General features: G+C 55.7%; 50 protein-coding genes (2 of these 50 only partly in view). 26 read left to right on the top strand and 24 right to left on the bottom strand.

Features of this window, described 5'->3' with window-relative positions:
- Nucleotides 1-284: the 3' portion of a ribonuclease H-like domain-containing protein gene (locus B5D61_RS12690; RefSeq protein ID WP_078813770.1), read on the top strand. It extends 265 nt beyond the left edge of the window; the window shows 284 of its 549 coding nt (coding positions 266-549); the start codon falls outside the window, past its left edge; it ends in the stop codon at nt 282-284.
- Nucleotides 285-290: 6 nt separating this feature from the next.
- Here B5D61_RS12690 and B5D61_RS12685 read toward each other — a convergent pair whose 3' ends face one another.
- From B5D61_RS12685 to B5D61_RS12660, 7 genes are all read right to left on the bottom strand, one after another.
- Nucleotides 291-1,226 carry an endonuclease/exonuclease/phosphatase family protein gene (locus B5D61_RS12685; RefSeq protein WP_078813769.1) on the bottom strand — a complete coding sequence of 312 codons (936 nt, stop codon included), beginning with the start codon at nt 1,224-1,226 and terminating at the stop codon, nt 291-293.
- A gap of 182 nt (nt 1,227-1,408) precedes the next feature.
- Nucleotides 1,409-2,767, bottom strand: a complete 1,359-nt coding sequence (gene sufD, locus B5D61_RS12680; RefSeq protein WP_176159397.1) for a Fe-S cluster assembly protein SufD — start codon at nt 2,765-2,767, stop codon at nt 1,409-1,411.
- Nucleotides 2,768-2,826: 59 nt separating this feature from the next.
- The gene (locus B5D61_RS26300) at nt 2,827-3,186 is read right to left on the bottom strand and encodes a hypothetical protein (RefSeq protein WP_176159396.1); all 360 of its coding nucleotides are present in this window, start codon (nt 3,184-3,186) and stop codon (nt 2,827-2,829) included.
- A gap of 22 nt (nt 3,187-3,208) precedes the next feature.
- The gene (gene sufB / locus B5D61_RS12675; protein WP_078813767.1) at nt 3,209-4,645 is read right to left on the bottom strand and encodes a Fe-S cluster assembly protein SufB; all 1,437 of its coding nucleotides are present in this window, start codon (nt 4,643-4,645) and stop codon (nt 3,209-3,211) included.
- Nucleotides 4,646-4,689: 44 nt separating this feature from the next.
- A complete protein-coding gene (locus tag B5D61_RS12670; protein ID WP_078813766.1) occupies nt 4,690-5,208 on the bottom strand; it encodes a YcxB family protein in 519 nt (172 codons plus the stop codon).
- A gap of 18 nt (nt 5,209-5,226) precedes the next feature.
- A complete protein-coding gene (gene sufC, locus B5D61_RS12665) occupies nt 5,227-5,982 on the bottom strand; it encodes a Fe-S cluster assembly ATPase SufC (protein WP_078813765.1) in 756 nt (251 codons plus the stop codon).
- A gap of 28 nt (nt 5,983-6,010) precedes the next feature.
- Complete coding sequence (locus B5D61_RS12660) at nt 6,011-6,466, bottom strand: Fur family transcriptional regulator (RefSeq protein ID WP_078813764.1); 456 nt, start codon at nt 6,464-6,466, stop codon at nt 6,011-6,013.
- 122 nt (nt 6,467-6,588) lie between these two features.
- On the opposite strand from B5D61_RS12660, the gene B5D61_RS12655 reads away from it, so the two are divergent.
- Nucleotides 6,589-7,068 carry a cupin domain-containing protein gene (locus B5D61_RS12655; protein ID WP_078813763.1) on the top strand — a complete coding sequence of 160 codons (480 nt, stop codon included), beginning with the start codon at nt 6,589-6,591 and terminating at the stop codon, nt 7,066-7,068.
- Nucleotides 7,069-7,148: 80 nt separating this feature from the next.
- On the opposite strand, the gene B5D61_RS12650 is transcribed toward B5D61_RS12655, so the two are convergent.
- The 3 genes from B5D61_RS12650 to B5D61_RS12640 are packed head-to-tail and all read right to left on the bottom strand — an operon-like array spanning nt 7,149 to nt 9,890.
- Nucleotides 7,149-8,054 carry a L,D-transpeptidase gene (locus B5D61_RS12650; protein ID WP_078813762.1) on the bottom strand — a complete coding sequence of 302 codons (906 nt, stop codon included), beginning with the start codon at nt 8,052-8,054 and terminating at the stop codon, nt 7,149-7,151.
- A 58-nt stretch (nt 8,055-8,112) separates the two neighbouring features.
- A complete protein-coding gene (locus tag B5D61_RS12645; RefSeq protein ID WP_078813761.1) occupies nt 8,113-8,763 on the bottom strand; it encodes an HAD family hydrolase in 651 nt (216 codons plus the stop codon).
- 50 nt (nt 8,764-8,813) lie between these two features.
- On the bottom strand, nt 8,814-9,890 hold the full coding sequence (locus B5D61_RS12640) for an alpha/beta hydrolase family protein (protein ID WP_078813760.1): 1,077 nt from the start codon (nt 9,888-9,890) through the stop codon (nt 8,814-8,816).
- A 163-nt stretch (nt 9,891-10,053) separates the two neighbouring features.
- Between B5D61_RS12640 and B5D61_RS12635 the strand changes: the two genes are divergently transcribed.
- From B5D61_RS12635 to B5D61_RS12585, 11 genes are all read left to right on the top strand, one after another.
- Nucleotides 10,054-10,545 carry a hypothetical protein gene (locus B5D61_RS12635; protein WP_139373237.1) on the top strand — a complete coding sequence of 164 codons (492 nt, stop codon included), beginning with the start codon at nt 10,054-10,056 and terminating at the stop codon, nt 10,543-10,545.
- A gap of 192 nt (nt 10,546-10,737) precedes the next feature.
- Complete coding sequence (locus B5D61_RS12630) at nt 10,738-12,009, top strand: TolC family protein (protein ID WP_078813758.1); 1,272 nt, start codon at nt 10,738-10,740, stop codon at nt 12,007-12,009.
- A gap of 34 nt (nt 12,010-12,043) precedes the next feature.
- Complete coding sequence (locus B5D61_RS12625) at nt 12,044-15,235, top strand: efflux RND transporter permease subunit (protein WP_078813757.1); 3,192 nt, start codon at nt 12,044-12,046, stop codon at nt 15,233-15,235.
- 23 nt (nt 15,236-15,258) lie between these two features.
- Entirely contained in the window at nt 15,259-16,479 is a 1,221-nt protein-coding gene (locus B5D61_RS12620; protein WP_078813756.1) for a DUF3570 domain-containing protein, read from the top strand.
- Nucleotides 16,480-16,486: 7 nt separating this feature from the next.
- Complete coding sequence (locus tag B5D61_RS12615) at nt 16,487-17,458, top strand: FAD:protein FMN transferase (protein WP_078813755.1); 972 nt, start codon at nt 16,487-16,489, stop codon at nt 17,456-17,458.
- Between the two features lie 21 nt (nt 17,459-17,479).
- Nucleotides 17,480-17,980: a TlpA disulfide reductase family protein gene (locus tag B5D61_RS12610; protein WP_078813754.1), complete on the top strand. Its 501-nt coding sequence runs from the start codon at nt 17,480-17,482 to the stop codon at nt 17,978-17,980.
- A gap of 25 nt (nt 17,981-18,005) precedes the next feature.
- Nucleotides 18,006-18,230, top strand: coding sequence for a DUF4266 domain-containing protein (locus tag B5D61_RS12605; protein ID WP_078813753.1), 225 nt, complete (start codon nt 18,006-18,008; stop codon nt 18,228-18,230).
- A 31-nt stretch (nt 18,231-18,261) separates the two neighbouring features.
- A complete protein-coding gene (locus tag B5D61_RS12600; protein ID WP_078813752.1) occupies nt 18,262-21,210 on the top strand; it encodes a putative Ig domain-containing protein in 2,949 nt (982 codons plus the stop codon).
- 191 nt (nt 21,211-21,401) lie between these two features.
- Nucleotides 21,402-21,971 carry a YceI family protein gene (locus tag B5D61_RS12595; protein ID WP_078813751.1) on the top strand — a complete coding sequence of 190 codons (570 nt, stop codon included), beginning with the start codon at nt 21,402-21,404 and terminating at the stop codon, nt 21,969-21,971.
- Between the two features lie 10 nt (nt 21,972-21,981).
- Nucleotides 21,982-23,130 (top strand): type III polyketide synthase, encoded by a 1,149-nt coding sequence (locus B5D61_RS12590; RefSeq protein WP_078813750.1) that lies wholly within the window; start codon nt 21,982-21,984, stop codon nt 23,128-23,130.
- A gap of 4 nt (nt 23,131-23,134) precedes the next feature.
- Nucleotides 23,135-25,174 carry an FAD-dependent monooxygenase gene (locus B5D61_RS12585; protein WP_078813749.1) on the top strand — a complete coding sequence of 680 codons (2,040 nt, stop codon included), beginning with the start codon at nt 23,135-23,137 and terminating at the stop codon, nt 25,172-25,174.
- Between the two features lie 11 nt (nt 25,175-25,185).
- Here B5D61_RS12585 and B5D61_RS12580 read toward each other — a convergent pair whose 3' ends face one another.
- The 7 genes from B5D61_RS12580 to B5D61_RS12550 all read right to left on the bottom strand — a co-directional run bounded on the left by B5D61_RS12580 (nt 25,186) and on the right by B5D61_RS12550 (nt 32,378).
- Entirely contained in the window at nt 25,186-26,163 is a 978-nt protein-coding gene (locus B5D61_RS12580) for a CNNM domain-containing protein (RefSeq protein WP_078813748.1), read from the bottom strand.
- Nucleotides 26,164-26,179: 16 nt separating this feature from the next.
- Entirely contained in the window at nt 26,180-28,723 is a 2,544-nt protein-coding gene (locus B5D61_RS12575; protein WP_078813747.1) for a beta strand repeat-containing protein, read from the bottom strand.
- Nucleotides 28,724-28,852: 129 nt separating this feature from the next.
- Nucleotides 28,853-29,596, bottom strand: a complete 744-nt coding sequence (locus B5D61_RS12570; RefSeq protein ID WP_078813746.1) for a M14 family metallopeptidase — start codon at nt 29,594-29,596, stop codon at nt 28,853-28,855.
- 18 nt (nt 29,597-29,614) lie between these two features.
- Entirely contained in the window at nt 29,615-29,794 is a 180-nt protein-coding gene (locus B5D61_RS12565) for a YezD family protein (RefSeq protein WP_078813745.1), read from the bottom strand.
- 13 nt (nt 29,795-29,807) lie between these two features.
- Nucleotides 29,808-30,350 carry an RrF2 family transcriptional regulator gene (locus B5D61_RS12560; RefSeq protein WP_078813744.1) on the bottom strand — a complete coding sequence of 181 codons (543 nt, stop codon included), beginning with the start codon at nt 30,348-30,350 and terminating at the stop codon, nt 29,808-29,810.
- Nucleotides 30,351-30,472: 122 nt separating this feature from the next.
- Nucleotides 30,473-31,519, bottom strand: coding sequence for an agmatine deiminase family protein (locus B5D61_RS12555; protein WP_078813743.1), 1,047 nt, complete (start codon nt 31,517-31,519; stop codon nt 30,473-30,475).
- On the bottom strand, nt 31,512-32,378 hold the full coding sequence (locus B5D61_RS12550; protein WP_078813742.1) for a carbon-nitrogen hydrolase: 867 nt from the start codon (nt 32,376-32,378) through the stop codon (nt 31,512-31,514). The genes B5D61_RS12555 and B5D61_RS12550 overlap by 8 nt, the downstream gene beginning before the upstream one ends.
- 247 nt (nt 32,379-32,625) lie before the next feature.
- Here B5D61_RS12550 and B5D61_RS12545 point away from each other — a divergent pair, with 247 nt between their 5' ends.
- Nucleotides 32,626-33,063 (top strand): ComEA family DNA-binding protein, encoded by a 438-nt coding sequence (locus B5D61_RS12545; RefSeq protein WP_078813741.1) that lies wholly within the window; start codon nt 32,626-32,628, stop codon nt 33,061-33,063.
- Between the two features lie 107 nt (nt 33,064-33,170).
- Nucleotides 33,171-34,196, top strand: coding sequence for a TIGR00266 family protein (locus B5D61_RS12540; RefSeq protein ID WP_078813806.1), 1,026 nt, complete (start codon nt 33,171-33,173; stop codon nt 34,194-34,196).
- A gap of 61 nt (nt 34,197-34,257) precedes the next feature.
- On the opposite strand, the gene B5D61_RS12535 is transcribed toward B5D61_RS12540, so the two are convergent.
- Entirely contained in the window at nt 34,258-37,164 is a 2,907-nt protein-coding gene (locus B5D61_RS12535) for an autotransporter-associated beta strand repeat-containing protein (RefSeq protein ID WP_139373236.1), read from the bottom strand.
- 222 nt (nt 37,165-37,386) lie between these two features.
- Here B5D61_RS12535 and B5D61_RS12530 point away from each other — a divergent pair, with 222 nt between their 5' ends.
- On the top strand, nt 37,387-38,694 hold the full coding sequence (locus tag B5D61_RS12530) for a sulfatase-like hydrolase/transferase (protein WP_217698972.1): 1,308 nt from the start codon (nt 37,387-37,389) through the stop codon (nt 38,692-38,694).
- A 27-nt stretch (nt 38,695-38,721) separates the two neighbouring features.
- On the opposite strand, the gene B5D61_RS12525 is transcribed toward B5D61_RS12530, so the two are convergent.
- Entirely contained in the window at nt 38,722-39,837 is a 1,116-nt protein-coding gene (locus B5D61_RS12525) for a D-TA family PLP-dependent enzyme (protein ID WP_078813738.1), read from the bottom strand.
- 131 nt (nt 39,838-39,968) lie between these two features.
- On the opposite strand from B5D61_RS12525, the gene B5D61_RS12520 reads away from it, so the two are divergent.
- Complete coding sequence (locus B5D61_RS12520; RefSeq protein ID WP_078813737.1) at nt 39,969-40,946, top strand: magnesium transporter CorA family protein; 978 nt, start codon at nt 39,969-39,971, stop codon at nt 40,944-40,946.
- A 6-nt stretch (nt 40,947-40,952) separates the two neighbouring features.
- Here the strand turns inward: B5D61_RS12520 and B5D61_RS12515 are convergent, their stop codons facing one another.
- The 3 genes from B5D61_RS12515 to B5D61_RS12505 all read right to left on the bottom strand — a co-directional run bounded on the left by B5D61_RS12515 (nt 40,953) and on the right by B5D61_RS12505 (nt 44,477).
- Nucleotides 40,953-42,023, bottom strand: coding sequence for a BPSS1187 family protein (locus B5D61_RS12515; protein ID WP_078813736.1), 1,071 nt, complete (start codon nt 42,021-42,023; stop codon nt 40,953-40,955).
- A gap of 47 nt (nt 42,024-42,070) precedes the next feature.
- Nucleotides 42,071-43,570 carry a xylulokinase gene (xylB, locus tag B5D61_RS12510; RefSeq protein ID WP_078813735.1) on the bottom strand — a complete coding sequence of 500 codons (1,500 nt, stop codon included), beginning with the start codon at nt 43,568-43,570 and terminating at the stop codon, nt 42,071-42,073.
- A gap of 67 nt (nt 43,571-43,637) precedes the next feature.
- Nucleotides 43,638-44,477 (bottom strand): cysteine peptidase family C39 domain-containing protein, encoded by an 840-nt coding sequence (locus tag B5D61_RS12505; protein ID WP_078813734.1) that lies wholly within the window; start codon nt 44,475-44,477, stop codon nt 43,638-43,640.
- Between the two features lie 219 nt (nt 44,478-44,696).
- Between B5D61_RS12505 and B5D61_RS12500 the strand changes: the two genes are divergently transcribed.
- The 6 genes from B5D61_RS12500 to B5D61_RS12480 all read left to right on the top strand — a co-directional run bounded on the left by B5D61_RS12500 (nt 44,697) and on the right by B5D61_RS12480 (nt 47,284).
- Nucleotides 44,697-45,164 (top strand): hypothetical protein, encoded by a 468-nt coding sequence (locus B5D61_RS12500; protein WP_139373234.1) that lies wholly within the window; start codon nt 44,697-44,699, stop codon nt 45,162-45,164.
- 45 nt (nt 45,165-45,209) lie between these two features.
- Nucleotides 45,210-45,695 carry a hypothetical protein gene (locus B5D61_RS25730; protein ID WP_139373233.1) on the top strand — a complete coding sequence of 162 codons (486 nt, stop codon included), beginning with the start codon at nt 45,210-45,212 and terminating at the stop codon, nt 45,693-45,695.
- 111 nt (nt 45,696-45,806) lie between these two features.
- Nucleotides 45,807-46,184, top strand: coding sequence for a VOC family protein (locus B5D61_RS12495; RefSeq protein ID WP_078813732.1), 378 nt, complete (start codon nt 45,807-45,809; stop codon nt 46,182-46,184).
- 50 nt (nt 46,185-46,234) lie between these two features.
- Complete coding sequence (locus tag B5D61_RS12490) at nt 46,235-46,513, top strand: BrnT family toxin (RefSeq protein ID WP_078813731.1); 279 nt, start codon at nt 46,235-46,237, stop codon at nt 46,511-46,513.
- 2 nt (nt 46,514-46,515) lie between these two features.
- Nucleotides 46,516-46,839 (top strand): CopG family antitoxin, encoded by a 324-nt coding sequence (locus B5D61_RS12485; RefSeq protein WP_078813730.1) that lies wholly within the window; start codon nt 46,516-46,518, stop codon nt 46,837-46,839.
- A gap of 4 nt (nt 46,840-46,843) precedes the next feature.
- Nucleotides 46,844-47,284, top strand: a complete 441-nt coding sequence (locus B5D61_RS12480) for a VanZ family protein (RefSeq protein WP_078813729.1) — start codon at nt 46,844-46,846, stop codon at nt 47,282-47,284.
- Here the strand turns inward: B5D61_RS12480 and B5D61_RS12475 are convergent.
- On the bottom strand, nt 47,247-48,629 hold the full coding sequence (locus B5D61_RS12475) for a hypothetical protein (protein WP_139373232.1): 1,383 nt from the start codon (nt 48,627-48,629) through the stop codon (nt 47,247-47,249). The two genes, B5D61_RS12480 and B5D61_RS12475, sit on opposite strands and share 38 nt — an antisense overlap.
- A gap of 182 nt (nt 48,630-48,811) precedes the next feature.
- Here B5D61_RS12475 and recA point away from each other — a divergent pair, with 182 nt between their 5' ends.
- On the top strand, nt 48,812-49,909 hold the full coding sequence (gene recA, locus B5D61_RS12470) for a recombinase RecA (protein WP_078813727.1): 1,098 nt from the start codon (nt 48,812-48,814) through the stop codon (nt 49,907-49,909).
- Between the two features lie 196 nt (nt 49,910-50,105).
- Nucleotides 50,106-54,026 (top strand): LamG-like jellyroll fold domain-containing protein, encoded by a 3,921-nt coding sequence (locus B5D61_RS12465; protein ID WP_078813726.1) that lies wholly within the window; start codon nt 50,106-50,108, stop codon nt 54,024-54,026.
- A gap of 66 nt (nt 54,027-54,092) precedes the next feature.
- Here the strand turns inward: B5D61_RS12465 and B5D61_RS12460 are convergent, their stop codons facing one another.
- The gene (locus B5D61_RS12460) at nt 54,093-55,850 is read right to left on the bottom strand and encodes an ATP-binding cassette domain-containing protein (protein WP_078813725.1); all 1,758 of its coding nucleotides are present in this window, start codon (nt 55,848-55,850) and stop codon (nt 54,093-54,095) included.
- A gap of 101 nt (nt 55,851-55,951) precedes the next feature.
- On the opposite strand from B5D61_RS12460, the gene B5D61_RS12455 reads away from it, so the two are divergent.
- Nucleotides 55,952-57,303 carry the 5' portion of a translocation/assembly module TamB domain-containing protein gene (locus tag B5D61_RS12455; protein ID WP_139373231.1) on the top strand. It continues 184 nt past the right edge of the window, so the window shows 1,352 of its 1,536 coding nt (coding positions 1-1,352); its start codon is at nt 55,952-55,954; its stop codon lies beyond the right edge, outside the window.

Raw genomic sequence — 57,303 nt, 5'->3', positions numbered from 1 at the left:
TCCGTGACCTCGATCTCCTGGTGGACCTGGAAAAGAAGCTCGGCCATCGTTTGAAACTGGAAGCTGTAGCGGCGGCCAGTCTCGGCACGGGTAAGACCGCTGACGGACTCGAAGCCATCCGCTGGTGGCAGCAGGGAAAAATGGCTGAAATTGCTGAATACTGTGCCTTCGACGTCAAGGTCACCAAGTGCGTGCATGAGTTCGGTGCCAAGAATGGCTTCGTGAAGTATCACGACCGCAACGGACGTGAGCAGCAGGTCGAAGTGGACTGGACGCTGGATTGAAGCGTGTTAGTTTCGGACTCGCTTCAGAGTCACTAAGAGGGCGGCGTGATCGCTCGCGGGCAGACGCCAGACCTTGCGCGCCTCGACGACTTCCCAATCATGGCCTAACCAAAGATGATCTAAACTGAGCAAGGGCAGACCAAGGGGCCATGTTTCTTTGAATCCTTCGCCAGCGGCCTCCAGGGCATGCGTGTAGTTTTCGCGAAAAGGCTTCAGCCAAACAGATTCTAGGGGGGTATTGAAGTCACCCATCAGGATGGCATCGGAGCGGCTTTGCGCATGGTTGAGCACTTCAGCCAATTGACCCTCGCGCGAACGAAACGGAAGCGGATAAACATCCGCCACGACGACCGGGAAGTCAGGTCCTAGACCTTGAACCTCGAAACGAGCAAAAGCGCCGATGCTCTCCAGCTTCCCCTGGGCTCGGTAGCGATAAGGAACGCGTGAAAACCAGAGAATGCCACGAGGCATCCAGGTCATCTGATATCCCGGTAGTAGCCCTTCATAAGTATGGCGAAACTCTTCCAGATTCATCCTACCCGGTTCGACAAAAGCCGCGAAGTGGGGTTGAAACTCCTTCATCAGATCCACCATCTCTTGATCGAGGCCCGAAGGGCGACATAGATTCCAGAACAGGATGTGTACTTCTTCCGCTTCCACACGTGGGAGGCTGGGTGTCGGATACTCTGCACGCCATGATCCATGAACCCAGAGGGCACCGAGGCCTACCGCGCACACACCAGCCCATCCACGGGCCTTCAGGCCAGATCTAGGCCAAACTAAGAGTGCGACGGCGAGGGCCAACAGACACGGTTTGGGCATGGCATAAAACAATAGATCGATGACTGGATATCGATCTTTGATACCGAATTGCAGCACCAATCCCACGACCAAAGCTGTCCAGCCCAGGAAATGAAATGAAGGCAGCACTCGGGAGATCATGTCCTCGCAAAGTGGTGCGGGCACTCCTGCCTGCAACTAAAGATCCCGCATGACCGTGCGATGCTGAAGGACCGCGGGCCTTCTTGGTGGCGTTTCTACCAGCGCCGTTTTGTCGCCATTAAAGGAGGCGGAGATACGTCTCCGCTTCCTCTTAGTGCACTGTTTTACTCAGTAGCAAAAGTTCAGACCGTGCGCTCAAGCTTATCGTCGATGCGGGCGACCAGACTGTCCAGCACCTCACTATTGCCAAAGCGCTCGATGACATCGGCCAGGAAGCCTTCCACGATCAGGCGGCGGGATTCACGATCCGAGATGCCACGTGCCTTTAGATAGAAGAGCTCTTCGTCGCTGATAGGCCCGCTGGTGCTGCCGTGGCTGCACTTCACTTGGTCGGCATTGATCTCCAGACCGGGGAGGCTGTTGGCCTCGGCCTCATCGCTGTTCACGAGATTGCGGCAGGTCTGGTAAGCGTCCGTGTAGTGGGCACCTTCATCCACGATGATGAGGCCGCTGAAAACGCTGCGGGATTTCCCATACAGGGCGTTCTTGTAGAGCAGGTCACTGGTGGCGTGCGGGGCCTTGTGACGCTGCAGGGTGCGCTGATCCACGATCTGGTCACCGATCGGCAGAGACACGCTCAGCATGTCGCTACGGGCTCCCTGACCGACAAGGTCGCTCACGCTCTCGCTTCGGCTGAAGGACGCACCCAGTTGCACCTGGAAGCTCTTCACATTGGCATCGCGTCCAGCGGTGATGCTGGAGAGGTGCAGCGCTTGAGCATCATCGGCCAGCTCCTGGCAGGCTGCATACGTGATCTTGCTGCCTGGGCCTCCCACGAGATCGGCAATGGCAATGCTCAGACCGCCTTCACCTTCCAGACTGCGGTAGTGATCCACCACGCTCACCTTCGCATGATCTTCGGCCACCACGAGGGTGTGAGGGAAAATGGCGGCGTGATCTCCGACCACCCAGTGGAAGACTTCGATGGGCTTCTCGATCTCCACATTCTTGGGAACTAAAATCACAGTCCCTGCCTTGACATGCGCCAGGTGCAGCGCCGCAAACTTACCCGAACCCAGGGGCAGATCACCCTTCATGAAGTGCTCTTTCAAAAGATCCGGCTGGGCCTTCAAGGCATCGGCCAAGCTCAAGCAGGTGACGCCAGCGGGTAGGCCTGTGGTTTCAGACTCCACCAAGGTGTCATTGACGAAGACAAAGCGGGCTGCGCGTTCTTTCAAACCCTCGGTCACAGCCAAGGCGGCGTGCGATTGAGCCGAAGTCGGCACCGTGGCAGGCGAATGATCTGCCAGCTCGATCTTTTTGGCGTTGGAATAACGCCAGTTCTCATCCTTGAGGCTAGGCAGCGGCAGCTTTTGAAACTCAGCCCACGCAGCTTCTGAGCGTGCCAGGAACCAACCTGGAGCCGAAGCTTCTTCGCGGACAGGAGCGATGATTTCTAAGCCAGAGGCGGCGGGGATGGCGGGAGCTTCAGACACAGGAGCGGTTGGGGTTTTAAAAGTGGGAGAAAGGGTGGCAGACATTGGGGGAATAAGTGAACAGCACACAGTGCTGCGATCAGGGCCGGAAAAGGGAAACCCGGTCAGAGTTTTTGAGGCAGGGATGGGGTCAAATTCATCTGCGATTGAGCATCCACAAAGGACAGAAGCATCATTTGCGCCCGAAGAGCATGCCATTGGCCAATCTGAAAAAAGGCGCTTATTAAAAGGAATACTGTCATCAGCGGGGCCACTCTGTAGAATGTCGGAGACTCAGCAATAGCACCGGGTGTTGCAGATAGGTGGTGGAGGCTGTGTATAACACCCACAAAAAACAGGCATAGGGCACTCGTTAAATGGAGACGCTTCATCTTTTTGAGCTTGTGAAGCAGAAGTTGATAAGCAGCCGGGTTCTGCGCCGCCTGCCGATAGTCTAGCTCTGTGGGTGTGGGGTCTTTAAACATCGTCACCAGATGGTGAGGTTGACTAACCGACGCTGCCTTCCATTTCGAGGTCGATCAGGCGCTTCAGTTCCACGCTGTATTCCATTGGGAATTCCTTCGCGAGATCGTTGATGAAGCCGTTCACGGAGAGGCTCATCGCTTCAGCTTCGCTCAAGCCGCGCTGCATGAGGTAAAAGATCTGGTCGGCACTCACCTGGCTGACGCTGGCTTCATGCTGGGTGGAGTGCTGATTGCCTCGCACGCTGATGGCCGGGTAGGTGTCGGTGCGGCTGTTGCTGTTGATGAGCAGCGCATCGCACTCCGTGTTGTTCTTGCAGCCCTTCAGGTGTTTGGGGATGTGCACCAGACCACGATAGGTGGAGCGACCTTCACCGATGGAGATGGACTTGGAGATGACGTTGCTGGTCGTCTCATCCGCCGCATGCACCATCTTGGCACCGGTGTCCTGGTGCTGACCGCTGTTGGCCAGGGCGATGCTGATGACCTCACCACGGGCGCGCTTGCCCTTCATGATGACGCCGGGATACTTCATGGTGAGACGACTGCCGATGTTGCAGTCGATCCAGCGCACTTCCGCATCTTCATGGGCGATGCCGCGCTTTGTCACGAGGTTGAAGACGTTGCTGCTCCAGTTCTGGACGGTCACATACTGAATCTTCGCGCCCTTCATGGCGACGAGCTCCACGACAGCGCTGTGCAGGGTCGCGGTTTCAAACTTCGGCGCCGTGCAGCCTTCCATGTACATCACTTCGGAACCTTCGTCGGCAATGATGAGCGTGCGCTCAAACTGACCGAACTGCTCAGAGTTGATGCGGAAGTAAGCCTGCAAGGGATGCTTCACCTTCACGCCAGGAGGCACGTAGATGAAGGAACCACCGGAGAACACGGCGCTGTTCAAGGCGCTGAATTTGTTATCCCCGGTCGGGATGACTTTGCCGAACCACTTCTTAAAGATTTCAGGATACTTGTGGAGGCCTTCCGTGCTGTTCACGAAGATGACCCCCTGCTCTTCCACCGCTGCCTTGATGTTGGAGTAGGCGGCTTCGGAGTCGTATTGAGCCTCCACGCCGGCGAGGAACTTGCGCTCCTGCTCAGGGATGCCGAGACGGTCGAAGGTCTTCTTCACGTCCTCAGGCACTTCATCCCAGGAACGCTTGGGCTTCTGACCATCGGACAGATAGTAGCGGAACTCATCGAACTTGATGTTTTCCAGGTCCTTGGTGGCCCAATGCGTCGGCATGGGCTTGCTCTGGAAAACCTTGAGTGCCTTGTGACGGAACTCACGGATCCAGTCGGGATCGCCTTTCACGTCAGCGATGTAATCGACCGTCTTTTCGGTGATGCCGAAACCGGAGTCGAATTTGTTGCGCTCGGGGAAAGTAAAATCACCCACGCTATCCACGCGGATGTCCGAGATATCCGGGATGTCGGGAATGTCGTGTTCGGGTGCAGTGACCATAAGAAGAAAGTGTTCGGGGTTCAGTATTCAGTCAGCAGTCCAGATCAGCTGATTTTGGAATGCTTGGTTTTGGAGGCAATGAAGCCGAGAAAGCGGGAATAGTCAGATTCAGAGAAGGCTCTCTTTGGAAGCCAATTAAAGGTGCCTTCAGGCAGGAAAATCATGACACCATCTGGCGTCACTTTTGATTCACAGACATCTTTCCAGGCGATGAAAGCGTGGTGGGAAGAAAGACGTTCTTCATACCCCTCCTCATTTATTGTCCAAACTGCCATTTGGCCATAGCCTGGAGTTGCTTTGAGTTGACGAATATATTCGGCTTTAAAACCGAGTATCCTCTTGGATGCGTATCCGCAGGCGCAAATCATTAGAACCCAGGGCATAATGTCCTGGAAAGCGATGTGGTCTTTTTTGGCAATGAACCACAGAAGATAAAACGAAATGCCTACAGCCATGAGAACGAGCACAGGCAAGCGCCAGCGCTCTCCCCAGTTAGCCCATTTGAAAGAAGGGAGGTGTGATACCACGTCCCACTTACAAGAAGCTGTAATCTCTTCGTTCATCAAAATCAGTTAGGCAGATCAGGCATTTGCCAGCAGCTCTTCCTTGACCCAGTCATAGCCTTTCTCTTCCAGCTTGAGGGCCAGTTCTTTACCGCCGGTGTGGACGATTTGGCCGTCGATCATCACATGGACGATGTCGGGCTGAATGTAGTTCAGCAGGCGCTGGTAGTGAGTGATGACGAGGAAGCCGCGGTTCTCACTGCGCATGGCATTGACGCCGCGGGAGACGATCTTGAGGGCGTCAATGTCCAGGCCGGAGTCGGTTTCATCGAGAATGGCATACTTCGGCTCCAGCATCATGAGCTGGAGGATCTCATTGCGCTTTTTCTCACCGCCGGAGAATCCTTCATTGACGCTGCGGCTGGTGAAGCTGCGGTCCATCTCCAGCTGGTCCATGCGAGCGTACAGTTGCTTGTAAAACTTGATCGCATCGATGTCTTCACCCTTGGGCAGACGAGCCTTCAGAGCAGCACGCAGGAAGTTGGCGTTGCTGACGCCGGGAATCTCATGCGGATACTGGAAAGCCAGAAAGAGACCGGCGCGGCTGCGCTCATCCACTTCCATCTCCAGGATGTTTTCACCCTCCAATAGCACTTCACCACCCGTGACTTCGTAGTCTTCGTGGCCACAGAGCACCTTACTGAGTGTGCTTTTGCCTGAGCCGTTCGGCCCCATGATGGCATGCACTTCACCGGGATTGATGGTGAGGTTCAGGCCTTTGAGGATTTCGCGACCGGGGATCTGGGCGTGGAGGTTTTTGATTTCGAGGGACATGTGGGCGTTTTGAAAAAAGGGTTGGGCGTTAGGCTTTGGCGGCGCAGACTTCGCAGGTGCCATGGATGGCGATGTCCATACGAGTGACCTTGGTGCCAGCCGGAAGGTTCCAGAATTTGGCGGGGTCAAAATCCGCTGCCGGGTGGGCATCGATGACTTTGCCGCAGGTCTCGCAGTGAAAGTGGACGTGCTCGTGCAGATTGGCGCAGTAGCGGGATTGGCCGCGCTCCAGTTGCACCTGACGGATCAGGCCGTGGCTAGTGAGGTGATCCAGGCAGTTATAGACCGTGGCCAGAGAGATGCTGGGGGAGCGCTCCTTCACGCGGGTGAAGAGGTCGTAAGCCGTTGGGTGGTCGTTGGACTCCGCCAGTGCCTGAAAAACGTCGCGACGATGCGGGGTGAGCCGGGCGTCTGTGCCCAGCACAGCCAGACGGCAGTCCAAGCCGCTAGGCTTGGAGGTGGATCGTGGGGATGGGGTGGCCATGGTTTAGAATTAGAATTGGAATGATTCTAACTGTATTGAGAACGCCTACTTGGCAAGTGGGAGATGCTTTTTAAGACGTAAAAAATGGTTTTTTGTGCAAGAAAGCTCGCTTGCTTACTGCCATGACCCGTGTCTCCGCCGATGACTTGCCCTGGAATGCCCAAAGTTCACCCCAGGGGAAATACGGGGTCTTGAGGCGTGCCCTCTCCCAGGCCGCAGGCTGCGGTAAAGACACCGGCACTTGGGGAGGTGGGCATCCCTTCGAGGTGGAGATTCACCGAGTTCCACCTGGAAAGATCAATTTTCCCCTGCATGAGCACAGTGCTCAGTGGGAGGCATATTACATCCTTGCCGGTCAGGGGACGCTGCGTCATGGAGAAGGCCATGAGGAGCCCGTGAAAGCGGGAGATTATCTGGTGCTCCCACCGGGAGATGCGCACCAGCTTATCAACTCAGGTTCTGAGGATCTCACCTTCCTGGTCATCGCCGATCAACCGCAGGCGGATATTATTCACTATCCAGACTCGGGTAAATGGCTGCTGAAACCGCAGCGTAAAGTCTTCGAAATGAAGGAGGTGGATTATTTCCAGGGGGAAGAGTGAGAGGCTCTGGAAAAGAAAAACGCTGCCGTTGTTCGCGGCAGCGTGGAATTGGAACAAAGATCCTAGCTGGATGAGCTTGATTACTGGGCTTGATCGTTCGGCACAGCAGGTTTGATCTCCTCCACAGGGGCTGTGGGGGCAGCTGGTGCTACCGGGGCAGGAGCCGCTGGTGCGGCAGGCGCTACTGGGGTGGCTGGCAAGGTTGTGATGGTGGTTGTGGCGGCAGCACCAGGACCATTGGGATCATCCGCGGTCAGCGTGGTGGCTTCGGCAGTTTCTTTAGCAGCCTCGGCGACTTTGCCCTCAGCGGCTTTTTTCTTCGCGTCGGCCAGTTTAGCGGCATTGGCCTTAGCCTTGGCATTGGACTGCTTCAGGTAGGTCGCATAGTCAGGACCGCTGCCCGTAATGGTGACGGGGGTGCCCAGGGTGACGTTGCTGAAAATGGTCCCGGCAATCTTCGAAGGCAGGCGGATGCAACCATGCGAGGCGCGACGTCCAGGGCGTGGGATGGGGCCGATGTGCATGCCGACACCGTCATTGGTGAGTCGCATGAAGTAGGTCATCTTCGCGGCTTCGAAACGGCCTCCTGGTGGCAGGAGATCACGGCCTTGCTTGAAGTCTGAATTGATCAGCTTGCCATTCGCATCGTAGCCCTTGCCATAGAGGTTGGAAACCTTGTTGGCGACTTTTTCGATGATCTTGAACTCGCCTGTGGGGGTGGGGAAGCTGGTGATGCCGGTGGCCACATAGGTCCAGCCGATCTGTTTCTTACCGTGATAGAGAGCGGCCTTCTGCTCATCGACATTGATGGTGATGGAGGTGATGCTTTTCCCTTCCTCATACCATTCAAAAAGCCCCGTGGGCTTCTTCGCGGCTTCAGGGGCAGGTGGGGGAGTTTCGGGCGGGCTCTGGCAAGCGGTCAACCAGAGAACAGCGGCCAAAGCCGAGGTTTGAGTGACAAAGCGCAACGCGCGGGGGAAAAGCATAAATTTTGTGGGGATTGTAAGCTGTTACGCCGTGGGCCTCAAGAAGTAGCACCTCATGCTAGTTTATTTCCAGTAAATCGCTTGGGAGGGAAATGATGCGCGTAGCGCCGTGCTCCCGCAACTCCTCCACGGAGCGAAATCCCCAATCCACACCGATGCCGACCATGCCGGCACTTTTTGCAAAGGCCATGTCGATACCGGAGTCTCCGATGTAAGCACACTCCGTCACTGAGAGCCTGAGTAAACTCGCAGCCTCATACGCGCCTTCAGGGGAAGGCTTGCGTGGCACCTCGGCTCGCTGACCAAGAATGACATCAAAGTAACCCTGGCCGAAGAAGTGTTCGGTCATCGGCACCGTGAAGCGGTGGGCTTTATTCGAAATGACGCCGATTTTGATCCCCTGCTCTTTCAGGCTGGCCAGCATCTCGGTAATGCCTTCGTAAGGGCGAGTTTCATCTTGCCAATGCCCGTCGTAAAACGCGCGATACTCCTCCGTGCAGACGCGGATCATCTCGGGGGTGCGTTCCGCCTCGGGCAAGGCACGCTCCACCAGCTTCTCCATGCCATCGCCGACCATCTGGCGAAACATGCTGATATCTTGACAGGGCGGAAAGCCGCGGGTTTCAAGCATGCGGTTGATGCACCCGGCAATGTCGGCCAGGGAATCAATCAAGGTGCCATCGAGATCGAAGATGAAAGCTTTCAGCATGGTCCCTGCATGGCGCGGAAATCCCGCATCTGCAAGTGTCTGCCCTTCTCTTACAGACCGGATTGAGTATCGGCTTCAGGACCCACGGGGAGCGGATTTGAAATCTGCCAAACAGCGGCCTGCCCCTTGCGCTGGAGCGCCAGCCAATTAAGCGCAGGGGCATAGAGGATCTCATGTCCGCCATCAAACAGGGTGATCCGCGCGTTACCTGAAACCTTACGGAAAAGCACAGGCTTGCTCACGGGCTGGTGGGCGAGTTCAGCCGACATGCCCGGTTTCTTTAGAGGTAGGCCGACGTAGAGTGCATCTGCATCGGGTGCCGTCCAGTTCGAGGGACGTTGCTGGCTTTCATAGTAGGCGCTGATCTCGGTCGGGGCTAGAGGCTCAGTGGCAACTTTGTTGAAAGCAAACAAGCCATGACGGAACGGCACACTGCCGACTCGTCCATCATGAATCCCGTGGTTAATGTCCAAAGGCACGTTGCGGGCCTGAGCGAGGTGAGTTAGGGGGGAACGCTTGCGGGCGTCCTCCAATCGCTCTGCGGTGGGTCGGCCGCCTAGCGCTTGTTCAATATTGCGAGCGTAATTGTCGGGCGTGCCGTCCGTCAGATGTTCGTTGTGCCAAGCGGCGATATCACTGATGCCACACCAAGCGGAGACGCCAGCCCAGATCTCAGGATGTCTGCCTGCCATGAGCATGGCCATGTGACCGCCGCCACTCACTCCGATCAGGTAGATGCGGTTCGTGTCCACACGCTGGGTCTTTTTCATCTGCTCGACAGCATCCACAATGTCTTGCACAGCTAGGTCACTGCCCATGCTTTCAGGGGTGCGGTTAGGACCCCGAAAATGCGGGTAGATGAAGTGCCAGCCACGATCCATGCACCATTGAGCATAGCTGCGACCGTTGGAGGCTTGAGTGTAGTCCCCGCTCCAGGTGTGGAGTCCCACAAGCAAGGGCTGGGTTTCTTTAGATGCAGGGGACCACGTCAATGCAGGCTGAAGCGATTGGTCCACGCTGCTCTGAATTTCAATACGCCTTACCTCAGGTTGCCAACCTTTGAGAACAGGCTCTGTGGCGTTGGCGCTTAAAATGAAACCAAAAGCAAAAAAGAATGAACGAAACATGAGGCAGATTAGACAGACGGAGCCGGGCGGCAAGTGCCCGCTCGCATGGCATCTGCTTAAATGCGAGTGAGTATCAAATGCAGCCTAACATTCTTTTGTTTTTGATTGAATTTTTATTGCATCAGTTGACGTTTCCTCAGTAAGATCACATCGTTATATAGCTATGAGCTTCAAGCGTCGTTTTATCGCATCACTCCTTTTGATGGCCTATGCCGTCACAGGGACTTCGTTGATGCCTGCGACCATGCTCATCTTGGCCAATCTAGATGGCAGTCATAGCATTCAGGTACAGGAGTCTGATCATGGCACGCAATTGCTATTGCACCACAACCGGGGAAATTATACCCCTTTAGTTTGTGATCATACTGGCGCTTTAGCGCGTGTAGTTGTCAGCCTCTGTCGGCCGGATTCCACGGGTGATCATAATCTGGTAGCTGCTCACATGAGCGGCCAAGCCAATACGGAAAGACAAAATTCCAAGTCGTCTGTGAAACAAGCGGCGACGCTAAATCATCTAGCGACATCAGCTTTGATTCTGTGGAGACCACAGCCAATCAAGACTCAGCTCGTGGCCAAACTGCGCTTACGGGATGAGCCTCAGAACTTCAGCACCTCACAACGGAAATCGTTGTCCACGGTGCAGCTCGTGATTTGAAGATGGATAAGCATGGTCTTTGTGACAGGCCCAGCCTGTGATGCGGACACCATGCTATGACGGCCTAACTAAAAGCCGGTCATCGATAGCGCGCAGGTAGCTATCACGTGCCTCCTAACCGAGGTCATTGATGCCTTGCGCTCAGGAGCCATACCGGCGGCTCCCATTGCCTCACTCTTCACTTCAAATTTCATGAAAATGTTCCTGTCATTGATGGGGGCCTGCCTCGTGGTGGCGCCTGCCCATGCCCAAACCCGAGACTGGACACCGCAAAACCTAGTCCAGGAAGCTCTCCATAAGAATCCAGAAATCCGCTTCTATGAGGCAGAGATCGAAGCGGCCCGCGCAGGGCGGCTCTCCGCAGCTCGGCTGAGTGATCCTGTCCTCTCGATGGAAACGGGTGCCATGAGCATCGCAGGCCAGACAGACGGCGCTGTCTGGCGTGCCGAGATCGCGCAGGTCTTTGATTTTCCAGGTCGATTGGCGCTGCGTAAAGCGATCGCGGATCAGGACATCACTCTCGCTGAGCTGGGGCTTGAACAATGCAAATCACAGCTTGGCAATCAGGTGCGCGCTTTGGCAGGAGACGTGGTTCTACTGCGCCGGAAAGAAGCCGCTGCCAGGAGTGTGCAAGAGCGGCTGCGCAGTCTCATCGAAGTGCTGGTACAACGGGACACCGGGGCAGTCAGTGCCCTGCTGGAGAGACGCATTCTGGAAGCTGCTTTACTGACGAGCACTCGAACACTGACAGAAGCTGCGAAAGAAGCGGATGCGGCCTCGGCAGGGTTAGCGGTGCTCTGTGGGCTAGCTCCGGAAGAGCGTCTGAATTTAGCAGATGCAGACACTGCTTTTCCTGAAGCCAGGTCTTTGCAAACGCTCAAACAGCAAGCGGCGAAAACCAACTTCGGACTTCAGCAAAAAAGACTCGAAGTGGCCAAACAGGGCCTGAAAGTGGACCTCACAAAAACAGAGCGGTGGGGCGACATTACCTTTGGCCCCTACATGGCTGGCCAGCACGCAGGGGGCACTCAGATCGAAGGGGGGGTGGTTTTTTCCATTCCTCTCCCTCTCTGGGGTAAAAACAAAGGCCAGGTGGCCGCAGAAAAGGCGAGGGCTCAGCAAGCAGAAGCCCTCCTGGCCGCGGCACTCAGAGACTTAGAACGGGATCTAGCCGTCTCGCGCTCGGCCTATGTGGCTGAGTTGTCGGCTCTTTCTCAATGGCGGCCCGAGAGCGAAAAGGAATTCCGTGATGCAGCAACCGAAGCAGATCGCCACTTCCGTCTTGGTGCAGTCCCTGCGGCCACCTATGTGGAAATGCAGCGGGGCTACCTCGAGGCGATGGATGCGCTGATCGAATCCCGCCGCAGTGCGTGGAAGCACCGCATGGAGTTGGAGCGGCTCATCGGTAGTCCGATGAAAGCCGATGAGGGTCGGTCGGCCAAAGCAGTCGTCCAACAGAACTGAGGTCTAACCATAAGATCAACCAGCTTACTGTTTCATGATCTCCTCCATCCTTGAGTTCTCGTTAAAAAACCGGCTTCTCGTCATCATGGGAGCGCTCCTCCTTATGAGTGCCGGTATCTTCTCGGCCCTGCATCTGCCTGTGGATGCTGTTCCTGACATCACCAATACGCAGGTACAGGTGAACACCGCAGTGCCTGGCCTGGCTCCCGAGGAGACGGAAAAGCTGGTGACCTACCCTCTTGAACTCGCCTTGGCTGGCATTCAAGGTGTGGAAGAATTTCGTTCTTTAACCAAGTCTGGACTTTCCCAACTCACCCTCGTGTTTCGGGATGGCACGGACATTTTTAGGGCGCGTCAGTTAGTCAGTGAGCGGCTGGTGCAGGTTGAGTTGCCCGCAGGGTTGAGCCCAGAGATGTCGCCGATCAGCACCGGCCTCGGGGAGATCCTCTACTACACCTTAGATTATCAAAAGGAGGCATCGCAGCGAAACCAATCTCGCGAGCGTCAACTCATGGATTTGAGGGATGCCCACGAGTACATCGTGAAGCCTTTTCTACGCACCATTCCCGGGGTTGCCGAGGTGAATAGCAGCGGGGGTTATGAGCGGCAGTTGGTCATTTTGCCCAAACCCGCCGCCCTCATGAATGCGGGCCTCACCTTTGGTGAGTTGGCCGATATCATTGCCAAGAATGTCGATAACGCCGGTGGTGGAGTGATCGAACGTGGAATAGATCGAGTCTTGATCCGCAGTGTCACTAAAGTGGCCAGTGTTCAAGACATCGCTCAACTTCCGGTGAAATTTGCCGCAGGTGTGGAGCCTATCCGGGTGAAGGACCTCGCTGAGGTCGGTATCGGCAGTAATGTCCGCACTGGCTGCGCAGTGGAGAATGGTGAGGAAGCCGTGCTTGGAACGGTGATGATGCTGGTAGGTGAAAACAGCCGCATCATCAGCAAGAGGGTCGAGGAAAAGCTGCAGGAACTCCAAAAGAAACTCCCGGAGGGACTGGTGATCCGCATCCAGTATGCACGCAGCGAGGTCGTGGATCGCACCATCGAGACCGTCCAACACAATCTCTTCGAGGGTGCTATTCTGGTCATTGCTGTGTTGCTGATGTTGTTAGGCAATTGGCGTGCAGCTCTTATCGTCGCTTTGGCCATTCCTCTCTCCTTCCTGTTCGCCCTCATCGGCATGACTTTTGGAGGTGTATCGGGGAACTTGATGTCTTTAGGCGCGGTGGACTTCGGCCTCATCATCGATGGGGCCGTGGTAATGGTTGAAAACATCGTTCGCGTCTTGGGCGAAAAACAACACGAGCTAGGCCGGAAGCTCACGCCCAAGGAGCGTCTAGACGCAGTGCGAGACGCTGGTGCACAGGTGGGTAGTCCCATGTTTTTCGGCGTTCTGATCATCACGCTGGTTTACCTGCCGATTCTCGCGCTGACAGGCATTGAAGGGAAAATGTTTCATCCCATGGCCATCACCGTCATGCTGGCTCTGGGGGGGGCCTTAGTTCTGGCTTTGACCCTGATGCCGGCTCTGTGTTCTCTCCTACTGACAGGGTCCATCAGTGAGAAAGATAACTTCCTGATGCGCTGGGCCAAAGCTGCCTACGCTCCCATGCTGCATGCGGCGTGGAGTGGGCGTTGGGGAGTCCTCGGAGGCGTCGCCGCATTGCTGGTGCTGACAGCCTGGACCTTCGTGGGTCTAAAGCAGGAATTTGTGCCCACGTTGAATGAAGGCTCCTGGACGGCCATGGTGTATCAACCAGCAAACACCAGCCTGAAAACTTCATTGGAGCGTTGCATCAAGACGCAACGCTATCTCGTGGATCAAGTCCCCGAAGTGACACGGACCTTCGCCCGAGTCGGCACCAGTGAGGTGGCCACAGATCCGATGTCCCCAGGGGAATACGACCTCTATATTTTTTACAAACCTCAGTCGGCGTGGAGGCAAGAAAACGGCAAACCTGTGTCTCGTGATCGCCTGGCGGAATTGATTCGCGAAGAACTCGCGCGAGAGGTCCCTGAGCAGGACTACGACTTTGCTCAGCCTATCCAAATGCGTTTCAATGAAATGCTGGAAGGCTCACGAGCAGATCTCGCCGTGCGCATCTTTGGAGATGACTACGATGTCATGGAAAAGATCGGTGAAGAGGTGAAATCCATCCTGGAGGGAATGACCGGCACGAACAATGCGGAATTCGAAACCCAGGGGCGCGTGCCAGTGATGGAAGTGCGCGCAGATCGGGCTGCCATGCTGAAATACAATGTCGAGGCCGGTGAGATCAACGCGGCCATTACGGGGGCCATGGCGGGGAATGTCACGGGCACCTTGATGGAGCATGATCGTCGCCGCAGCATTGTGGTGAGGCTTCCTGAAAATTTGCGCAACGATAGCCAAGTGATCAAGACCTTACCTGTGCGGACGCAAGACGGCTCATTGATCACTCTGGATCGCCTCGCCGACTTGGTGGAGGTGCCGCAGGTGGATGCCATCGGCCGTGAAGACGGTCACCGCCGAGTGGGTTTGAATGTGGACTTAGCTGGCGGCGTGGATGCGGAAGCTTACGTGACGGAAGCCCGATCTAAGATCGCTCAACAGGTGAAGCTACCGGAAGGGTATCGTGTCGATTTTGGTGGCCAGTTTGAGCATCTTCAGGAAGCGCGGGCACGCTTAGCCATTGTCGTGCCCTTGGCCCTGGCGCTGATCTTTGTCTTGATCCACGCTTCTTTCAAAAGTGTCGTTCAGACCCTGATCATTTACACGGGCATCCCGCTCGCAATCACGGGTGGGGTATTGGCTCTTTGGATGCGAGGCCTTCCGTTCAGCATCAGTGCCGCCATTGGCTTCATCGCCCTCTGCGGTGTGGCGGTGCTTAATGGGGTGGTGCTGATCAGTTGCTTCAATCAGCTTCGGAATGAAGGCCGAAATGCTGAGGAAGCTGTTCACGAAGGAAGCTTGCAGCGTTTACGCCCCGTCATGATGACGGCGTTGGTGGCCAGCCTCGGCTTTATCCCCATGGCCATCAGTGAAGGGGCAGGCGCCGAAGTTCAGCGGCCCCTCGCGACGGTCGTCATTGGCGGCATCGTCAGCAGTACCTTTCTCACCTTATTTCTGCTTCCCGTTCTTTATCGCTGGGGGGTGAAAGATCGTCCCGCGGAGACGCATCGCAAAGCCGGTCGTCCCGCCCAGAACGTGTCTCTGCTGCATGTGCAGCCTGTCTGAATGCCCCTTTTTCCTATAACACCATGCGTGCCCCATCCTCCCGTCGAGCCTTCCATCGCTCTCGCTGTGCTTTGAAAAAAGCAGGGCTTAATCAATCCTTGGCGCTTGCCCCCATGCTCTTGCCGGCAGTGCCTCTGCTGGCTGCTGAGCATCTGCGGTCAGACATCAGTTATCAGCTCTACAAAGAGGACGATGGCCGAATCAATGTGGAATCGTGGTACTTCCGTGGCGAGATGAATCTCTCGGAAGACACCACCTTCCGCTATCAGTTCCTGCGGGATGCCATCACAGGCTCTTCTCCCACAGGTGCTTTACCGGGCGGCACACAGCCTTTCTTGGCAGAGATCGAAGACGTGCGTAACGGGGTGCTAGGAGCATTGTCCCACAAGTTTGGTGATCACCTCGTCGAGGTGGAATTCTCTCGCAGCAAAGAACACGATTACCTCTCGTATGGACTCTCCTTGAGCGACCGTTGGGAATTCAATCAGAAGAACACGGCGCTGTCTTTTGGCATCAACTATCTCGATGACCAAGTGGCCGTCTATGGCCTCGAAGATCAGAAGAAAAGGAGTTACGACTTCTTTGTCGGCCTCAGTCAGTTGCTGGATAAAAACACCATCCTCTCGGCCAATCTCACCATCGGTTACAGCGAAGGTTATCTCAACGATCCGTACAAAGCCATCCAGCGCACAGACATCGTTTCCGTCCCCGATGGTCTGGGTGGAACCATTGATATACCCACCGTCAATCTATATCGGGAAAATCGCCCTGACAGCCGACTACGCGGAGTCTTGCAGCTCCAGGGCACGCACTTCTTTGAGAAGTATCAGGCGGCCTTGGACTGCACCCTGCGTTTTTCAGCCGACGACTACGGCGTCTTCTCACAGATGGTGCAGGTGGAGTGGCGACAAAGTCTTTGGGATCGATTTGAGATCACGCCTTACATCCGCTACTACCGTCAAAACGAGGCGAATTTCTTCCACAACACCCTGGATGAAGTCTCCATTGCGAATCCGGCCGAATATCCGAACGGACGTGGGCCTAACTATTCATCCGACTATCGTTTGTCCTCCATGCAGACGCTTAGTCTGGGACTGAAGCTGCGGTTTAGGATTAGCGACAACTGTTTCCTGTGGGGCGCCTATGAACGCTACGAAATGAGTGGCTGGGGCTCTCATCAAGCACCCGCTGAGGCATATCCCTCAGCGGACATCTGGACCGTCGGATGCACCATCCAATTCTGAGAACGCCATGTTGAAACACGTTACTCAGATCCCTCTCCAGCCGGATGGCCGCGGCGTGCGCAGTGTGCAGTTCAAAGCCTTGGGCACGGCGTGCGCCATTCAGTTTCGGTGCGCGGTTCAGCGCACAGCTCTGCAATTCGTGGCCGATGCGTTGGGTTGGTTGCAAGCCTTCGAGGCTAAGTTCTCGCGCTTTCGTCCCGACTCTCTGGTTTCTCAGATCAATGTGGCCGCAGGTGAAAGCTGGGTCAAAATCGATTCCGAGATGGAGCAGATGCTCAATATGGGCGACTCCATGTATCGCCTGACGCAAGGCATCATGGATCCTGCCATGCTGCCTCTGATCCGCGTTTGGGATTGGAAGAAAGTGCATGAGAGATTGCCCTCCGATGAGGAGGTCAAACAAGCGCTTTCCCTTTCGAAATGGGAAGACGTGAAGCGTGAATCCGGGCGTATTTTCCTGCCACGAAAAGGCATGGGCTTGGACTTCGGAGGCTTCGGCAAAGAGTATGCCGTGGATCAGATCGTGGCGATAGCCCGCAAGTATGAAATCGAAGATCTGCTGGTGGATCTGGGACGGGATATCTACGCCACGGGTGGGAATGGGATTCACCCCTTTTGGCATGTCGGGATTCAAGATGGTGTCCAAACAGAGCGATGCATCGGAGGTCTGGCCGTTTCCGGTTATGCTGTGTGTGCCTCAGGAGACTATGCCCGCCGCTTTGAGCATAACGGTATTCGTTATGGCCACATCTTGGATCGCCGCACGGGATGGCCTGTCAGTCATGGCCTTCGAGCCATTACCGTCCTGGGGCCTAATTGCCTTGTGGCGGGGATCTACTCCACTTGCGCCTTCATTCTGGGGTGGCGGGAGGGATTGCAGTTCGTGGAAAACGCTCCGGGCGTCGAGGCCTGCTTACAGAACGAGCAGGGAGTCATTGTCAGTCGTCACTTCATGAAACATCAAGTCAAAGCAGCCTAACAAATAAAACCCACCAAAACGATGAAAACCTACTTTAAAACCATGGCCTTCATTCTCATGACAGCCAGTGCTGGAGTATCGTCCAGCTTTGCCGCAGAAGCCTCCGTTGGAGCAGCCATGCCCAGTCTCGGCACACTCCTGCCTGGATCCTCATTGCCTAAAACCAGCGGTAAGGTCGTGCTCGTGGATTTCTGGGCCTCCTGGTGTGCTCCATGCAAACTCTCGTTCGTTACCCTTCAGCGACTGCACCAAAAGTATGCTTCGAAGGGGCTAGTGATCATCGGGGTCGGCGTGGATGAAGATGCAGGCAAATTCCAGACGTTTGCTTCGAAGCATCCTGCGGGATTCACCTTGGTTCACGATACCCAGCAATCTGCGGCAGCTTACTTCAATCCGCCCACCATGCCCAGCAGCTACTTGGTCGATAAAAGCGGAAAGATACGGTTTATCCACCAAGGGTTCCGCGGTGAAAAGACTGAAGCCGAATACGTGCACGAGATCGAGCAGATGCTCTCCGAATGAAACCCTCTTCACTCCTTAAAGAGCCATGAAACTCCGGATTCTATTTTTTGCGATCTCAGCACTATTGCTGAGTAATTGCACTCAAAAACTCGTGCGGGTGAAGCCCTACGAGCGCGGCAATCTCGCCCACTCCGTCATGAGTCCTGAACGGGATGGACTCCTTACTGCCATGACCCAACACGCCTATTTTTCCCGCGAAGCCAGTTTTGGAGGTGGGGGCGTGGGAGGTGGCGGCTGTGGTTGTAACTGAGTCATCCAACCTTTTTCCTTTTTGAATTGTCATGAACATCAAATCCAGCCTCGTCCGGCTTAAAAGACGTTTATCCCGGTGTGGATCCTTCCTGCTACTGTTTCAGCGCACACCAGCAGCTCAAGTCATTTTACCTGAGGTGAATTTCCTCACTTCAGCCGGAGGGATGGAGGCGGCGAAAGCCGTCATTGCTACCGTGGTGGGTCTTGGTGCATTTGATAGCGTTGCAGGTGCCACCTCGGTGACTCAAGTCGCTCCTTCCGCAGGCTCTTCGACGGTTCCAGTGACTGCGGGCACAAACCTTTCTGGTGTTTTTCAACTCGTCGGTGGCGGCGGTCATACGCCAGCCTCATGGTCGGTCGCCAGTGGCACCCTGCCCGCAGGCCTAACATTGAATAGCGTTCGGGGCAAGACAACGACGCTAACTGGCACCACGACGGAAAGCGGTAGCCGAACGGTGACGATTCGAGCGTGGGAGAATTCCAACTTTAGCGGTCGATCTGCTGCGGGCACCTTCACCATTCAGGTCTCCGCACCGCCGCCTGCGGCCATAGCCACGCAACCTTCGTCCACGACCATCAATCGAGACCAAACGGCTACTTTGACGGTTGTCGCGACTGGCAGCAATCCCCTCACCTACCAATGGTATCGAGGTTCCTCGGGAGACACTTCTGAGCCTGTCGGTTCCAATGCAGCTTCCTACACGACGCAGGCGTTGTCGGTGACGACAGACTACTGGGTTAAGGTCACGAACTCACAGAATGCCACAGGTGCCCATTCAAACACCGCGACCGTGACGGTCAGGCAACCTGCTGAAATCGCTCAAGGGCCTGCGCCCGTTACCATTTCGAGTGGCACCACGGCCACGCTATCAGTGGTGGCTACGGGAGATGCACCGTTGACGTATCAGTGGTATCAGGAGGTCCCAGGTTCATCAGCCGTTCCTGTGGGAACGAATTCATCCAGCTTTACGACACCCACTTTGTTGGAAACAACTAGCTATTGGGTGAAGGTCACCAACGTCGCCAATACGGATGGAGCGATCTCGAATACGGCCATCGTGACCGTGACAGCTTCTGCCACGCCGAACATCTATACAGCGTCCACCTTGCCTCCGGCGAAAACGGGCGCTGCCTATCAGGTGCAGATTCATGCCGTGGGAGGCTTAGCACCTTATGCTTGGTCGGTGTCAGAGGGCAGCCTGCCTGTAGGCCTGACGTTGAGTCCAGAAGGACTTCTATCAGGCACCCCAGAAGTCAATGGCACGAGCCAATTCACGATCCAAGTGGAAGACGACGACAATCAGATCGACACGCGTGTTTTCAGTCTCAGTGCCAGCGATCTCACCATTGCGGTAGAAACGCTGCCCGTCCCTGTCAAAGGGGTCCAATATTCTCATGCGTTGACTGGTCTGGGTGGGACAGGGGATTTCACGTGGTCGTACGTATCGGGCAGTTTACCCGTTGGCATCAGTTTGGGCAGTGATGGGATCCTGAGCGGGATTCCCCAAGCAGAGGGTAATGCTTCCTTCCGAGTGCGTCTCACCGATGGGGTGGACTTCTCGGTGGAGCAGGACTTTGCATTGGCTGTCTCTGCCACCTATTTGGTACCTGTGGTGAAACCCATCATCTTCGTGCCAGCGACCATCGGAGCCGATTTCAAGGCGAAGGTCGCAGCCGCCAACTATCCCACAAAGTTCGCCATCAAGAATCTGCCCAAAGGTTTGAAGTACAATGCCGTAACAGGGGTCATCACGGGCCGTGCGTCCATCGCCGGAAGCTTCGACGTGATTGTGACTGCCAGTAACAAAGCAGGCACGAGCGCTCCGGTTCACGGATCTCTGGAAGTCCAAGCTCTTGATACCCATTTGGTCGGCACTTTTGCCGGAGTCATTGAGCGGACCGACAGTGTCAACTCAGGCTTGGGCGGCTGGATCAGTCTAACAACGACCTCGACTGGAGGCTACACCTTGAAAGTGACCTCGGCACTGCCCGGCAGTGGATCAAAAGCAGCAGGAGCAACTTACGCAGCCAAAGGATTCCTGGCAGAAGAGGCGCCTCAGGTTGAGGCGCCTCTGGCTGGCTTACCATTGCAGATCATCATGGATCCAGAGACGGGGGACTTCAGTGGCTCCCTTGGTGCAGCACCCATTCACGGATGGCACTCTACTTGGACGAAAAGCACGCCTGCGACTGCTTATGAAGGCTATTACAGCGTGGCGTTGCAAGAGGGTGTGACCGTTCTCGCGGAAGCGCCTCCACGGCCTCAAGGCACGGGTTTTGCCACCTTCACGGTAAGTCCTCTCGGTGTGTTGAAAATCGCTGGAAAAACCGCAGACGGGGAGACGATCACAGCGGCCACTTTCATTGACGGTGAAGGGGATTTCGGGGCGTATGCTCCTCTCTATAAAAAGCTAGGCACGCTTCAAGGCTCCATGAAGCTGCAAACAGGAGTGAATAGCACCGAAGAGAATCGAGTGACGGGTGATCTCACTTGGCTACGGCCTGCGATAACGGGCCGCTTGTATCCGCTCGGATTTGGGCCCCTAAACGTCGTGGCAGAGGGAGGTTATCTGGCACCTGCGAAACACAAGGTTATCCTGGGTCTCCCTGCCGCAGGCTCGGTAAGTGTGGAGTTTTCCGGAGGTGGGTTGGATCTGTCAGAGACAGATCCGAACTTCAGCTTTGACTACTCGGCAGCCTATCAGATCACGCCGCCTCTTGCCGTGAATAACCCTGGGGTTGCCGCCATCAGCCTCGCTGCGGCTACGGGAAAGGTTGCGGGTAAGTTTACCCTGACTGAAAGCACCCCGCTCTTGAAACGGCCCGTTGCCTTCCAGGGACAGGTGGTGAGATTGGAAGATGGTTCGCTTAAAGCGGTCGGTTACTACCTGCTTCCACAGATCCCTGAAGGAAGTCAAAAAGCGACGGCGACACCGATCTTATCAGGAGCTGTCGAGCTCATTCAGCCTCAACCGTGAGAGGTTGATGATCTCACAAAAGGCACCCATTGGCTGAAGCTTCACCGCCAGCCAATGGGTGCTAGAAATCGAGACTCATTCCTAACAAATAATTATTTATCAAAGTGCGATTCGCTTTGAGCAAAGCTCCATCAAGCCTGTCTCACGTAAACGGTCGTGGACGGAATGAAGCTCCAGACGTTATTCATCATATGAAACATCCACTTTTCATCTGGGCTGGGTTTTGTCTCGCAATGGCTCTTCCTGCATTTGCGGATGAGGTATGGCAGGGATCGAGTGTCATCACCTTTTCAGGCACATCCACTCTGCATGATTGGGAAGGCAAGGTTTCTGCTAAGCCTTTTGAAACTCGCGTGAGTGAAGATGCTTCGGGCAAGCCGACGCGCATTCAAGCCGAGGTCGTTGTGGACGCGACTCAAATGGATACGGCTGAACCCAAGCGAGATGAAAACATCCGAAAGGCGATGAAAGTTACCGATTACCCGCTGATTCGAGGCAGCATCAACGCCCCGGTCAATGCGGTGGCGGCGGACGGTGTTACGCCGACGAAACTCCCTCTGAAGCTGACGCTGCTCGGCAAGACTCAAAATGTCGAGGGGACAGTTACAAACTGGAAAAGAACCAATGACAAAGCCTCCTTCGATCTCGATTTCGAACTCTCCATGAAAGAGAGCGGCATCAGTGTGCCCTCCGTCCTCTTTTTTATCCGTGTCGGTGATGCTGTGAAGGTGCATGCCACGGTGACTTTACTTCAAAAATAATTCCCCTCTCATGTCTGCATTCATTCATCACATTGCCACCATCACCCCCGCTTATACCTACAGCCAGAGCTACACACGCGACCGCCTGAAAGAGTGGACTCAGAATACCAAAACCAAGCGGCTGATTCAAGCCATCTACAATCGCAGCGGCATTGAGACACGGCACAGTGTGACAGGAGACTTTGTTGCCGGAACCGAAGCCAGTCTTTACCGCAGTGATGTGGATGGGAAACTCATTCCGCCAGGGACGGCAGAGCGCAATCGTGTGTATGCTCATGCGGCCAAAGAACTCTCTGTGGAAGTGACGCGACGTGCGCTTTCTCATGCTGTGGGCTTTGAAGCGAAGGACATCACTCACATCATCTACACTTCATGCACAGGCTTTGCGAATCCGGGGCCGGATTATCATGTCATTCGTGAGCTGGGGCTGCGTGAGAATGTGCAGCGTTACACCCTTGGGTTCATGGGCTGCTATGCGGCCTTCCCTGCTCTCAGAATGGCGGCCCAATTTTGTGAAGCGGACTCTGAGGCGGTCGTGTTGGTGATTTGCTTGGAGCTGTGCACCTTGCACATGCAGATCAATGATGAACCGGACAGTATCTTGGCCAACTCTCTATTCGCCGATGGTGCGGCAGCGGCGATTGTGAGTGCGCGATCTCCGAGTGGCAAAAAGCCGGCTTACCAAATGAATGGCTTTGAGTCAGCTCTGGTGCCGTCCAGTGAGTCGGAAATGGCCTGGGAGATCGGCAATGAGGGATTCAACATCGTCCTGTCGAGTTATGTGCCGGACATCATCGGTGGAAACATCAAACAACTCCTGCGCGGTATTTTGACCCGTCGCGGCAGTTCGCTAGAAGCCATCGATGAGTGGGCTGTGCATCCGGGGGGACGTTCGATTCTCGATAAGGTGGAGGAGAGCCTTCATTTAGATCCAGATGCCTTGGAAGCCTCGCGAACGATTTTGAGGGATTATGGCAACATGAGCAGTGCTACCATCCTCTTCGTTTTAAAAGAGATGATGGACTCGGCGGATACAGAGCATGCCCAAGTATGTGCGATGGCTTTTGGTCCCGGATTGACCGTGGAGACAGCACTCTTAGAGCGGGTTGGATGTTCGGCTCCTGCTTCTCGCAGCGCGGTGGAACACACCCATTCCTGATGTCATGTCGAGCTTATCGGTCCCCTACACTGCCGCACAGAGGAGTGTGGCCTTGTTCTATGGTCTGATCAGTCATGCGCTCTTTTTAGGGTCCGTCGTGGTGATGTTTATCAGCCTTTATCAGGGGCTGCATTTCAGCCTGCTACATCTGCATGGCTGGGCCGCTGCGCTGAGTGATGGTCTGCTCGTGGTCCAGTTCGCTCTGGGGCATTCTCTTCTCCTCTCGGATCGGGGACGTCGTTGGATGACACGCATGGCTCCGCTTGGCCTGGGGCGTGAGCTCTCCACCACCCTTTTCGCCGGGTTAGCCTCCCTCCAGCTCCTCATTACATTCCTTCTCTGGTCGTCTTCAGATGTGGTTTGGGCAGCTCCAGAGGGTTGGGCTAAAGGTCTCCTGACCGTGCTCTATGGCATGTCGTGGGTGCTTTTAGCCAAGTCCATGAAGGATGCAGGTCTAGATGTGCAGGTGGGCATGCTGGGCTGGAGATCCATTTGGCGTGGGCAGGCACCACAATACCGTCCATTCACACGCACGGGCATGTTTCGCTACAGTCGGCAGCCGATCTATTCCTCATTCACGCTGATCCTCTGGACCGCGCCTGTCTGGACGCCCGATCACTTATGCCTCGCGGTGCTCTGGACCAGTTACTGTGTCGGGGCACCGCTCTGGAAAGAAAAACGCTACCGGCGCTTTTATGGTGAAGCTTATGAGCGTTATCAGGCGCGGGTGCCGTATTGGTTTCCTGGGAGAAAGAAACAGACGATGAACACGACGCAACCTATCCATGCCACCGATGCCGAGGTGATCATCATCGGTGCAGGTCCTGTGGGGATGTTGCTGGGCTGTTTGTTAGGCAAAAAGGGGATGAAGGTTTTGATCCTCGAGCAGCGATCGGGTTTGCCGACGCAGTCACAGGCGATCGGGATCACGCCGCCCTCCTTGGAGATTTTGGCTCGATTGGGTTTGGACCAAGCCTTTGTGCAGCAGGGCCTGTTAATCCGGGAGTGCCATGTCCACGGTCCGACGGGGCATGTAGGCACCGCCTCTTTTCGTGAGGTCCATCTGGAGTATCCTTTCATTCTGTCCCTGCCCCAGCAAATCAGCATGCGCTTGTTGGCGGAGAAGTTGGAGACCTTTCCAACGGTGACTCTCAGGCGAGGCGTGGAGGTGACTTCGGTTCGTCCCACAGAGACTGAGGTGCAGATCGAGTATGCCGACGAGCAAGGAAGCGTGACACAGCTACGGGCTGCCTATGCCGTGGCCTGTGATGGTCATCGCAGTGGTGTCCGAGAAAAACTGCGCATGCGCACGACACGGCAAGACTACGGGCATCATTTCATCATGGGAGACTTCACTGACCATTCAGGCTTGGGTGAAGAAGCGCATCTGTATTTCACACCCACGGGTGCCGTGGAGAGCTTTCCGCTGCCGGGTGGCATCCGACGATGGATCGTGCAGACTCGGCAGACAGACGTTTCCTTGCCCACTGGTTTCATCAGTGAAACGGTGCGCATCCGCACCGGGATGTTGATCGAAAAGGAAGCACAATTGAATCAAAGTCATTTCTCGCCTTGGCGACTGGACTGCGAGCAGATCTACGAAGGGCGTGTCTTGCTCTGTGGCGATGCGGCCCACGTTATGAGCCCCATTGGGGGACAAGGCATGAACACAGGCTTTGCCGATGCTGAGTTTGCTGCCGAATTGCTTCAGGGAGTGGTGCATCGTGGGCAGGCGGTGGAGCCATGGTTGGCGGAGTATGATCGCTGTCGGCGGAAAGCGGCCAGCACAGCGGCCACGCGTGCTTCCATGGGCATGGGGTTGGGCACCTGGCGAGGTGAGTTTTTGTCGAAGCTGCGTGATTTCCTCCTGCGGCACATTCTTCTGGGGGGCCCGATGGCTTCGGTGGTGGGGCCTTGGTTTGCCATGATGACCATCCCATTCAAACGTGTGTGTGAATCGGACTTGGCCGCGAGGTGGATGGCGTCGACGCGTGGAGATCTCACCCAGGCGGCTCCCCGCGAGTTGGTTATGGAAGCGCGATAGCTGTTGGCGTATCAGATGCGTGCCCCCATCAGCACCTTCATCACATCATCCATGGTGATCCAGCCCGTGATGAGCCCGGCAGGGTTGTCCACGAGGGCGGCGATCTGCTGGCGCTCTAAAAACAGAGTCAACAGTTGAGTCAGCGAGGCCTTTTCACTGATGTGCAGAACGGGTCTCACCAGCAGTCTCCAGTCGGCTTTTTCGGGATCGTTAAGATTCTGCACAAAAAGTTCCCGCACCCGCACATAGCCGGTGATTTGCTCCAGGCTACCGTCCGCACTCACGGGGTAGCTGCGATGCAGTTTAGGTCCCAGGGCAGCGATGTTCTCCTGTAGGGATTTGCGTTGGTCAAACACGCGCACGGCTTCACGGGGCACCATGGCGGTGCGGGTCCGCCGGGCACTGAGGGTCGCCGCATGGATCATGATGATCTCCTCCCGATTATGCAGCAGTTGCTCGGCCTTGGCGGCTTGCACCAGGGTGATGATGTCCATGATTTGGTCACTCTGCGTCTTCTGCACCACCGTGCCTTGTTTGAGCCGCTGGCAAAAGCGCTCCATCACCATGACCAGAGGGCGGCATAGATTTACCATCCAGGTCAGAGGACCAATGACGCGCGGAGCGAGCCGTTCCGCGTGATGAACTCCCAAGATCTTGGGCGTCAGTTCGCCCAGGAAAAGCACCAGAAAGCTGATGATGACGGAAAACAACCAAAGCCAGGATTCCCCAAAGACATGCACAAAGACAGCACCCGCCAAAGTCGCCAGCCCGGTATTGGCCAGCGTGTTCAGCACGAGGATGGCCGACACTGGTCTCTCGATGTGGTTTTTCATTGCCAGCCAACGGCCTGCGACACCCAAGCCGTTTTCTTTCTTCTCCTGCAATCGCAGGCTGAGGGGATTGAGGCTGAGCAATACCGCTTCACACAATGAGCAGAGAAACGAAATGCAAATGACGGTCAGGGAGACCCAAAGGAGAAGAAAGAGCATGAGAAACTTGGGGGGATTAAGATCTTCGGCGGCGGAAAAGAGTGAGCAGGCCTCCGGCCAGAATCATGAACAGACGATGAGGCTCAGGCACCACGCTGGTGGTGAGTGTGATGTAGCCCGAGTCATACAACTGGCTGATGTCCAGGGCATAGCCAGGGGGGAGGTCCAAGCCAGAAGCATCCAGGGTGAATTGCCCGCTGAGTCCGGTGAGGCCCGCCCAATCGAAAAGCTGAAACGAGTCTCCAGCCACGCCGAAAGCTGAGCCGGTCAGTTTTAGAGTCGCTCCTTGGGCGATGACCACGCTCCCTGCCAATGCCAAGCGATCGGCGGTTTGATGAGCGAACAGATTCAGCCATACCACGCTGTTCGCTTCAAAGACGAGCTGGCTTTCTGGGGAGGCCTGAAGGCTAAGGAGCGCCGCCGTCTGCCCCAAGGCTTCTCCAACAATGAGCTTTCCTTGAATGATGATGGAGGCGTCTGCACCTGTCTGGATCAGGCCTGTGCCCTTGAGGGTGCTGCTGGCATCCACGAAGACGGAACTGGTGCCGGTGGCTGACCCGCTGGTGTTGGCCACGATGAGGGTGCTGCCATTTTGAACGAGCGTGGAGCCCGTGTAGTTATTGGTATTGTTGCTGAGCGTAACCCGTGCCGTATCAAGGATCAGATCCCCTGGATTCACGCCTGTGATGCGCCCCGTGATGAGAAATGTGCCACCGCTATACGTCAGAGGTCGGCCATTTTTGGCCTGAGTGCCTGAGAGGGTTAACACGGCTCCCCCGCTGTTACGAACGATGCCTCCCCCAGCCGATGCAGAAGTGATGCCACGCGTTAAGGTCGCATCTTGAGTGCCCGTGTATTCCAAGGTGCCGGTGGTGGTGCCTGAACCCAAAAGGATAGCAGTGTTCGCTGTGCCCAAGGGCTGAGCGGTGCCAGCGGAGCCGATGCGAGTGATTTGGAGGGTTCCTGCATTGATGGTCACGCCTCCCGTGAAGCTGTTGTCCCCAGCCAGTTCCCAGATCCCTGTGCCAGCCTTGGTGATGGAGACGGTCAGAGCTCCGAGGTCCGCAATGCTGCCAGGGACTCTGCCAGTTGCCCCAAGCGAGGCGTCTAAGATGGCTGTGGTGGGGCCAGCCGCGTCTTCAGACGGCGTCAGGTTGCCAGAGAGCGTTAATGAGCCCGCAGTGACTTTGAGGCGTGTTTGACCATTGCCAAAGCCTCCTGACGTCAGTGCGATGGAGCCTGCGACGGTATTGTTCCCGGCATTGCTCAGGAGGGCAGGATTCGTGGTGTTGTCATTGCTCGTGACGAGGGAGATGGAGGCTGGAAGGTGGATATCTTCCGTGCTGCCATCGAGCTTGAGCGTAGGGGCAGAGGTATTTCCGCTGATGTAGACGGTTTTGGCTGCTGTGCCGAGCGCGCCAGAACGGGTGATGGCCAAGGTGCCACCGACAATCCAGACATCGCCGCCGAAGCTGTTGCCCGCATTCGTGAGCGTGAGTGCGGCCGAGCCATCTTTCACGAGGATCAATTGGTTTTCAGAGCTGCCTTCGCCGCCTAGTTTGCCAGCATAGGTGACAGCCGTCGTATTGTTAATCGTTAGGTTGGAAAAGGTTTCGTGCCCGCCCACGATGGCATTGGCTGTCCCTGTCCCAGCCATGGTGATGGCGGAGAGGGTTTGATGGCTTGGACCTGTGCTATCACCGAGTTGCAGGAGGCCGCTGTTAGTTCCTTGCCCCAGCGTGACTCGGCTGGAGGCGGCAAGTCGGTCATCCCCTCCGCTAAGGATCAGGCGGCCATTATTCACGCGGGTGGTGCCGAGATAAGTTTGTGCGGCAGTTAGGGTCAGGTTACCCGCACCGGTTTTCGTGACGGAAGCGCTGCCTTCGGGGCCTGTGTTTAGAGTGGATGTGAAGACAACCGCGTTGGCTCCTGTCGCAAGCGTGGCAGTTACACCATCCGAGAGCATGATCTGCGCAGAGATGTCCTGGGTGTTGCCCGCCGTCCAGCCTAGCGTGGCATTGGCCGCAAAGGTGAGGGTGTTATCGTCGAGGGCATTGGCAGCGAAATTGATCGTTCCTGCGTTCAAGGTGATGCCGCCGGTAAATGTATTCGCTGGGTTATTGAGCGTGAGGGTTCCGCTGCCTGTTTTGGTGAAGCCCTGCGTGCCGCCGAGAATGGCGGAGATCGTGGCGATTTGATTGATCACTTCGATGAGGGGTTTCTCGACGGAGGTCGCCAAAGTCAGTGTCCATGGCCCCCCGTTGCCATTGGCGATGATCCAATTGTTCGAAGGCGTGAGGGCATCCCCAAAGATCAAAGTCCCTACGGTGCGATCTGCGGCTAGGTTCACGGTGCGATTAGCAGTTAGGTCGAGCGTGCTGAAGTTTGCCACGGCATTGATGCCTTGGGCGATGAGGCCGTCAGACCAATTGGCGGTGTTGCCCCAGCTCGAGTTCGAGGTGGCATTGATCCACGTACCATCTTGAGCAGGGAGTAGCCACGGGGTGGAGAAAGAGAGCAGAGTGATGAGAAGACGTCGGCGGGGGGAGGGAATCAACATGAAGGTCCAGGAGAGACCTCGCGCGCTTCCCGGTGGGGTGATGCGCAAGGCGGAGTACGTGGACCTTCCGTGGTGGGGATCGGTAGGGGGCCGGGCTAAAGATTCCCGGCTGTGAGAAAGATGAACCGATTACAAGTTAGGCGCGTAAGCCTGAAGCAGGCGATACTGAGCCAACATGGTTTTCACTGCGATGACAGTGGCGGCGACTTGCTGGTTGATAGGGGCTAAGGCGGGCGTTTCAAAGACCACTTCCATGGCATGAGGGCGCTGCTCAGGAGGTGCGCTCAAGATACCGTGGTAACCTTCTTTGATAATGCCATGTTCGGCTAGAAAGCCGTCGATCACATAGGCTTCATTCCGAGGCAGAATCTCATGAGCGGCGGCGAGGGCAGGCTCCAGGATCTGCTCACTGAGGAGAGAGCCGCTGACAAAGCCGTAGCAGCCATCGGAGGTGTCATCTGAGTGAAGGGCCAGGATGCCCTCGTAACGTTCAGCACGGAGTTGTTGCTCGAGGTATTGAATTTCAGGCTGGTCGGAGCCGACCCAAAACTCACGATTGAGATCGAGCCCAGAATGAGAATGGCGTGTGCCGAGGGTGCAGCCGCTGGGATTGCAAATGGGATAGAAGTGCAGTTCGAAATCCTCCAGTTCCACAGGCTTCGTGGAAGCCCACTGGATGAGTTCATGCACGGCGAGAATTCCTGCGTCTTCATCGCCGTGGACACCAGCAAAGACGCCAAACTTCATGCACATGCCTTTCTTGGAGGCCGGAAAAACGAGCTTGGGGATGAAGATGGCGTCAGTGCTGTCCTGAAACTCATGCTGAGACGATAAACGATCTCTGGTGAGCTGAATCGTGGAGACGATGGACATGGAACGAAGCGGGGAAAACTATTTCCGGATCGGGGTAACGGCTTCGTTAGAAAGCCGGGTTTTTTCCGTGCTTTCCACTTGGGTGACACGACCTTCGTGGACGACGATTTGCACCGAGCCAAAGCGCATGGAGGCCACTTTTTGCCTGACGATGTCAATCCACGCTTCTGGGGCGTTATCTTGGGGACTGTGGGTCATGGTGACGTTGCTTTTAGTGAGGCTGAATTTCGAGGAGGGCTGCCAAGAATCCATCGGCGGGATCTGCATGGCGTGCGGAGGCGGGGGTGGGTTTGACCTTCGGTTTGCAGGTGCCTTTGCGCTCTTCTTTGCGCATGGTGACCTCCACCACATGGTCGAGAGTGTAGCGGTCGAGGATGTTGGCGATGGCATTGCGCACATCGATCATCAGCATTCTCAGCCCGCAGTGAGCTTCATCGGGACAGGTACATCGCTCGTAGTCGGTCTCACTCGCGCAGCCAATCGGGGCTAACTTGCCGTCGATGAGACGCACGACATCACCCATCTTGATGCTCTTGGCGGGTTGGGCCAGCATGACGCCTCCCATCTTACCTCGGCGACTTTCCACATAACCGGCCACACGAAGTTCTGCCAAAATGTTCTCCAGAAACTTGTAGGGTAGCTTCTCGTTTTCTGCCAAAGTAGCCACGGAAATTACATCTGTGCCCTTTTTCGCGGCTACTCCGAGCCGGATTAAGGTGCGCAGGGCGTATTCTCCACGTTTGGTCAATCGCATGATCAATTCCTACTCCTCCAAACAACACTAATCAAGTAGGAATTAAAGACAATTCATTCCCGCACAAAAAACCGGGCTGATAGGCCCGGTTTTTCGTGGGTAGAAGATCAGAAAGAAGCTTTTTACTTCGGCTGATGCATGGCGATGCAATGCAGGGCACCGCCTTCCATGACGAGGTCCTTGCAGGTCACGGAGATGATCTCACGACCTGGGAAGCACTCAGCGATCTTGTCTTCTGCAATCGCGTCTTTCTTCTTCTGGCCGAAGATTGGAACCATGACTGCGTTGTTCAGGATCATGAAGTTGGCGTAGCTGGCGGGCAGACGGCTCAGACGCCAGTCTTTGGCCTCGATGGCGTTCGGCATTTCGATCTCGATGATCTCCAGCTTGCTACCATCAGCGGTGCGGACGTCATCGAGCTGTTCACGGATCTGCTTCAACACTTTGAAGTTCGGATCGGTCTCCTTACTTTCCACCATGCAGATGACGGCGTCTTCACGGACGAAACGCACGATGTCATCGATGTGACCGTCCGTGTCATCGCCTTCGATGCCTTCTTTGAACCAAACGATGTTGGTCACGCCCAGCATGGCCTTCAGTTCTTTCTCCATCTCCGCCTTGGTGCGGGCTTTACCGCCGTTGCGGTTGGGATTGAGCAGCACCGCCTCCGTCGTCATGAGCAGGCCCTTACCATTGGTTTCGATGGCACCGCCTTCCACGGTGAAGTCGGAGGTGTAGCGGTCCATTTTCAGGACGCTAGCGGCCTTTTCAGGAATGGTGTTGTCGAGATCGTAAGGGAACTTGCCGCCCCAGGCGTTGAAGTTCCAGTCGGTGATGGCCACCTGACCGCTTTCATTGTGCTTGATGAAGATCGGACCATGGTCACGGCACCACACATCGTTGGTGACATGCTCATAGAGATCCACCTGGCTGAGGTCACCTTCATTGTCGGCGATGCTCAGGCGGATGTTCATGTGGCTGAGCATCGGGGCATTGATGCGCACGCGCTCATAGCGGGAGATGGTGCTGGCGATTTCGCCAAACTTATCCTGCAGTTTGTGGAAGGTCTTCGGGCAGCTCTCCTTGTTGGAGGGCCACGAAAGCCAAATGGCCTCCTGCGGTTCAAATTCGGCGGGGAGGCGGTAGTTCTGCGGGTATCCTTTACTCATCGAGATAGCGTTTGGTCAAAGGGGCGTAGGTGTCAATGCGACGATCACGGAAAAACGGCCAGATGCGACGGAAATCCTCCACCGCTTGAAGATCACACTTCACCAGGATGACTTCTTCGTTTTCCACGGTTCCCTTGGCGATGATCTCACCATAGGGGTTGGCGACGAAGCTCTGCCCCCAGAACTCCGTATCGTCTTGAAATCCAGTCCGATTGACGGCGGCCACGTAGCAGCCATTGGCCACGGCATGACCGCGCTGCACGGATTCCCAAGCGCAGTGCTGGGCAGTGCCGAGTTCAGCTTTCTCGCTGCTCAGCCAGCCGATGGCGGTGGGATAAAAGAGAATCTCTGCTCCCGCCAGAGCGGTCAGGCGAGCCGCTTCGGGATACCATTGATCCCAGCAGATGAGCACACCGATGCGGCCAAACTTGGTGTCCCAGACCTTGTAACCGAGGTCACCTGGGGTGAAGTAAAACTTCTCTTCGAAGCCCGGATCCTGAGGAATGTGCATCTTCCGGTATTTGCCGAGATAAGTGCCATCGGCGTCCAGCACGGCCACCGTGTTGTGATACAAACCCGGCCCGCGTTTCTCAAACAGAGGTGCGATGATAACCACACCGAGTTCCTTCGCCAAGGCGGCGAGATGATCGGTGGTCGGCCCAGGCATGGGTTCGGCGAGATCGAAAAGAGACGTATCCTGCCGCGTGCAAAAGTAAGGGATGTCATAGAGCTCCTGCAGGCAAATGATCTGGGCACCGCGAGCTGCCGCGTCACGGATCAACTCATCATGCCGGGCATGGCTCTCCGCCTTGCTGGCATAGGTGGTGCCTTGGATGAGGCCGAGAGTGACAGTGGACATAACTTTTCTGTGAGGGGGCGCGGAGGATTGAGAGATGTGAGAATTACGCAAGCAAAGATATGCTGCATCTACAAACAGGATGCACGGACAAGATGATCGAAAACCGTGACGAAAATGCCCCCGCAGTTGGGGTTAGCCAAATGCCCTGGTGTTTCCATGGCTGGAGAATAAATAAATTGCTGAAAAATAAAGTGGCCATTCCGAGAGATCCACTTAACATCCACAGCTTCAGTTCAATCCCTTGCTTATGAAATACATCCTTACTGTTCTGCTCTTGATTGGATTTACCCTGCCTTCAGCCGAGGCCGAGGCCGCCGCAAAGAAGAAAGCCGCTGCTAAGGTGGAAGCTCCGTCTACAGAGGTCGAAGCCGCAGCCAAGACGCTGACACCCACGCAGAAGACGAAGCTGATGGAAATCCTCAACAAGGGGGATGATGCAGCTCTGCAATCACTTCCTGGGATTGGAGAAACACGAGCTAAAGCGGTGGTCAAAGGCCGACCTTTCGCAGAACCCCTCGATCTCTTGAAAGTCGAAGGCATCGGGGATGCGACATTTGCTCGGATCGTGTCTCACGCGAAGGCGGATTTCCCTGAAAAGGCGAAGAAAAAAGCCAGCCCAAAAGCGGAGGGCGAGGACTCCAAAAAGAAAGCACCCACTGCGGAGAAAAAAACCGCGAAAGAATAATCGCCGTCATCGGCAGATCACTCACGCTTTTCCAGGCACGGTTATTCAGCCCTCCATAGCTGAAACCCGTGCCTGTTTTTGTCGTTTCTTTTTATACTATCTCTCCCATGAATCCTTGGTATTACGTCGATTCCGAAAGCCAGCGCCATCAGGTCACTGAAGAGCAACTGCAATCCCTCGCCGCCGCTGGTGTGGTGCGTCCTGAGACCCTGATCTGGACGGAGGGACAGTCTGAGTGGCGCCGTGCTTCGCAGGTCTTGCCCGCCTTGTTCAGCAGAGCTGCGGGCACACCTCCTCCCGTGCCGGGAGGTCCGCCACCCTTTCCAGGAGGCTCCGGCATGCGGGCTCACGATGTGGACTATGAGATCCATGGCAATGAGATGCAAATCGTCGAGGTCGAGTTGGACCCCGGTGAAACCGTCATCGCGGAAGCAGGCGGGATGAACTACATGGACAATGGCATCGTCTTTGAAACCAAGATGGGCGATGGCTCCTCAACCTCCGAAGGCGGTTTGATGGGCATCTTGAAAAACGTCGGCAAGCGTGTGCTGACTGGCGAATCCATCTTCATGACCCATTTCACCAATCGTGCTCCGACGGGTAAGAAACGGGTCGCCTTCGCAGCGCCTTATCCGGGCAAAATCATCCCTCTGAAGCTTAGTGATTATGGCGGGGAGATTCTCTGTGAGAAGGATGCCTTTCTCTGCGCAGCCTATGGCACCTCTGTGGGCATTGCCTTCCAGAAACGATTCGGTGCGGGGCTCTTTGGCGGAGAAGGATTCATTCTTCAGCGTCTGAAAGGTGATGGCATGGCCTTCATCCATGCCGGGGGCACCATCATCAAAAAAGAACTCAAGGGTGAGACCATGCGGGTGGATACCGGCTGCTTGGTCGCCTTTACCCAAGGCGTGAGCTACGACATCGAGCGGGCGGGCAATCTAAAGAGCATGTTCTTTGGTGGTGAGGGGCTGTTCCTCACGACCCTTTCAGGTCATGGCACCGTCTGGCTCCAGAGCCTGCCGTTCTCACGTCTGGCGGACCGTATCCTGGCCAATGCTCCTTCCGCAGGAGGGAAAGCCACCGGTGAAGGTTCCGTGCTCGGTGGCATTGGCCGCCTTTTCGACGGGGATTGATTCCGGACTTCATAAAAAAGCGGCCATGGGTGACGCCATGGCCGCTTTTGTGTACAAGGCATCAGCGGGCTTTGCGTCTGCGCCGAGTCATCACGGTGATACATCCGAGCAAGACCAGAAATGCACGGGATGGCTCTGGTACCGCGACGATGGTGATGATCCCCGAGTTGGTGAACTGGCTGAGATCCCACATGAAGCCTGTGCCCACTAGGCTGGGGAGGTCGATGTCCGTGCTAGTATCGTTCGAACCGTCGCGGAAGAGCGAACCCAGGTTGGATGAAAAGGTGCCCATGCCACTCCAATCCAGAAGGTTGAAGCTCTGGCCCAAGGTAGGAGTGAAGTCGTTGGGCTGCACGACAATTTGTGCTCCTGTGGCTTGGGTAAAGGTGCCTCCTGCGGCCACTTGATCGTAAGCGAGGCTGGTCAGGTCCAGCACGAGCTTCGAACCCACACTCAGACTCAGCGCGCCGGAGATCGTGAGCTGCTGAGCTTCAGCCAGTCCGCTGGTGCCAGGGGCCAAAATGGAGCCGTTGGCCATAGTCACAGAGCCCGTCACATTACCGCCCCCTTCCAGAGTCTGACCGTTCTTCACGGAGAAGCCAGAGACGGCTGAGACATCGAAGGTGGCTCCACTGCGCACGCTGATGAGTGCCGAGCTGTCGATGGAACCTGTGCTGGTGAGTTTCAGCGTGCCTTCGCTAGCGATCGTGCTCCCGGCATAGGTATGGGCGACGGTGAGATTCATGGTGCCCGCGCCTGTTTTATTGATCCCGCCATTTTGAGTGACAGCTCCCAGGGTGAAGGTTTTGGTGGCGGCCACATTGAAGCTGCGCACACCGCCATCCAGATCCAGAAACATGGTGCCTAGGTGAGCGGCATTCGTGCTGTTGAGGAGAGAGCTATTGCCGGTAGCGGTCACATCGCCTCTCAGCACCACCTTGCTGGTGATGCCAGCGTTTTGGGCCACGATGGTCAGAGCGATATTCGTGCTGATGGTGAGGCCACCGGTGCCAATGGTGTAAACGCTGCTCGTTGAGAAGGCGCTGAAATTCGAGGCGGCGGTCGAATTGTAGGTCAGGGAATTCATCGTCCAGGTATTACCAGAGTGGGTGTCCATGACGGAGGTGCCATTGTACGTGACGTTTTGGGAGGAAACCGTGCCGTAGATGTCACCGGTTCCTGCATTCACGGTGAAGTCACCAAAGGTTCCACCGCGGATGGTGAGGCGTCCTGTGCCGTTTTTGGTGATGGAATTCGAGCCAGCATTCATGGTGTTGGCAAAGTTCAGTGTCCCCGATTGCACGTCGAAGACGACATTGCCAGTGAGGGTAGAGTTGGTGAAATCCACTGAATAGCCATTGGGTGCTAAGGTTGTTAGAGTAAAGGCACCCATGGAGAAGGTGCCGAACTTGATGGTCCGGTTTGTGAATGACCCGCTAGCCCGGTTGATATCGATCGTCACATTGCCACCGACAGTCACATTGTTGCCGAGAGTCAATGTCTCGGCCGTTGTGGGGGTGTTGCTATTACCATTGGCACGCACCTGTAGCGTGCCGCCATTCAGAGTGATGTTGCCTGTGCCAAAGAGCTTTTTGATCTGGCTATTGGTCGTGTAAACCGTCGGGTCGACACCGGCAAGAATACCGGACTCTAAGGTGGTGCCGTTGGAGTAAGTGCTGGCACCCGTGAGTGTCTGGGTTCCTGTCCCCGTTTTCACCAGCGAGAGCTTCGTGGTGCCGGTGATGATGCCATCGAAGGTGCCCGTGCCGTTGTTGCTACCGATCGTGAGGATGGCTGCGGTGGAGCTGCTGTTGGTCACGGTGCCTGCGCCATCCAACACGTCCACGGTTTGGCTGACGCCGTTGAGATCCAGGGTGCCCCCAGAGGCTACAGTGAGATCATTCGTGATGTCTCCGAGCGTGCCGGTGCCCGCCATTTTCAGGATGCCCGCAGTCACCACCGTATTGCCTGCATAGGTATTGGCACCCTGCACCACCATCGTTCCGGCCCCATCTTTGATCAGACCTCCATTTTGGGTGATCGGGGCCAGGGTGAAGGTCTTGCCGCTGGCGACAGTCACCGTGCGCACACCTCCATCCAGATCCAACAGCTTATAGGCAGCCACAGTGGAGCTACCCCCGACATTCAAGGCGTTGTTTTGATTCGCCGTGATGTTGCCCTTCAGGATCACTTTGGAGATCGGGTTGCTGGCGTTGGTGTCCGCATTGATGCTCAGGGCACCTGTCCCATTGAAGATCAGGCCTCCTGTCCCGATGGTGTAGGTGCTGCTGGTATTGCCAGCATAAAAACTACTCCCCGCACTCGTCGCATAGGTCAGAGAATTCATCGCCCAGGTATTGCCGGAGTGGGAGACGAAACTCGCGGACCCATTGACCACCATATCCTGAGCGGTCATCGCGTTGAAGATGTCCAGCTTACCTGCATCGATCGTGAGATTGCCCAGGCTGAGAGCGCCGCCGCCGTAGTTGAGCGTTAGGGTTGAAGCCCCATTTTTGAGCAGCGAGGTGGTTACCAGTTTGGAGGTGATCGTCGCATTGGCGTTGGTCGTGATCGTCGGCGTCGTGCCATCCAGGGTGATCGTGCCCCCACTGAGGGTGTAGGTGCCACTGTTGGCCGCATTGAAAATAATCCCATTGGTTGTTACAGTCCCCACCGCCACCGATGCCGCTGTGCCCGAGCTACCGCCTCCAAAGACAGCGATGTCTGCATTCGTATTTGGCCAGGCAATCAAAGTGCCACTGACACTGTCATACCAGGGTTTGTTGGTTGTCGTTGTATTCCAACCGCTGGTGTTACCGTCGGTGATGCCGTTTCCAGTGTCTGCATCGCTGTCATACTGCAGTTGGGCGGCCTGGAGGCTTACCACGCCCAACCATGTGCAAAGTCCGGTTTTCAAAAAGGTCTTCAAGGAATGACAGGTAGGACGACGAAGGAATGACGAATGCATGACGATGCCAAAGGGGGGCTGGCACACGCCGATTTACGCGGGGGCGTGGATCGGCGGGGTTGGGTTTGGGGAGGAGGGGAAGATACATACGCCGCACCTTTTTGCCACTAGTCAAAAATTCCCTGTTTGCGCCATCCCGCGCAAGCTTCGAAGACCAAAGGCGTTTGCATGGCCGTCATGCGTTGCTTCTGTCTGTTCCTTCTCGCTGCCCTTACAGGGGTTTTGTCTGCCGCCACTCCGCCCAATATCGTCTTCATTATGGCGGATGACTTAGGCTGGGCCGATGTGGCCTTTCATGGTGGTAATGCCCCCACACCGAACTTGGATCAGCTGGCCAAAGAAGGGTTAGAACTCACTCAGCATTACGTGGCTCCCGTGTGTAGCCCTACCCGTGCCGGCCTGATGACCGGGCGTTGCTGGAGCCGATTTGGCGTGACTACCCCCAATTCAGGCCGTGCATTGCCTTGGGAGACGGTGACTTTGCCGAAAGCTCTCAAGACCCTGGGTTACGACACCTGTCTGACGGGCAAATGGCACCTGGGATCTAAACCCGATTGGGGTCCTTCTAAATTTGGCTTCGACCACAGCTACGGCTCCCTCGGCGGCGGTGTCGGTCCCTACAATCATCGCTACAAGCAGGGGGAGTTCACGCACACGTGGCATCGCAATGGGGAGCTTATTGAGGAACAGGGGCATGCGACGGATTTGATCACTCAAGAAGCGCTCAAGTGGTTGGGCCAGCGTGATTCGAACCCCTTTTTTCTCTATGTTCCCTTCACCGCCGTTCACCTACCTCTCAAAGAACCGGAGGAGTGGCTGAAGCGTGTGCCTGCGGGTATTACCGACGCAGTTGCCAGACACTATGCGGCCTGCATCCTGCATCAGGACTGGGCCGTTGGGCGGATCATCGAGGCCCTGGAAAAGTCGGGGCACCGACAAAACACGCTGGTGATCTTCACCAGTGACAACGGCGGTAGTACGGCGGAAAACAATGACCGTAAATATCCTGCCGATGACTATGTCTCGGGCAGCATCCCCGGCAATAACACTCCGCTGCGAGGTCAAAAGGGCGATCTCTACGAGGGCGGCATCCGGGTGCCGACCATTGTAAGTTGGCCAGGCACCCTCAAAGCAGGGCGTTTTGACACGCCGATGCAGATCACCGATTGGATGCCCACCTTCTGCGCCCTCGCTGGATATCAAAGCGAAGCGGATTTGAAATGGGATGGCACCGACTTTTGGCCTGCCCTGAGTGGACAAAAAGCCGCTAACGAACGCCTGCTCTACTGGGCTGGCCCCGGCTTTCGCGCCAGCGCCATTCGTCAGGGAGATTGGAAACTGGTCGTGACCCGACGGAAAGGGCAGCCTGATGGCGTGGCGGAACTCTTTAACCTAGCCCGTGATCCCGAGGAAAAACAGGACCTCGCCACTCAGCAGCCCGACCAAGTGTCCGCCCTGAAGGCACGCCTGAAAGAAGTCGCTAAGGCAGACCGCGATTCCGTCGTGAACGAACCCGCAGCCAAAGAATGACGACCTAGCCGCCAAGGCAGAAGCGAGTCAGTAGGTAATGCGACGGTTACGAGCCGTCACGGTCCACCGCTGAGATGATCGACCGTCCTCGATGACGACTGCCTCACCATACATGGAGACGGTGGGGCAAATATGTCTCGGAATGCCATGGAGAGCCTGGCCGATTTGGAATTCGTGAGCGCGATCGGTTTTTAGAACCAGATGCTCTTCACTCTGCATCACCACTTCAGCATCGGGTAGTTCTTCGAAGCGGACCCGAGGATGTGGATTCTCAGGGGCCACCGATTTATGGCCAAGGTCTAGGGTTAAGCGATCTGCCCCTGGTTTGCTAATGACTCGGGCCAACAAGATTGCGGCAGGAAGGAAGGGTAAATCGGGGTGTTTATCGCCGTAACCAAAGTCCCAGAGCACCGTGGTGCCAGGAGACAGCGTGCGATCAGGAAACGCGGCATGCACACCGAAGGTCGGTGAACCACCAGCGACCAGCTCTGAAACCAGCACGCCTTCTCCGATCAATCGCTCTCGCAGGGCTAAAACCGGCACATAGGCTTCCTCGCAGCGGCTCCGGCGTGTTTCCAACTCAGGATCATGGATATGGCCATCGTAGGCATGCAGGCCCCTGAACAGCAGCTTCGGAGTGTCTTTGATCACATGCGCCAGAAAAACGGCGGCTTCATTGCTGGGGAGTATCCCTGTGCGGCCCATGCCACAGTCCAATTCCAGAAAAACGCCGAGCGTGACCTGGTTTTGTTGAGCTGCGGCGGCTAACGTGCGGATGGTTGCCTCATCATCGGCAATGGCGGAAAACTGGGTTCCTGGAAAGGCTTCGGCCAAGCGGGCTAAACGATGCCCATTAGGCCCCACACAGGGCATGGCCAGCAGTATATCTTTCGCGCCACCGGCAGCACACATTTCGGCTTCGGCGATGGTGGAGGCCTTAAACCGATTGATGCCTAACTCCACCTGCCGCTGGATCAGGGTCAGCATTTTGTGGGTTTTGACATGCGGGCGGAGCCTTTCCGGCCCGCCGGCGATTTGAAGCATCAATTGTAGATTGTGCTCAATCCGCTCCCGATACAGGAGCAGGGCAGGGGAGGCGATGTCGGTTTCGTTTTCGACGTGGAACCAGGCGTGGGGGCTCATGCGTAGTGTCTGGTGATACTGATGGGCTGAATAAGTTGCAAGAGCTCAGGTGACGGAGGTAACAATTGCATCTAAACTGCTTTTTCTTGGCGACAGTTCGTAATTCCAGCTAGTGTCCGCGTCCCCCCAATATGGTCCGACTCATCACCCAGCAAGGACAGCTCTTCGATTGGCAGGACGAAAAGGTGCGCCCCTTTCCGGACAACCTCGTCTTTCTTGATCTCCTCAACCCCTCACGTGCCGAGGAACTTGAGGCGGAGAGTTGGCTCGAGCATCAGCTCCCGACGCGGGAAGAGATGCAGGAGATTGAGGAATCCAGCCGACTCTACAGCGAACAGGGAGCCCTCTACATGACCGCGTGGATTCCCGTTGGGCTGGATTCACCCGACCCTGACACCACCGCCATCACCTTCGTGTTGGCCCCTGATTGCCTCACCACCGTGCGCTATGCGGACCCGATGGCGTTCCGTCTGATTGTGGACCAAGTTCGCCGCCAATGTGCCTGCCCCATGAGCAGCGATGCGGTTTTCCTCACCCTCTGTGAGTTGATCGTGGCCCGGATTGCCGATGCCCTGCAGTTGGTCGAGTCCGACCTCAAGAAGATCGGGCGGGATGTATTCAGTCTGAATCCCCACAAGGCCAACGCCACCGTGGAAAAAGATTTGGGCGATGTCGTGCGCACCCTGGGCCGCCGCAGTGCTCTGGTGGCGAATCTGCGCGAAAGTCTCGTGAGCGTGAACCGCATGCTCCAGTATTTCCTCAACAATGCAGCCACGTGGATGCGCAGTGATCTCGCCGCGCAGTTCCGCAGCGTCATGCGCGACGTGAAGTCTCTGGACGATTACACCAATCAGCAGCAGCAGGAGATGACCTTCCTTCTGGAGTCCACGTTAGGGCTGATCAACATCCAGCAGAACCAGATCATCAAGATCTTCACCATCGCCAGCGTGCTGTTCATGCCTCCGACCCTGATTGCCAGCATCTACGGCATGAATTTCGAGCACATGCCGGAGCTGAAATTTCCCTGGGCTTATCCGGTGGTTATCTGCCTTCTGGTCGTCTCGGCTCTTATCCCGATCTGGTGGTTTAAGCGGAAGAAGCTGCTGTAGCGGGTTTTAATATTCTGCCTTGGCTGGTTGATAGTGAGCTCCCTCTGCCACTGAAAGAGGGGCCGTCAGCATGTACAACCACACCGGCCTAAACAGATCCGCATTCTTATTGGCAATGACAGAAGTGTGGGCAGGACCAGACTCTAGCTTTCCTCCTGGATAATCGGTGGTGAGGCAACGGCTGTGATCGAAAGGGGCTCTCTTTTCATCCACTGATACCAACGGAGCAAATTTGGTTAATCCAAAAGCGTCTAAGGTCGCCCATTGCTGCTCAGGAGTGCAGCCCTGGTAATCCTGCTGGTGATTGAAGGTGAAAAAGCGCTCTTTGGGAGTGGCCGACTCTCCCACTAACCAAGCGGCCGACCGGGCGGACTTCAGACTCCAGTCCTTGGGTGCCCCAGTGCCAATAACTCTTGCGACCGGATGTTTCATGCCGATGAGAAAGGCATGTCCTCCGCCTTGAGATTGCCCGGCAGGCACCAGTTTTTCCCAAACCAAGTCTCCTGACTCATCGAGGAACTGCCCCCAATTTTCGCGAGCACGGATTTGACTTAAAAGCTTCAGGAGTTTGATCAGACGATTCTCGATGCTCTCGGCGCGAGGGATGGAGATGTGCGGCCCTTTGCCGCCTTGGATGATGCTCAGGCGAAACTCTTCAAAGCTCTTGGGATCTTCATCGCGCTTACAAACTGTCGCCGGGATATCATCGGGATACATCAGCTTGATCACGTGATAACCTTGGCTCGCAGCCAGTTTGCAAAACTCTTCAGCGCCTCGACTGCGCCCGCCTGTCCCTGTCAACCAGAGCAAGAGCTCATGCCGCTCGGCGGCTTTCTCCGGGGCCTTCCGAATCACAATGTCCCGATCCACATGAAGGTGATGCGGAAAATCGAATGTCTTGATTTCGGGATCGGTGCGACTCGGTAGAATCGCGATGCCCTCCATCGCTGATCGAGTCTGTCCTTCCTCCTCCGAGTCAGACTCTTGCGCTAGGCAGGAGGACAAGGCATAACCAAGAGTCACACAAGCGATCCAAGACTGGATTCCGAATCGAGTGCGAGAGAACAAAACGGCCATGCAGCATAAACAAGCGGCATGGCTGGATGTTTCAAATCAGGCTCACATCACAACCAGCCCGTCTGATTGAGACGCCCGGTCAATTCCATCTGCCTCTCCAGTTGTTGGGCATACAGCGCTGCATTTCCCGCATTGGGTTTGCAGCGGGTGGACTCGTCCAGTGTCACCAATTGGGCACAGAGTTCATCGTAGGTCACGGTGTCCCCGTGCTCATTGGCCTGCGCATAAGCAGCCTGAATGGCCGCACCGAGCGCGGCCCCTTCACTGGTATTGAGCGTCACCACTTCCGCATTGAAACAGTCCGCCGCAATTTGCCGCCAGGTCGAGCTTTTACTGCCGCCACCCGTCAGACGAATTTCCGTGGGATTCATGCCCAGATCCCGGAAGCGTTTCAGACCATAGGCGAGTCCGAGAGTCGCGCCTTCCACCGCAGCGCGGGCGATGTTGGCGGGGGTCATGTTGGTCGGGCGCAGGCCATGAATCACCCCACTGCCATTAGGAAGGTTCGGAGTGCGTTCGCCATTCAGGTAAGGCAGGAAAGTCAGCCCCTCTGCCCCAGCAGGCGCCGAAGCTACCGCTTCTTCGAGTTGCTTTAGATCCCAGCCATACATCTCACGCACTTGCTCCGTCACGACGGTAACATTCATCGTGCACACAAGCGGGAGCCATTGATCCGTGCTGTCGCAGAAAGCGGCCACTTCACCCTGGCCATCCACCACAGGTTCAGCGGCGACACCATAGAGCGTGCCGCTGGTGCCGAAGCTGGCCGTCACCACGCCCGGTTTGATGTTGCCGGTGCCGATCGCTCCCATCATGTTATCACCACCACCGGCACTGATGATGACGTTGTCTCCCAGGCCCCAGGCCTGAGCCAGTTCGGCACGAAGACGACCGTGAACACGGCGGCTTGAGCCTAACTCAGGAAGCATGCTGCGCACACGTGGGTCAATGTAATCGCACAACTCATAGCACCACTCACGCGTGTTCACGTTCAGGATACCCATTCCTGAGGCATCGCCATACTCCATGCGCTTCACCCCACTGAGCCAAAAGTTAATGTAGTCGTGCGGCAGTAGAATGGAGATGGTTTTGGCAAAGTTCTCCGGCTCGTTCTGTTTCATCCAGAGCAGCTTGGGGATGGTGTAACCTGGCAGCATGGCATTGCCAGCCAAGGCGATGATGCCCGGTTGCCCGCCAAACTCATGCGCCATCTCTGCACATTGAGGCTGGGTGGAGGTATCGCACCACAGTTTGGCGGGACGCACAGGTCGATCATCCGCACCGAGAGCCACCAAACCATGCTGCTGGCCGCTGACGCCGATGCCTGCGACCTTGGCTTTATCCGTGCCAAGTTTTTCCAGGCACTGCTTTACACAGTGATCCACGGCATCCAGCCAGTCCTGCGGATTTTGTTCCAGATGCCCCGGCGGCAGCCCCTCAATCAGTTCATAGCTACTGTGACCGGAGGCTAGGATCTTGCCCGTCTCCAGATCCAAGACGATGGCCTTGGTGCTCTGCGTGCCGCTGTCGATACCGAGAAAATACATGATGGTTGGGTGGGATGGAAACTGGCGCATCTTTGGCAGGCACAGCGCCGGGCAGCAATGGCAAAAACTAGGGAGTCGGTGTCCGGCGTAGCAAAATCGCTGCATGACGCCAGGTCTTTTCAAACTCCGCCCGGGTCACCGTGCGCAACCCATAAGCTGGATCTCCGAGCGTGATGTGATCGGCTCCCACCTTCAGGACAGTCACGAAGTGATCCACAAAAGGTTGATGCCGAATCACCGCGATCCAGACCGGCCAATCACTCATGTTGGGGAGCGACTCCAGATAGCGATGCTCCACGACCAACCCTTGGCCCCGATAAGAACGGAGCAGCCCGGCTGCCAGGACATCATCGGGCGTCCCCGTCAGGGCGGATGATCCTAACGAAATCGCCAGCGGCCCCTCTTCGGCCTGGAGCCCAAGCACTCGCAGTGCCGTCACCGATGCAGCGGGACCGCAATTGTAGGGGGTGCGCTGGAGGCAGACGCCGTCATCATCCACCACCGTGCCGATTTGATGCAACTCATGGAGACTGACCAGGGGGGCCGCAAAGGGCATGACCGCTGTGCGAAATAGACAAATCCAGAATAAAACGGTGAGTAACTGACGCAGCTTGGCAGATTCCACAAAACCTGTGAGGAGGCGAATCAAAAAGGGCAGGATGATGGCCAGCACGATCCACTTGCGTTGCCCCATCAAAACGACGGACCAAGGAAACTCAAAATAGAGCCTCCGCACATTCAACCCCACCCCCACGATCAAAAGCGCCCCCAAGGAAGCGAGGCAGGCTCCGATGCCGAGGCGACGATCCTTTTTGGCCCCTAACCACGAACCGAGTTTTCCTGCGATCAGAGCCAGAATCACGATGAAAAATGTGCGTAACAGAATCGGGTAGATGAAGGTAATCATCGCGGTTTTAGCGAGGAGCAAGCAATCCACGATTCCGTGCACCTCGCACAACTTTTCTCGGTTTAATCGAGGCCTCCGGATTTAAAGAGACCTGATATCGAAAAGCCGTCTCTGGCATTTCTCGCCTAAACGAGTCCAAGTCGCACGATGATCAGGGTTGCGCCTTCGCGGTGTTAATCGAAATTGCCCAGTCTATTAAACTATGCTTATCCATCGCAGATGTTCAGCCCCCTTTATTTCCTAATCCCAATCGGCCTGCTTTTCTTTTCAAGCTGTGTTACGGAAGTACAAAAGTTTCCCGGTTCGGTGAAACAACAATGGGTCGAAACTTCAATGATTGACGATACTTTACTGGAGGTTAGTGGGCAATTGCAAGTGGTTGCGAGTATGCCCCAATCACTAGGCTATGAGCGACTTTGCATTTATCAAAAAGCATCCCACCAAGTCAGGTCTGTGATAGATGCGGAAGGGACTCCTGATTTCATTCGAGAAACCAACCAGTTTCTGAGGTTCCCCATCTTGGAGATGTTTTACTTGCACCAAAATAAAATGTATCGGTTTGCAGGGCAAAAAGGACTTTCTGTCTACGGCGATCCACCTCCCGCACCGCAACCCATTCCTAATTCTGCACAAGGTGAGATTAAACGTATGAGAGCTCTCAAATCCCTCCAACAGAGCCTCCAATGATCCTTCCCTGAGCACTTCAAATCGCCCATCAAATTGATCGATCCCATGACGCATCTGATTTTTCGCCTGACAACTTTGACCTGTGTTCTGTCGATTCTAGGTTGTTCAACACCTGTGGGCTTTTACGCTCAGCCTTCAACTCAGCAGCCCCATGCGGTGCTGACCTACAATGGAACCAAAAACTACCTCTCAGCGGTTCCATCCCTTCAGGTCATTGAAATCAATGGTAAGACTCCTCCTGTTCAGTCTTCGCTGCTTAAGTCCATCTTTAGCTACCGTCTGCATCCAGGACCAGTGCATTTATTTGTTCAGGCACGAAGTGGGCGTGGGGTCGGGGCCAGCGGTCATCTAGATTTTGTCGTCCGTAGAGACGCCTCTTATCAAATCGACTTGGCTGTTGGTATGAAAGACATAGCATTTCTGGTGACTGAGAATGGGAAAACGGTTGCAACGAGTCAGGCGACCAAACAAGTCACACGAGATCCCTCCCCGTCCTCCACGCCAATGTTCATCCCCATCGTTGTAGATTGAGTTGGCGCCCTCTATCCCTCTAAGCCTGAAGTTTAGATACATCTAAAACCATCTGGCGGATTAAACCCCTGTTGCCTTGGGGGAGGGCGTGCCCCATGATGTGCGAGAATTATGGTCACCAAACTTCTCCACACCCGTTATCGCGTAAACGACTTGGAAAAGACGATCACGTTTTACACAGACGTGCTTGGCCTGGAGGAGATCAAGCGGCACAAGTCGCCGCGAGGCTCTGAATTGGTCTTTCTGAAAACCCCCAATAGCGACGAGTTGATCGAAATCTGCTCCTATCCGGCCAGCGGCCCGGTATCTTTTTGCAGTGATCTCACGCATTTAGCTTTTGAGGTCGAAGACCTGGAAGCCTTTGCCAAACACGCTGCTGAGAAAGGCTATCCGCTCTCGGATGGTCCTACGGAAAGTTCCAGCGGCACTTTTGCTTTCATTGATGCGCCCGAGGGTTACGAGATCGAACTGATCCAGTATCGTAAATAAGCACGCGAAAGCTGCGGCTCAGTGACGTTGAACATTTAACTCTACAGATTATGGACTTTGACTGGCTTGGCGTTGCCTTCGACCTGACGAAACTGCCTCCCAAGGATATTGAGGAGTCCTTCGAAGATCCCTTTTCTCTCAAGCTCCTGCCGGAAGACAACGGCGACGGCACCAATGCCCGCTATTATAATCTGGGCAAGGCCCTCAGTGGCCGGGCGGTCTTCAGTGTTTTTTGGACCGACGGGAAACGTTACCGAGTGATCTACGCCCGGGACATGACCCACACGGAAGCCGATTTCTTTGAGCGTAAAAAAGCGGAGGATATGTAACCATGGAACCACGAAACAAGTCTGAGACCACCCAGATCCCCCGGTTCAGTGATGAGCTTCCCGCCATTCACACCTGGAATGAGGTGCCGTCTTTTGAAAATGAAGAAGCAGAAGGCCTCTTTTGGGAACGCCATCAGGTGGATCCTCGTCTGATGCAGATGTCCATTCACCGCAGCGATGTGCGGGAATCCACGACCATCACGCTGCGGTTTGATCCCCGCATGCTCAGCCGTATCAAGCGTATCGCCCGCAGGCGCTATCTGAACTACCAGAGCATGATCAAGCAGTGGCTTAGCGAGCGGATGGAGCAGGAAATGCGCGAATGATGCCATGACCTCAGGATTCAAGGGTTTCATCGCCAGATTGGCGTCTTACACGGGGATCTGGTGGTTCGGGTTAATTGCATGGGCTCTGATACTGTTCTTGCTTTCAGCCCGTAGCACTTTACCCCCGGGGCCTGAGATCCCGTATCAGGACAAAGTCATGCACTTCCTTTATTTCAGTGGAGGAGGCTTTTGTTTTTCAGCCGCCCGCCTAGGGGTGCTCACTCCGCTTCCACGCCGTTGGCGTTGGTGGATGCTCGGCACAGCATTTGGCATCGTGATCGGGGCTCTGGACGAATACCATCAGACTTATACCCCAGGTCGTAGTGGCAATGATGTGGGGGATTGGCTGGCCGACCTGACCGGTGCAGGTGCCGGAGCTCTTTTGGCTTGGGTGCTCTTTTCCTGGCTCAGACGCGGAGAGGCCGCCGCTCAACCAACTGTGTGAACCGCGCCGAAGCGATCACGAGCGGAGTCCAAAATAGCAAGGGCTCGTAACGAGCCACACTCATCAGCTTCCACACGCTGTCACCATCGAACAGTAGTCCTCCGAGACCAAAACCCGCCAGCAAGACCCACAGGGACTCCCCTCTCCGGGCCAGATGATAAGCGCGATGGAGTGCCCACACGACCAAGCTCATCAGCGCCAGCAGCGCCAAAAGACCACCATGCACCAAGGTGTCCCAAAACACCCCGTGAGTATGTTCTGGATACCAGTGTAAAGAGCAAGACCAGCAATCGTTATCGGCCCACATCCCCTTCCCAACCAGCCAATCTTGCCAAGAGCTGAGGCTGTGGAGGACTGCGCCATAAATCAAAAAACGTCCGTTATCAGAGCGCTCCATGGCTGCCTTGATAGGGTTGGCCTTGACGACCCCATCTCCATATTGAGCGACGGCTGTCTGAGCATCGACAATACCCAGGCGATTGGAGGCATCCTTGGCCGCCAAGAAGGAAAGCACCGGAGCAAATGCCTGAAAGAGACACAACACAGAGACCAGTAGAATCAGTGGGCGTTTCGCTTGGCGCCAACCCACGGCGATCAACAGGGCCAGATGACCCCACACCAAAGCCATCAGCGCGCCACGACTGAGTGTCAGCAGCGTCGCAACGTACAAAGGCAGCACGGCTAAAATCCAGCGTTTAGGATTAGAATGCTCCCGTTGGGTGTCCCATGCCCCAATGGCCCAGCAGAGGGCGAAGCCAAAGGTCAGCCCTGAGCATACCGAATTCCATCCTCCATAAACGAGGCAGTTCCGCAGGCTAGCTCCAAAGACTCCCTCAGGATGAATGGTATAAAATCCCACCAAACTGCCGCAAGCCGCCACCGCCGCCATGGCGACCAGGGGACGTCCCAGACTGAGAATCACCCCAGGTAAACGGGCCACTTGCCACAACGTCAGTAGAAAGCCCAGGAGCAAAAAACTGTTTCCCCAGCCCACCCAAATAGCAGAAGGGGATTTGCCTGGGGAATCAAGAAAAGTGCTACGCAAGAGAAGTGCTAAACCCACCACGACCACCCCCTGCATCCAGCGATCTTTGCGCAGAGCCTCACTGACATCTTCATGACCACCAGCCAGGAGCCACAAAACCGCCAAGATTAACCCCCAAGCAAGCTGGAGCCATTGATTGTGCAAAACGAAATACCCCCCGAGATAACCCGCCATATTCGCGAGCAACAACGACCTCCTCAAGGTAGGCGTTGCCACTTGCTCACCCGCTAAAAGCTCGGGAGAGCCTGTCAGCCGCCATGTCGTAGCACCGACGGCGGAAGATGGCAGAGGTTCTGACATAGGGGATCGCGGCGGAGACTACGCCTAATTTGCAACTTCGCCAACGGTTCCTACCGATGACCTTTCTGACTGCTTGTTTCTTCACACGCTTGCTGCTTAAAATCCCGAGTTTTTGGTAAAACTGCTTTACGATACGCTTAAAATGCTCCAACTGTTCGCCAGAACATCTATTTGATCCTCTCATGGCTAAATCTCCCGCAAAAGAATCCTCGTCCGAGTCCAATACCAATAAGATTGCGGAAGCGCGCGCTCGCAATCTGGACCTCGCCATTCAGCAGATCCAAAAAGACTATGGGGAAGGAGCGATCCTGCGCATGGGGGCAGAATCCAAGACGGACATCGCCGTCATTCCCACAGGGAATCTCCTCATTGACCAAGCTCTGGGCGTAGGCGGTTTTGCCCGCGGCCGTATCGTTGAGGTTTACGGTCCTGAATCCTCCGGTAAAACGACTCTCACGCTTACCGCCATTGCTCAGGCACAAAAAACCGGCGGCCTTGCGGCTTTCATCGACGTCGAGCACGCGCTTGATCCCAATTACGCACGCCGTCTCGGAGTCAAAATGGACGAGCTTCTGGTTTCCCAACCGAGCTCCGGTGAAGAAGCCCTCCGCATCTGCGAAACGTTGGTGCGCTCCAATGCACTCGACGTTATCGTCATCGACTCCGTCGCCGCTCTGGTAACCCGCCAGGAACTGGAAGGTGACATCGGTGACTCCACCGTGGGTGCTCAAGCACGACTGATGAGCGCTGCGTTGCGTAAACTGACCGCCATCATTTCCAAGGCTCGCACCTGCTGCATTTTCACCAACCAGATCCGTGAGAAAATCGGCGTGATGTTTGGTAATCCGGAAACCACCCCAGGTGGTAAGGCCCTGAAGTTCTACGCCAGTGTCCGTGTGGATATTCGCCGAATCGGGGCGATCAAGAGCAGCGACGGCACCGTCACTGGCAACCGCACCAAGGTAAAAGTGGTGAAGAACAAGCTGGCTCCTCCTTACACCGAAGCCGAGTTCGACATCATGTACAATGAGGGCATCTCCAATGTCGGTTCGATGCTCGATCTGGCCATGGAGCACGACATCCTCCAGAAACGTGGGTCCTGGATCAGCTACAAAGGCACCCAATTGGCTCAAGGCCGCGATGCTGCCAAGGAAGCCCTCAAGGCCGATGCCAAACTATACGAAGAGATTGAAGCCGCAGTGAAAACCAAACTGGATGAGAAAAACGGCGTCACTAGTGGTGTCTCCAGCAGCAGTTCGGATGATCCGGCAGCGGAATAAACAAACGCCTTTGCTCGAGGCTTTAGCTTGGGTGCATACCCTCAACAAAAGGCTTCCTGAATCAATCAGGAAGCCTTTTTGTTTGGGTTAAAGGGAATAGCAGAAAACTCCTGTACTTTTGATTACAAAAGTACGGGGTGGTGTTGCGTTTTGTTCTCCTAACTCCCCACGGTGAATGCCATCATCCAGCCAGCCCATGCCACGCTTCATTTCTTCTTTGTGTCTGCTCCTCTACCTCGCAGGATCTGTTTTGACGGCACACGCCGCAGATGATCTGTTTGATCGCAGCAATCTCGCGGCCTGGTGCATTGTCCCTTTTGATGCAAAAAAGCGCGGCCCTGAGGAGCGCGCGGCCATGTTGGAGAAAATGGGGCTGCGAAAATTTGTCTATGATTACCGCGCCGAGCATGTGCCGCAGTGGGATGATGAACTGACTGCCTTGAAAAAGCATGGCATTCAGCTCTTCGGCTGGTGGTTTCCGACCACACTGAATGATGAAGCGCGTCAAACCTTAGCGCTGTTTCAGAAGCACGGAGTCAAACCGCAGCTATGGGTCAATGGCAACGGCGGCTCGATCTCTGTTTCAGATGAAGCCGAACAAAAAGCTCGTCTAGTCAAAGAAGTGGCGCGGCTCAAACCTATCTGCGAAGCCGCAGCGCCAGCAGGCTGTCAGGTGGCTTTATACAACCATGGCAATTGGTATGGAGAGCCCGAGAACGCTATTGCAATCATTGAAGCACTGAAAGCAGAAGGCATTCGCAACATCGGCATGGTGTATAACCTGCATCATGGACACGATCACTTGGATCGTCTGGAAAAACTGCTGCCGAAGATGCTGCCACACCTCCTGTGCCTGAATCTCAATGGCATGGATATTCAGGGAGATCAGAAGGGCCGTAAGATCCTACCGCTCGGTGTCGGGACCGAAGATCTACGGGTGCTGAAGATGATCTCCTCCAGCGGTTACCAAGGCGTGATTGGCATTCTGAATCATACCCCTGAAGATGCCGAAGGTCGCCTTCTCGATAACCTGGACGGCTTGAATTGGTTACTCCCCCAACTGGCTGGAAAGGCGGCGGGTCCGAAGCCTCAATACCGCACTTGGAAAGAAGTATCGGCAAAGACTCCCCAATCGGCTTCACATCCAGATGTTCCCCAGCAGCCCCAATCCGTGCCCTCGCTCAACGCCGACTTTGGCCAAGCGATGAAAGGTCGATTGGTGCTCGAAAACAAAGACGCTTATCGCACACTTCCCATCAGCATCGAGTGCCGAGTCAAGTTGGATAGTTCCACCGACTTCAACGTTTTGGTCGCCTGTGATCCAAAATCTTCCTCGGATCATTGGGAGCTCTACAGCTATCGTGGCAGTGGCGTCTTCAGCGTCTATCTCCCTGGCCGTGGGGGCGAATTCAAAAGCAAGGTTAACATCTGCGACGGCAAGTGGCATAACCTTGTTGTCAGCATCGATACCGAGTTGGTTCAACTCTATGTGGACGGTAAATCCGTCTTGGAACAGGCTCCTGTACCTCTAAAAGGCGAGCCGCAGCCGGGAGAGCTTGTCGTCGGTGGTTTAGTCGAAGGCGGAATCGGCTGTGATGGCATCATCGATGATCTTCGCATCTCCCGCGGCCCCATGAAACCTCGGAAAGGCGAGCTGCCTCGTCAGCGCATGGATAACACCTTGGCTCTTTGGGATTTCGATGACCTTTCCGCCCTCACGGTGTCGGTGCCTGATCCAGCCCCCTTTAATCCTGAGCGGAAACCTCTGCGTGAGGCTGATCATGCTCATTGGCAGCACTATGTGAATCGGGATCGTGTCTTCGACTACTACAGCAAACAAGCCCTGGCATTCATGGGCAAGCCGCTACCTGAGCTGCTGCCTGGGTTCCCGGGTCTGGACGGTGGGCAGCAAGGCCATTGGGGCAATCAGAATGACCAAGTCACCTGGAAAGACGGTCGCTTCGCGGCCGCAGATCTCGGTTCTGTCTTCAGCACCGTTTTCAAAGGCGCAGGCCTCACGGTCAACAAAAGTGTTTGTGTCCGCTACGATGATAAGTCTGCGGTTTTCGATCCTGAAACCTTATCGTTTCCGCTCGTCTGGACAGGTGGGTTTGTGAAGCTCAGCGATGCTCGTCACGGATTCATGGGCGGCGGTCAAATGGAGGGCCAAATGTTAACCAAGCAAGAAGGCACAAAGCCCGCTGATGCCCGTTATCACGGTTTTTACCGGCATGGCCAAAAAGTTATTTTCTCTTATTCCGTGCATGGCAAAAAGCACCTCGTGTCATCACCGGACTCGAAGGATGAAGATCTCGCTCCGCTGACTCAGGGAGGTCCCTCTCAATGGCCCCAATGGTTAGAAACAAAGGGCGTGAGAGACCAGGACGAACCCTTCGCGACAGATACCATCACCATCCCATTTGAGAATCCCTACGGCACACTCTTCTTCATCAGCGGTCACGACTTTTTTAGCGATGGCAGTGCGGCCATCAGCACCATGACCGGTGAAGTATGGCTCGTCCGTGGATTGGATGATTCATTGCGGCACGTGCGCTGGAAGCGTTTCGCGACGGGTCTGCATCAGCCGTTAGGCGTGAAGATCCTTCAAGATAAGCTGTATGTGCTCGGACGAGATCAGATCACCTGCCTGCATGATCTGAACGGTGATGATGAAGCCGACTTCTATGAATGTGTGACCAATGCTCAAGAGACCTCTCCTGGCGGCCATGACTTCATCACTGGCCTCGATGCCGATGGTGAAGGGAGCTTTTATACAGCCTCTGGCAATCAGGGCATCCTGCATCTAAAAGGGGGACAGGCACAAGTTCTGGCGACAGGTTTCCGCAATCCTAACGGAATTGGCTTGGCCCCCGATGGCACTGTCACCACCAGCGTGCAGGAGGGAGACTGGACCCCAACCTCCTCCATCTGCATGGTCACACCAGCCATGCGCACGCTTAGTCCGCCAGCTCATTTTGGCGCCAATGGCCCCCATCAGGGACAACCGGTGATGCAACCGCTGGTCTTCCTACCACGAGGTGAAGATAACTCTTCCGGCGGTCAGTGCTTCATCACTCAAGGGCCTTGGGCCGAGCTGAAAGGCGCTGGCAATCTTGTGCATTTCTCTCCTGGGGCAGGCTCCGCCTTCCTTGTGCTAAGATCCACGGATCCCCAAGTTGGAGGCGCGGCTTTACGTATTGCCGGCAGCTTTGATTCGGGTGCACAAACCGGACGGTTTCATCCGAAGGACGGGCAACTTTACGTAACCGGTATGCAGGGCTGGGGCTGCTACACACCGCTCGATGGATGTTTCCAAAGAGTTCGTTATACCCCCACAGGCAAAGTGCCGGTCCCCATCGCTCATGAGATTCGGAAAAACGGCATTCTCTTGCGATTCGATCAGCCTCTGGATGTGGATTATGTGGGCAAGATCTCCCACCACTTCGCTCAATGCTGGAACTACAAATACAGTGCCGCCTACGGCTCGCCCGAATACTCCGTGCGTTATCCAGATACTCCTGGTCACGACCCCTTGGCCATCAGTCAGGTGACGCTGCAGGATGAAGGCCGAAGCCTGTTTGTGGAGATTCCAGAGATTGTCCCAGCGAGCATCCTGCACCTGCATGTGGGTGTGTCCACAGAGCGTAGCCACGATCTTTTCATCCGCACGGGAGGCATGATTTTGACTCATGAACAACGCTCGACCCAAAAGGGACCAGGTAACCGCTGGGCGAAAGGTGAACTCGGCCGCGAAATCATCGTGGAAGCCGCTTTGGGTCTGCAATTCGTTCAGAAGCAACTCACCGTCAAAGCCGGAGAGAAGCTCACACTGACCTTCAAGAATCCAGATGTGGTGCCGCACAACTGGTTGCTCGCCAAACCTGGCTCACTGCAAAAACTTGGGGATAAGGTGAACCTCATGATCACCGATCCTCAAGGCCTGGCCAAACATTACGTTCCGGAGTCGGATGATGTCCTGGTTTACACCGACATGACCCAGCCGAAGCAAAGCTTCACCATCCATTTCGAAGCCCCCCAAGAAAAAGGTGACTACCCTTATCTGTGCACCTTCCCAGGCCATTGGATGGTGATGAATGGCGTGCTGAAAGTGGAATGACGATCTCCACATACATCGGCCCTGGCTTCTTCGTTCAAGAGTTAGCCAGGGCAGGATGAAACAGCCTCACTCCCACTGACTGTTCCGGCTTCCCACATAGGTCAGGCAGAGCCCGATGATCACGTGGGCGAGCAGGACAAAGCTCGCGAGCTCAGGAGACACCAAAGAAGTGTCGGTCACTTGCTTCACGGCTTCATAAAAGGCAGTGTCGCTCATGCTGCGGAGGCTGCCCGACCAGGACCAAAAGGCGGCAATGAAAGGATTCACCGCGCCTTCCAGCCAACTCGGCAGGCTGAGAACAGCCCCTGAAAGCGGGAGCTGAAATCCGACGAGGTAGATGCTGAGGATGGTGGCTTTTTCGGGGGTGCGGCTGAGTGCGCTGATGCCCAAGCAGATGCTGGTCATGGCGGCGGAAGCGAGCACGAGCAAGACGAGCTTGATGATGAGATCCCCAGGCAGCCCCCCCACGACCATGTCCACGAAGACCCCCATCCAAAGACTCTGCGCCAGAACGAATACACCGAGGAAAAGCACCTTGCTCATCACATAGGCGGTCGTGCTCAGTCCCCCGAGCTTTTCACGCTCGAGGATCAATCGCTCTCCAGCAATCTCTCGGGCCGCATTGTTACTCGCCATGAGGGTGACGAGGACGACTTGCAGCATGATCAAGCCACTGACGATGCTGCCTGCATTGAGTTGATCGAGCTGGTGCTGGGCCTGCCGTTGCATCTCATAAATAATGTCCGCATCCTGCCGCTGATTGAGCTGTTGGAGGGGCTTGATACCATCCAGAGCGAAGATCACCACCAGCAGGGGGAAACCAAAAAGCATGGCGAGGTGCAGCCACACCTGACCTCGGTCCCGGCGGAAGATCGTCCACCGACGATGCAGGAGACTGAAGACTTGGCTGAACAACCCGGGTAGTTCCTCAGAAGCCAGCTGCGGGGCATCTTTTTTGTCGGGCTCTTCCGATTCGGGCGCTTTGTCTGCAGGCAGACTATCCTCCTTCTTCTCCAGCAGCATCTCCTCGTAGTAGCTGCGCTTCTTCTGCCATGACTCGTGCCAGGCTTGGGCCTCTCGCTGGGTGAGTCGGCGATAAACATCCTCTGGGTGCTCCACCGTAAAGTAGTGATTCAGCAACCGTGGCGGACCATGATAAACGAGGTGCCCTTGATACATCACCAGCACACTATCGAAGGCTTCAAGACTCGCTAAACTGTGGGTGACGTTGATCACCAAGCGCCGAGGATTTTCTCGGGACAAAACACGCAAGAGTTCCGTGATCTCCTGCTCCGATTTAGGATCGAGACCACTGGTCACTTCATCACAAAGCAGCAGACAAGGATTGGTGACCAACTCCAAAGCCAGCCCAAGCCGCCGCTTTTGACCGCCGGAAAGAACCTTCACACGACGGTCTGCCAACTCGGTTAAACCGGTCACGGCCAGGATTTGATCCAACCGCGGCTCGAAGTCGTCAGTGCCTGGCAATTGTGTGCGTAGTGCCATGCTGCTGGCCACACATTCCTCCACGGTGAGGAGATCATGCGCCACGCTGAACTGTGGCACGTAACCCAACTCTCCCGGATGCAGATCTTCCTCTTCCTTGAGGTCTTTGTCCTCCCACTTCAGATCGCCTGCTGTCTGCTCCAAGATGCCCGCGACAACTTTGAGCAGCGTGCTTTTGCCACATCCTGAGGGACCTACGATGGCCATGAGATGGCCTTGCGGCACTTTCAGGCTCACTTCGCGGAGTAGATGAAGGCTTTCCTGCTCTGAGGCCGGGGGGGCGTCCACTTCCAAACCGATGTTGAGTGCTTCGAGCATTTCTCCTTATACCGGGAAAGCGGGTGAAAATGGCAAGTGAAAGCATGGCATCTTGCACATTTTTTTGCGTTTACATTCGTCTTTGCTGTTATGCTGGCGTCATGAGCACCCGCACTCGACGTCGTTCCAGTCACAGTCCGCGCTGGCTTTTCGCCATCATCGGCGTGGTCGTCGTGGGCCTCCTGGTTTTGCTCCTCATGCCCATGCTGGTGATGAACTGGGTGCGTGGATATCTCCAGGAGGAAGCGTTCCGCAATCAATTGCAGCAGATTTTTGGCACCCAACTCCAAGGCGAGGTGGAGTTATCTCCTCTGAGATGGACCGGCGATGAAGTGACGGCTGCGGAGGCGGCTGTCCAAACTACAAATGGCTGGAAGGCGCAATTGGACGGGCTGCACTTGACCTTGGATTGGAATGCCTTCCGTCAGAGTAAGTGGCGCACGGTCGGCACCAGCGTGGATCATCTAACGCTGGAGCGTTTGCCTGGAGAAGCGGTCTTGACCACTCCGACTCCGGCTGCCTCAGCAGTAGCAGCGCCATCCATTGCCCAGGGCAGTTCCATGCCTGAATGGCTGCGCAGCTACCTGCCGACCCGCGCGGAGGTGGACGGAGTGAAAGTGGCTCGGCTCAATCTGCTGCATCCTGGGCCTTGGAATGTCCGGGATGCGAAACTGCGCCTCGCCCCCTGGCAGCAGGGGGAGACCTCCCTGCAAGCGGTCGCAGAGGGTGGCCTCGTGGAGACACCTCTGCGCTTGCCTGCTCAGACCGTGCCGATCAAACTCAATCTGGACCGGGCTTCCATGCGCCTCAGCCGTGAAGATCTGCATCTGAAAGAGGCACGACTCACGTGGCTGGATGCAGGTGAAGTCACCGCTCAAGGACATTTCCAACCGCATGAAAAGCGCTGGGAACTCACCACGCAGGTGGTGGGCATCCCTCTGCGCGAATGCCTCACCGAGGACTGGAAAATCCGCCTCAGCGGTTTCTTAGCCGGAGACTTCAAGATCGTCGGCTCACCGAATGCTCTGCCCGTGATCACCGGGAAGGCAGAACTCAAAGAAGCCGTGCTAACCGCGTTGCCCGTGCTGGACCAATTAGCGGCTTATACAAGGGTAGAACGGTTCAAGAGACTGATCTTAGACATCGCTACGGCAGAGGTCAAAATCTCTGGAACAAGACGTCAATTCGAGCGGGTGGTTTTACAATCGAATGGCTTGATGCACTTGGAAGGCACCCTCGTTATCGAAGGCGACCAAGTCGATGGAACCTTTTTGTTAGGCGTCACGCCTGAGACACTGAAATGGCTGCCTGGGGCTAGTCAGCATGTCTTTACCGCCACCAATCCGAAGGGTCCTGTCGGCATGTCATGGACTCCTCTGCGGATCACCGGCACTATGCAGGCTCCACGTGAAGACCTGAGTGCACGCTTAGCTGCCGCTGCGGGCCAGGCGCT

Source organism: Prosthecobacter debontii, from assembly GCF_900167535.1.
Taxonomy (GTDB): Bacteria; Verrucomicrobiota; Verrucomicrobiia; order Verrucomicrobiales; family Verrucomicrobiaceae; genus Prosthecobacter; species Prosthecobacter debontii.
This window is presented reverse-complemented; position numbering and strand designations above follow the sequence as displayed.

What these genes read in the sequence shown, in the direction of transcription:
- B5D61_RS12685 (WP_078813769.1), bottom strand. Translation starts at nt 1,226, where the DNA reads ATGATCTCCCGAGTGCTGCCTTCATTTCATTTCCTGGGCTGGACAGCT.
- sufD (WP_176159397.1), bottom strand. Translation starts at nt 2,767, where the DNA reads ATGTCTGCCACCCTTTCTCCCACTTTTAAAACCCCAACCGCTCCTGTG.
- B5D61_RS26300 (WP_176159396.1), bottom strand. Translation starts at nt 3,186, where the DNA reads ATGTTTAAAGACCCCACACCCACAGAGCTAGACTATCGGCAGGCGGCG.
- sufB (WP_078813767.1), bottom strand. Translation starts at nt 4,645, where the DNA reads ATGGTCACTGCACCCGAACACGACATTCCCGACATCCCGGATATCTCG.
- B5D61_RS12670 (WP_078813766.1), bottom strand. Translation starts at nt 5,208, where the DNA reads ATGAACGAAGAGATTACAGCTTCTTGTAAGTGGGACGTGGTATCACAC.
- sufC (WP_078813765.1), bottom strand. Translation starts at nt 5,982, where the DNA reads ATGTCCCTCGAAATCAAAAACCTCCACGCCCAGATCCCCGGTCGCGAA.
- B5D61_RS12660 (WP_078813764.1), bottom strand. Translation starts at nt 6,466, where the DNA reads ATGGCCACCCCATCCCCACGATCCACCTCCAAGCCTAGCGGCTTGGAC.
- B5D61_RS12655 (WP_078813763.1), top strand. Translation starts at nt 6,589, where the DNA reads ATGACCCGTGTCTCCGCCGATGACTTGCCCTGGAATGCCCAAAGTTCA.
- B5D61_RS12650 (WP_078813762.1), bottom strand. Translation starts at nt 8,054, where the DNA reads ATGCTTTTCCCCCGCGCGTTGCGCTTTGTCACTCAAACCTCGGCTTTG.
- B5D61_RS12645 (WP_078813761.1), bottom strand. Translation starts at nt 8,763, where the DNA reads ATGCTGAAAGCTTTCATCTTCGATCTCGATGGCACCTTGATTGATTCC.
- B5D61_RS12640 (WP_078813760.1), bottom strand. Translation starts at nt 9,890, where the DNA reads ATGTTTCGTTCATTCTTTTTTGCTTTTGGTTTCATTTTAAGCGCCAAC.
- B5D61_RS12635 (WP_139373237.1), top strand. Translation starts at nt 10,054, where the DNA reads ATGAGCTTCAAGCGTCGTTTTATCGCATCACTCCTTTTGATGGCCTAT.
- B5D61_RS12630 (WP_078813758.1), top strand. Translation starts at nt 10,738, where the DNA reads ATGAAAATGTTCCTGTCATTGATGGGGGCCTGCCTCGTGGTGGCGCCT.
- B5D61_RS12625 (WP_078813757.1), top strand. Translation starts at nt 12,044, where the DNA reads ATGATCTCCTCCATCCTTGAGTTCTCGTTAAAAAACCGGCTTCTCGTC.
- B5D61_RS12620 (WP_078813756.1), top strand. Translation starts at nt 15,259, where the DNA reads ATGCGTGCCCCATCCTCCCGTCGAGCCTTCCATCGCTCTCGCTGTGCT.
- B5D61_RS12615 (WP_078813755.1), top strand. Translation starts at nt 16,487, where the DNA reads ATGTTGAAACACGTTACTCAGATCCCTCTCCAGCCGGATGGCCGCGGC.
- B5D61_RS12610 (WP_078813754.1), top strand. Translation starts at nt 17,480, where the DNA reads ATGAAAACCTACTTTAAAACCATGGCCTTCATTCTCATGACAGCCAGT.
- B5D61_RS12605 (WP_078813753.1), top strand. Translation starts at nt 18,006, where the DNA reads ATGAAACTCCGGATTCTATTTTTTGCGATCTCAGCACTATTGCTGAGT.
- B5D61_RS12600 (WP_078813752.1), top strand. Translation starts at nt 18,262, where the DNA reads ATGAACATCAAATCCAGCCTCGTCCGGCTTAAAAGACGTTTATCCCGG.
- B5D61_RS12595 (WP_078813751.1), top strand. Translation starts at nt 21,402, where the DNA reads ATGAAACATCCACTTTTCATCTGGGCTGGGTTTTGTCTCGCAATGGCT.
- B5D61_RS12590 (WP_078813750.1), top strand. Translation starts at nt 21,982, where the DNA reads ATGTCTGCATTCATTCATCACATTGCCACCATCACCCCCGCTTATACC.
- B5D61_RS12585 (WP_078813749.1), top strand. Translation starts at nt 23,135, where the DNA reads ATGTCGAGCTTATCGGTCCCCTACACTGCCGCACAGAGGAGTGTGGCC.
- B5D61_RS12580 (WP_078813748.1), bottom strand. Translation starts at nt 26,163, where the DNA reads ATGCTCTTTCTTCTCCTTTGGGTCTCCCTGACCGTCATTTGCATTTCG.
- B5D61_RS12575 (WP_078813747.1), bottom strand. Translation starts at nt 28,723, where the DNA reads ATGTTGATTCCCTCCCCCCGCCGACGTCTTCTCATCACTCTGCTCTCT.
- B5D61_RS12570 (WP_078813746.1), bottom strand. Translation starts at nt 29,596, where the DNA reads ATGTCCATCGTCTCCACGATTCAGCTCACCAGAGATCGTTTATCGTCT.
- B5D61_RS12565 (WP_078813745.1), bottom strand. Translation starts at nt 29,794, where the DNA reads ATGACCCACAGTCCCCAAGATAACGCCCCAGAAGCGTGGATTGACATC.
- B5D61_RS12560 (WP_078813744.1), bottom strand. Translation starts at nt 30,350, where the DNA reads ATGCGATTGACCAAACGTGGAGAATACGCCCTGCGCACCTTAATCCGG.
- B5D61_RS12555 (WP_078813743.1), bottom strand. Translation starts at nt 31,519, where the DNA reads ATGAGTAAAGGATACCCGCAGAACTACCGCCTCCCCGCCGAATTTGAA.
- B5D61_RS12550 (WP_078813742.1), bottom strand. Translation starts at nt 32,378, where the DNA reads ATGTCCACTGTCACTCTCGGCCTCATCCAAGGCACCACCTATGCCAGC.
- B5D61_RS12545 (WP_078813741.1), top strand. Translation starts at nt 32,626, where the DNA reads ATGAAATACATCCTTACTGTTCTGCTCTTGATTGGATTTACCCTGCCT.
- B5D61_RS12540 (WP_078813806.1), top strand. Translation starts at nt 33,171, where the DNA reads ATGAATCCTTGGTATTACGTCGATTCCGAAAGCCAGCGCCATCAGGTC.
- B5D61_RS12535 (WP_139373236.1), bottom strand. Translation starts at nt 37,164, where the DNA reads ATGCATTCGTCATTCCTTCGTCGTCCTACCTGTCATTCCTTGAAGACC.
- B5D61_RS12525 (WP_078813738.1), bottom strand. Translation starts at nt 39,837, where the DNA reads ATGAGCCCCCACGCCTGGTTCCACGTCGAAAACGAAACCGACATCGCC.
- B5D61_RS12520 (WP_078813737.1), top strand. Translation starts at nt 39,969, where the DNA reads ATGGTCCGACTCATCACCCAGCAAGGACAGCTCTTCGATTGGCAGGAC.
- B5D61_RS12515 (WP_078813736.1), bottom strand. Translation starts at nt 42,023, where the DNA reads ATGGCCGTTTTGTTCTCTCGCACTCGATTCGGAATCCAGTCTTGGATC.
- xylB (WP_078813735.1), bottom strand. Translation starts at nt 43,570, where the DNA reads ATGTATTTTCTCGGTATCGACAGCGGCACGCAGAGCACCAAGGCCATC.
- B5D61_RS12505 (WP_078813734.1), bottom strand. Translation starts at nt 44,477, where the DNA reads ATGATTACCTTCATCTACCCGATTCTGTTACGCACATTTTTCATCGTG.
- B5D61_RS12500 (WP_139373234.1), top strand. Translation starts at nt 44,697, where the DNA reads ATGTTCAGCCCCCTTTATTTCCTAATCCCAATCGGCCTGCTTTTCTTT.
- B5D61_RS25730 (WP_139373233.1), top strand. Translation starts at nt 45,210, where the DNA reads ATGACGCATCTGATTTTTCGCCTGACAACTTTGACCTGTGTTCTGTCG.
- B5D61_RS12495 (WP_078813732.1), top strand. Translation starts at nt 45,807, where the DNA reads ATGGTCACCAAACTTCTCCACACCCGTTATCGCGTAAACGACTTGGAA.
- B5D61_RS12490 (WP_078813731.1), top strand. Translation starts at nt 46,235, where the DNA reads ATGGACTTTGACTGGCTTGGCGTTGCCTTCGACCTGACGAAACTGCCT.
- B5D61_RS12485 (WP_078813730.1), top strand. Translation starts at nt 46,516, where the DNA reads ATGGAACCACGAAACAAGTCTGAGACCACCCAGATCCCCCGGTTCAGT.
- B5D61_RS12480 (WP_078813729.1), top strand. Translation starts at nt 46,844, where the DNA reads ATGACCTCAGGATTCAAGGGTTTCATCGCCAGATTGGCGTCTTACACG.
- B5D61_RS12475 (WP_139373232.1), bottom strand. Translation starts at nt 48,629, where the DNA reads ATGTCAGAACCTCTGCCATCTTCCGCCGTCGGTGCTACGACATGGCGG.
- recA (WP_078813727.1), top strand. Translation starts at nt 48,812, where the DNA reads ATGGCTAAATCTCCCGCAAAAGAATCCTCGTCCGAGTCCAATACCAAT.
- B5D61_RS12465 (WP_078813726.1), top strand. Translation starts at nt 50,106, where the DNA reads ATGCCACGCTTCATTTCTTCTTTGTGTCTGCTCCTCTACCTCGCAGGA.
- B5D61_RS12460 (WP_078813725.1), bottom strand. Translation starts at nt 55,850, where the DNA reads ATGCTCGAAGCACTCAACATCGGTTTGGAAGTGGACGCCCCCCCGGCC.